Origin of the sequence: Puniceibacterium antarcticum, assembly GCF_002760615.1 — a bacterium.
Lineage (GTDB): Bacteria > Pseudomonadota > Alphaproteobacteria > Rhodobacterales > Rhodobacteraceae > Puniceibacterium > Puniceibacterium antarcticum.
The window spans coordinates 1-46,495 of sequence record NZ_AWWI01000063.1; the positions used below are offsets into that span (position 1 = coordinate 1).

Annotated in this window: 50 protein-coding genes and 1 tRNA gene; 27 read left to right on the plus strand and 24 right to left on the minus strand. The window is 62.2% G+C overall.

Annotation, left to right across the window (positions count from 1 at the left end):
• The 17 genes from P775_RS09105 to P775_RS09185 all read right to left on the minus strand — a co-directional run.
• A partial coding sequence (locus P775_RS09105; RefSeq protein WP_425439897.1) for a LysM peptidoglycan-binding domain-containing protein occupies window positions 1-393 on the minus strand: 393 nt, incomplete at its 3' end.
• A 60-nt stretch (window positions 394-453) separates the two neighbouring features.
• Window positions 454-1,098 (minus strand): protein-L-isoaspartate(D-aspartate) O-methyltransferase, encoded by a 645-nt coding sequence (locus P775_RS09110; RefSeq protein WP_099910701.1) that lies wholly within the window; start codon window positions 1,096-1,098, stop codon window positions 454-456.
• Window positions 1,095-1,880, minus strand: coding sequence for a 5'/3'-nucleotidase SurE (surE, locus tag P775_RS09115; protein ID WP_099910702.1), 786 nt, complete (start codon window positions 1,878-1,880; stop codon window positions 1,095-1,097). The genes P775_RS09110 and surE overlap by 4 nt, the downstream gene beginning before the upstream one ends.
• 200 nt (window positions 1,881-2,080) lie before the next feature.
• Window positions 2,081-2,731: an SDR family NAD(P)-dependent oxidoreductase gene (locus P775_RS09120; protein ID WP_099910746.1), complete on the minus strand. Its 651-nt coding sequence runs from the start codon at window positions 2,729-2,731 to the stop codon at window positions 2,081-2,083.
• Between the two features lie 116 nt (window positions 2,732-2,847).
• A complete protein-coding gene (locus P775_RS09125) occupies window positions 2,848-3,111 on the minus strand; it encodes an amidophosphoribosyltransferase (RefSeq protein ID WP_245875617.1) in 264 nt (87 codons plus the stop codon).
• A 344-nt stretch (window positions 3,112-3,455) separates the two neighbouring features.
• The gene (locus tag P775_RS09130; protein ID WP_099910703.1) at window positions 3,456-4,013 is read right to left on the minus strand and encodes a DUF2199 domain-containing protein; all 558 of its coding nucleotides are present in this window, start codon (window positions 4,011-4,013) and stop codon (window positions 3,456-3,458) included.
• Window positions 4,010-5,467: an amidophosphoribosyltransferase gene (purF, locus tag P775_RS09135; protein WP_099910748.1), complete on the minus strand. Its 1,458-nt coding sequence runs from the start codon at window positions 5,465-5,467 to the stop codon at window positions 4,010-4,012. The genes P775_RS09130 and purF overlap by 4 nt, the downstream gene beginning before the upstream one ends.
• Before the next feature lie 167 nt (window positions 5,468-5,634).
• Entirely contained in the window at window positions 5,635-6,207 is a 573-nt protein-coding gene (locus P775_RS09140) for a CvpA family protein (protein WP_099910704.1), read from the minus strand.
• 30 nt (window positions 6,208-6,237) lie between these two features.
• Complete coding sequence (gene radA, locus P775_RS09145; RefSeq protein WP_099910705.1) at window positions 6,238-7,608, minus strand: DNA repair protein RadA; 1,371 nt, start codon at window positions 7,606-7,608, stop codon at window positions 6,238-6,240.
• A 63-nt stretch (window positions 7,609-7,671) separates the two neighbouring features.
• Window positions 7,672-8,058: a hypothetical protein gene (locus tag P775_RS09150; protein ID WP_099910706.1), complete on the minus strand. Its 387-nt coding sequence runs from the start codon at window positions 8,056-8,058 to the stop codon at window positions 7,672-7,674.
• Between the two features lie 127 nt (window positions 8,059-8,185).
• Window positions 8,186-9,220 carry an alanine racemase gene (gene alr / locus P775_RS09155; RefSeq protein ID WP_099910707.1) on the minus strand — a complete coding sequence of 345 codons (1,035 nt, stop codon included), beginning with the start codon at window positions 9,218-9,220 and terminating at the stop codon, window positions 8,186-8,188.
• Between the two features lie 172 nt (window positions 9,221-9,392).
• Window positions 9,393-11,294, minus strand: a complete 1,902-nt coding sequence (locus P775_RS09160) for an aspartate:alanine exchanger family transporter (protein ID WP_099910708.1) — start codon at window positions 11,292-11,294, stop codon at window positions 9,393-9,395.
• Window positions 11,287-12,669 carry a glutamate decarboxylase gene (gene gad / locus P775_RS09165; protein WP_099910709.1) on the minus strand — a complete coding sequence of 461 codons (1,383 nt, stop codon included), beginning with the start codon at window positions 12,667-12,669 and terminating at the stop codon, window positions 11,287-11,289. Before gad ends, P775_RS09160 begins: the two co-directional genes overlap by 8 nt.
• 232 nt (window positions 12,670-12,901) lie before the next feature.
• Complete coding sequence (locus tag P775_RS09170; protein WP_099910710.1) at window positions 12,902-13,420, minus strand: bactofilin family protein; 519 nt, start codon at window positions 13,418-13,420, stop codon at window positions 12,902-12,904.
• Window positions 13,410-14,717: a M23 family metallopeptidase gene (locus P775_RS09175; RefSeq protein WP_099910711.1), complete on the minus strand. Its 1,308-nt coding sequence runs from the start codon at window positions 14,715-14,717 to the stop codon at window positions 13,410-13,412. The genes P775_RS09170 and P775_RS09175 overlap by 11 nt, the downstream gene beginning before the upstream one ends.
• A 177-nt stretch (window positions 14,718-14,894) precedes the next feature.
• Window positions 14,895-15,707, minus strand: coding sequence for a ferritin-like domain-containing protein (locus P775_RS09180; protein ID WP_099910712.1), 813 nt, complete (start codon window positions 15,705-15,707; stop codon window positions 14,895-14,897).
• A gap of 11 nt (window positions 15,708-15,718) precedes the next feature.
• The gene (locus tag P775_RS09185) at window positions 15,719-16,180 is read right to left on the minus strand and encodes a peroxiredoxin (RefSeq protein WP_099910713.1); all 462 of its coding nucleotides are present in this window, start codon (window positions 16,178-16,180) and stop codon (window positions 15,719-15,721) included.
• A 135-nt stretch (window positions 16,181-16,315) separates the two neighbouring features.
• Between P775_RS09185 and P775_RS09190 the strand changes: the two genes are divergently transcribed.
• The 5 genes from P775_RS09190 to P775_RS09210 all read left to right on the plus strand — a co-directional run bounded on the left by P775_RS09190 (window position 16,316) and on the right by P775_RS09210 (window position 22,855).
• The gene (locus P775_RS09190) at window positions 16,316-18,913 is read left to right on the plus strand and encodes a YhdP family protein (protein WP_099910714.1); all 2,598 of its coding nucleotides are present in this window, start codon (window positions 16,316-16,318) and stop codon (window positions 18,911-18,913) included.
• A complete protein-coding gene (locus tag P775_RS09195; protein WP_099910715.1) occupies window positions 18,910-19,626 on the plus strand; it encodes an AsmA-like C-terminal region-containing protein in 717 nt (238 codons plus the stop codon). The genes P775_RS09190 and P775_RS09195 overlap by 4 nt, the downstream gene beginning before the upstream one ends.
• Before the next feature lie 25 nt (window positions 19,627-19,651).
• Window positions 19,652-20,704 (plus strand): tRNA preQ1(34) S-adenosylmethionine ribosyltransferase-isomerase QueA, encoded by a 1,053-nt coding sequence (gene queA / locus P775_RS09200; protein WP_099910716.1) that lies wholly within the window; start codon window positions 19,652-19,654, stop codon window positions 20,702-20,704.
• Window positions 20,705-20,874: 170 nt separating this feature from the next.
• Entirely contained in the window at window positions 20,875-22,164 is a 1,290-nt protein-coding gene (locus tag P775_RS09205; protein WP_099910717.1) for an MFS transporter, read from the plus strand.
• A 115-nt stretch (window positions 22,165-22,279) separates the two neighbouring features.
• Window positions 22,280-22,855: a DUF924 family protein gene (locus P775_RS09210; protein ID WP_099910718.1), complete on the plus strand. Its 576-nt coding sequence runs from the start codon at window positions 22,280-22,282 to the stop codon at window positions 22,853-22,855.
• Window positions 22,856-23,129: 274 nt separating this feature from the next.
• Here P775_RS09210 and P775_RS09215 read toward each other — a convergent pair whose 3' ends face one another.
• Both P775_RS09215 and P775_RS09220 read right to left on the minus strand, forming a co-directional pair.
• The gene (locus P775_RS09215) at window positions 23,130-23,717 is read right to left on the minus strand and encodes an HD domain-containing protein (protein ID WP_099910719.1); all 588 of its coding nucleotides are present in this window, start codon (window positions 23,715-23,717) and stop codon (window positions 23,130-23,132) included.
• A 29-nt stretch (window positions 23,718-23,746) separates the two neighbouring features.
• Entirely contained in the window at window positions 23,747-24,400 is a 654-nt protein-coding gene (locus tag P775_RS09220; protein ID WP_099910720.1) for an alpha/beta hydrolase, read from the minus strand.
• Between the two features lie 194 nt (window positions 24,401-24,594).
• Here P775_RS09220 and iscR point away from each other — a divergent pair, with 194 nt between their 5' ends.
• From iscR to P775_RS09275, 11 genes are all read left to right on the plus strand, one after another.
• On the plus strand, window positions 24,595-25,071 hold the full coding sequence (iscR, locus tag P775_RS09225) for a Fe-S cluster assembly transcriptional regulator IscR (RefSeq protein WP_099910721.1): 477 nt from the start codon (window positions 24,595-24,597) through the stop codon (window positions 25,069-25,071).
• A 75-nt stretch (window positions 25,072-25,146) separates the two neighbouring features.
• A complete protein-coding gene (locus tag P775_RS09230) occupies window positions 25,147-26,190 on the plus strand; it encodes a cysteine desulfurase family protein (protein WP_099910749.1) in 1,044 nt (347 codons plus the stop codon).
• A gap of 78 nt (window positions 26,191-26,268) precedes the next feature.
• Window positions 26,269-27,822: a Fe-S cluster assembly protein SufB gene (gene sufB, locus P775_RS09235; protein WP_099910722.1), complete on the plus strand. Its 1,554-nt coding sequence runs from the start codon at window positions 26,269-26,271 to the stop codon at window positions 27,820-27,822.
• A 33-nt stretch (window positions 27,823-27,855) separates the two neighbouring features.
• Window positions 27,856-28,056 (plus strand): hypothetical protein, encoded by a 201-nt coding sequence (locus P775_RS09240; RefSeq protein ID WP_099910723.1) that lies wholly within the window; start codon window positions 27,856-27,858, stop codon window positions 28,054-28,056.
• Window positions 28,053-28,367: a heavy metal-binding domain-containing protein gene (locus tag P775_RS09245; RefSeq protein ID WP_099910724.1), complete on the plus strand. Its 315-nt coding sequence runs from the start codon at window positions 28,053-28,055 to the stop codon at window positions 28,365-28,367. Before P775_RS09240 ends, P775_RS09245 begins: the two co-directional genes overlap by 4 nt.
• Before the next feature lie 93 nt (window positions 28,368-28,460).
• Window positions 28,461-29,216 carry a Fe-S cluster assembly ATPase SufC gene (gene sufC / locus P775_RS09250; protein ID WP_099910725.1) on the plus strand — a complete coding sequence of 252 codons (756 nt, stop codon included), beginning with the start codon at window positions 28,461-28,463 and terminating at the stop codon, window positions 29,214-29,216.
• Window positions 29,216-30,496 carry a SufB/SufD family protein gene (locus P775_RS09255; protein ID WP_099910726.1) on the plus strand — a complete coding sequence of 427 codons (1,281 nt, stop codon included), beginning with the start codon at window positions 29,216-29,218 and terminating at the stop codon, window positions 30,494-30,496. The genes sufC and P775_RS09255 overlap by 1 nt, the downstream gene beginning before the upstream one ends.
• A 3-nt stretch (window positions 30,497-30,499) precedes the next feature.
• A complete protein-coding gene (locus tag P775_RS09260) occupies window positions 30,500-30,997 on the plus strand; it encodes a YIP1 family protein (protein ID WP_099910727.1) in 498 nt (165 codons plus the stop codon).
• Entirely contained in the window at window positions 30,994-31,590 is a 597-nt protein-coding gene (locus P775_RS09265; protein ID WP_099910728.1) for a YIP1 family protein, read from the plus strand. Before P775_RS09260 ends, P775_RS09265 begins: the two co-directional genes overlap by 4 nt.
• Window positions 31,583-32,803 (plus strand): cysteine desulfurase, encoded by a 1,221-nt coding sequence (locus P775_RS09270; RefSeq protein ID WP_099910729.1) that lies wholly within the window; start codon window positions 31,583-31,585, stop codon window positions 32,801-32,803. The genes P775_RS09265 and P775_RS09270 overlap by 8 nt, the downstream gene beginning before the upstream one ends.
• Before the next feature lie 61 nt (window positions 32,804-32,864).
• Window positions 32,865-32,941, plus strand: a tRNA-Arg gene (locus P775_RS09275).
• 67 nt (window positions 32,942-33,008) lie between these two features.
• Here the strand turns inward: P775_RS09275 and P775_RS09280 are convergent.
• The 4 genes from P775_RS09280 to P775_RS09290 form a co-directional block, all read right to left on the minus strand.
• On the minus strand, window positions 33,009-33,884 hold the full coding sequence (locus P775_RS09280) for a tyrosine-type recombinase/integrase (protein ID WP_245875618.1): 876 nt from the start codon (window positions 33,882-33,884) through the stop codon (window positions 33,009-33,011).
• A gap of 361 nt (window positions 33,885-34,245) precedes the next feature.
• Window positions 34,246-34,596, minus strand: a complete 351-nt coding sequence (locus P775_RS27535) for a hypothetical protein (RefSeq protein WP_143520850.1) — start codon at window positions 34,594-34,596, stop codon at window positions 34,246-34,248.
• On the minus strand, window positions 34,593-34,937 hold the full coding sequence (locus P775_RS09285; protein WP_099910731.1) for a hypothetical protein: 345 nt from the start codon (window positions 34,935-34,937) through the stop codon (window positions 34,593-34,595). The genes P775_RS27535 and P775_RS09285 overlap by 4 nt, the downstream gene beginning before the upstream one ends.
• 220 nt (window positions 34,938-35,157) lie before the next feature.
• A complete protein-coding gene (locus P775_RS09290; protein ID WP_099910732.1) occupies window positions 35,158-35,466 on the minus strand; it encodes a helix-turn-helix transcriptional regulator in 309 nt (102 codons plus the stop codon).
• Window positions 35,467-35,806: 340 nt separating this feature from the next.
• On the opposite strand from P775_RS09290, the gene P775_RS09300 reads away from it, so the two are divergent.
• From P775_RS09300 to P775_RS09325, 6 genes are all read left to right on the plus strand, one after another.
• Window positions 35,807-36,196, plus strand: a complete 390-nt coding sequence (locus P775_RS09300) for a hypothetical protein (protein WP_099910734.1) — start codon at window positions 35,807-35,809, stop codon at window positions 36,194-36,196.
• Window positions 36,193-36,540: a hypothetical protein gene (locus P775_RS09305; RefSeq protein ID WP_099910735.1), complete on the plus strand. Its 348-nt coding sequence runs from the start codon at window positions 36,193-36,195 to the stop codon at window positions 36,538-36,540. The genes P775_RS09300 and P775_RS09305 overlap by 4 nt, the downstream gene beginning before the upstream one ends.
• Window positions 36,541-36,631: 91 nt before the next feature.
• Window positions 36,632-36,877 (plus strand): hypothetical protein, encoded by a 246-nt coding sequence (locus tag P775_RS09310; protein ID WP_143520851.1) that lies wholly within the window; start codon window positions 36,632-36,634, stop codon window positions 36,875-36,877.
• A gap of 84 nt (window positions 36,878-36,961) precedes the next feature.
• On the plus strand, window positions 36,962-37,615 hold the full coding sequence (locus P775_RS09315) for a hypothetical protein (RefSeq protein WP_245875619.1): 654 nt from the start codon (window positions 36,962-36,964) through the stop codon (window positions 37,613-37,615).
• A gap of 192 nt (window positions 37,616-37,807) precedes the next feature.
• Window positions 37,808-38,386, plus strand: a complete 579-nt coding sequence (locus tag P775_RS09320) for a hypothetical protein (protein ID WP_143520852.1) — start codon at window positions 37,808-37,810, stop codon at window positions 38,384-38,386.
• Window positions 38,383-39,048 carry a hypothetical protein gene (locus tag P775_RS09325; RefSeq protein ID WP_099910739.1) on the plus strand — a complete coding sequence of 222 codons (666 nt, stop codon included), beginning with the start codon at window positions 38,383-38,385 and terminating at the stop codon, window positions 39,046-39,048. The genes P775_RS09320 and P775_RS09325 overlap by 4 nt, the downstream gene beginning before the upstream one ends.
• 234 nt (window positions 39,049-39,282) lie before the next feature.
• Here P775_RS09325 and P775_RS09330 read toward each other — a convergent pair whose 3' ends face one another.
• Complete coding sequence (locus P775_RS09330) at window positions 39,283-41,568, minus strand: leucine-rich repeat domain-containing protein (RefSeq protein WP_099910740.1); 2,286 nt, start codon at window positions 41,566-41,568, stop codon at window positions 39,283-39,285.
• Between the two features lie 361 nt (window positions 41,569-41,929).
• Here P775_RS09330 and P775_RS09335 point away from each other — a divergent pair, with 361 nt between their 5' ends.
• The 5 genes from P775_RS09335 to P775_RS09355 all read left to right on the plus strand — a co-directional run.
• On the plus strand, window positions 41,930-42,295 hold the full coding sequence (locus P775_RS09335) for an endonuclease (RefSeq protein WP_099910741.1): 366 nt from the start codon (window positions 41,930-41,932) through the stop codon (window positions 42,293-42,295).
• Between the two features lie 92 nt (window positions 42,296-42,387).
• Window positions 42,388-42,873, plus strand: coding sequence for a hypothetical protein (locus P775_RS09340; RefSeq protein WP_099910742.1), 486 nt, complete (start codon window positions 42,388-42,390; stop codon window positions 42,871-42,873).
• On the plus strand, window positions 42,870-44,585 hold the full coding sequence (locus tag P775_RS09345; protein ID WP_099910743.1) for a terminase large subunit: 1,716 nt from the start codon (window positions 42,870-42,872) through the stop codon (window positions 44,583-44,585). Before P775_RS09340 ends, P775_RS09345 begins: the two co-directional genes overlap by 4 nt.
• On the plus strand, window positions 44,582-45,820 hold the full coding sequence (locus P775_RS09350; protein ID WP_099910744.1) for a phage portal protein: 1,239 nt from the start codon (window positions 44,582-44,584) through the stop codon (window positions 45,818-45,820). The genes P775_RS09345 and P775_RS09350 overlap by 4 nt, the downstream gene beginning before the upstream one ends.
• Window positions 45,821-45,825: 5 nt before the next feature.
• The coding region (locus P775_RS09355) for a head maturation protease, ClpP-related (protein ID WP_099910745.1) at window positions 45,826-46,495 on the plus strand (670 nt) is incomplete at its 3' end.

The window sequence follows — 46,495 nt, forward strand, 5'->3', positions numbered from 1 at the left end:
GGCTGCATCGACACGGCTTGGCAGGGCAAGCACCTCGCCCTCGCGCAGAGGGTCACCGGTCTGCACGCCATTGTAATTTGCAAGCTCGGTCGCGGGCAGGCCGACGCGGGCGGCAAGGGTTGCCACGGTGTCGCCACGCTGTGCCACGGCGACCTGATAGGTCGGATAGCTGAGCACGCCGCGCGCATCCGGGCTGGGCCGGGGATCGGTGGCTGCCGCCGCCGCAGCGGAGGTGTCGACAGCGCCGCCCATCCGTCCTCGCATGTCGAGGTCCACCGGACCGGAACAGGCGGTCACCGCCAGCAGGGCCAGACCGGCGCAGCCGATCCGGGAGAGCGGCGGCACGGAACGGTTGGCGGGGCGCATGCGAAGGGGGGCGTTGGTCACTGTCATCTCGTCATCCTCGGGTGCGTCCCTTGTTGACCGGGACGGTGTCATGAAATCGTGTCGGTCTTAGCTGTCTTTGCCCAGACCTTCGACCAGCGGCACAAAGCGCACGTGGCGCAATTCTTCATAGTCATAACCTGTTTCTGTCCGCACCACGCGGATCAGTCGCTGGACCGTGTCGGACTGTCCGACCGGCACCACCATGATACCGCCAATCTTGAGCTGGGCCAAGAGCGGGCCGGGGGGATCTTCGGCCGCAGCGGTGACCATGATGCGGTCAAACGGCGCCTGATCGGGCAATCCGTGTGATCCGTCAGCGGTAAAGGCGGTGATATTGGCCAGACCAAGCTGGTCAAACACGGCGCGCGCCTCTCTGACCAGGCGCATGTGGCGGTCCACGGTGTAGACACGACGCACGAGGCAGGACAGGATTGCTGCCTGATAGCCAGAGCCGGTGCCGACCTCAAGCACCTTGTCGCGCGGGCTGAGATCCAGCGACTGGGTCATGAGGCCGACCACCGAGGGCTGCGAGATGGTCTGCCCGCAGGAAATCGGCAGGGGCATGTCGTCATAGGCGCGGTCAGTGAAATAGCCACGGATGAAGGGGGCGCGATCAATCTTTTCCATCGCCGTGAGCACGGCATGGTCGGTCACGCCCTTGGAGCGGAGCGCATAGAGGAACTGCATCTTGCGTTCCGCAGCATCACTCATGTGAAGGCGGCTTTCAGTGCAGAGAGCTGGTCATGGGCTGTGAGGTCGGCGCGCATCGGCGTGACGCTGATATAACCTGCAAGGTTCACCTCGGCATCGGTGCCGGGCGCAGCAGGCGCGCGCGGATCGCCGCCCCGGATCCACAGGAACCGGCGCCCCGAGGGCGACATATGCGGTTCGACCGAAAAGCTGGTGTTGTCGCGAAAGCCCTGCGGCGCAACACGGGTGCCCAGCACATCGGCAGTGGGCACGGGCGGAAAGTTCACGTTGTAAAAGGTCCGGTAGCCGGTCTGCGCGGGGGCATCGGCCATCAGGATGCGGCGGATGGTGTCGGCGCCATGGGTGGCGGCCGCCTCGAACGGATCATCCAGGGTGGTGTTGTCCGGGCCGTAATACTGCGACAGGGCGATCGAGGGTACGCCTTGCAGCGCCGCCTCCATCGCGCCACCGATGGTGCCGGAATAGAGCACGTTTTCGGCAGAATTGTTGCCCCGGTTGACGCCCGAGAGCACAAGGTCGGGGCGCACGTCCTTCATGACGTCATGCAGGCCCGCCAGCACACAATCTGCCGGGCTGCCTTCGGCGGCAAAGGTGCGTTCGCCGAGCTTCGCGATCATGGTGGGGTGGGTGTAGCTGATGCAATGGCCGACGCCGGATTGTTCGAACGCCGGGGCGACGGTCCAGACATCGCTGGGATCGGCCGTCAGTTCCAGCGCGATGCGGTGCAGCACCTTGAGGCCGGGCGCGTTGATGCCGTCGTCATTTGTGATGAGAATGCGCATGATTTCGCCTGTACTTTGATTGCACTCTGCATATGCGACAGGCGCGGGAGGGGCAAGCGATGGGGGCGCCAAATGTCTCAGCGGCGCGTCTGTGTCGCGCTGGCAAGGGCGTATTTGAGAAGAGAAGAAGCAGGGGGCGCTGTTTCAGCGTCTTTCCCCACCGCTTTGAAGGTCCTGCATCGGCAGTTCCACGCGCTTGTCTATGCAGTCAGATCGAGTTCGGAGAGGATGCGGGCCGCCTCGTCCCGGGGATGGGCGAGGGTGGTGCGATCTTCGCCCGGGAAAAAGCGCGCACGGGTGGCGGTGGCCATCGGGCGGGGGGTGGTGATCTGTACACGCGGCCCGGTGTTGACGGTTTCGGCTTGCCAGCTGCGCGCGAGGGCGATCTGCGCCGCCTTGGTGGTGCCGTAATGGCCAAAGAACTTTTCGCCGCCGCGCGGATCCTCAAAGAACAGCGCGGTGCCGGTGGTGCCCAGCAGCGGTGCGATAAAGGGGATGAGATGACCCATGGCGGTCAGGTTGATCCCGACAGATTTGGACCAGTCCTTGGCATCGATATGGTTCGCCGGGGTCAGGGGGGCCGCATGTACGGCGGCATGGGCCCAGAGCGCGATGCGTCCCCAGCGGTCAAAGACCGAGCGGCAGAGCTGTGCCATCGCCTCGGGCTTTGTGATGTCCATGGGGGCGAGCGTGGCCTGACCGCCGCGCGCCTTGATGCGGTCATCGAGGTCTTCGAGCCCGCCCACAGTGCGGGCGACGGCGACGATGTGATGGGTGTCCGACAGCGCCTCGGCCAAGGCAAAGCCGAGACCGCGCGAGGCGCCGGTGATGAGGGCAATGGGCTGTGTCATGGCGGGATGCATGGTACAGCGGCGCGGCGGGGTCAAGAGGCAGAGCGGCCCGGAGGGATCTCTGACGCGGGATTTTGCGGACCTGTGCGGGGCCGGCGCGGTGTGGGGCGGCGGTGTCAGCGACCGGGAATGCTGACCCATCTGGCGCGGCCGTTCTGTCCAAGCGCGATGCGGGTGTCGTCGATGGCATAGACCGTCTGACGCCCGACGCGATCCCCCTTGGACACGCGCGCCACACGCCCGCCGGGCAGGCGCAGCAGGGCCCTGCGCGCACCTTCGCGGCCAACGATGCCCAGAAGGATCACACGATCCAGATTGGCGCGGGTGTGTTCTGTCGCCTCTTGGGCGACGCCGGGGGGAAGGGGGGTGGTCTGTGCCATGTGGTACGGTCCTGCGGCCCATGTAGGTTTCTGACGTCTGAGCGATTACGGGGCCATCCAGCAGAGTGAAACCCCGCCGGGGCGGATCAGCGGCCAACCGGCGGGGTTGTGCCGTCAACCGGACGTTTTGCCCCGGAACGTTTCTAAAGCGATCCGCGTTGAACTTGAATCGCTTGTGCGCTGCCTGTCAGCTGCGCCTCCAACGCGAAAAGCGATGAGTGTGTTTTGGTGAAAGGCGGGACGCTCTAGACAAAGGGGCAGAGGCCATCGCGGCCAGGTGCGTCTTGGCCGAATGCATTGGCCGAAAGCGGGTTCTGTCAGGGCATCAGGTCGGTCGCGCCCTATCAGTCGCGCAGCAGGTGCGGGCGGATGTCCTTGTCTGCGGCGGCGTAGATGTCGAGCAGATCGTCAAAGGAAATTCCGTCGCTTTGGGCCTGCCCGAGCGGGCCGTCCGTCACGATCAGGCGCGGACGTTCCAGACCGCTGCCGGGGCGCAGAATGCCCTGAGCCGCATCAGGAAACAGCGGCAGGCTGTTGGCCGTGGTGGCGGTCAGTTTGGTGACCGGCGCGCCGTCTTCGGTGCTGCCGTCAAGATAGGCGTAGAAATCGGCCTGCGACACTTCGGCCCAGAGGCCGAAGAAGAAGCGTTCATTGTCGCTGCCGCGCAGGGGCAGGGCGATGACGCAGCGCAGGAAGCGCCGATCACCGAGGCGGCAGAGTTCCGACGACAGCTTGTCCTCGCCCGCGATCAGCAACTCTTCGCTGCGCGGACCGAAGGGCCAGTCATCCGGCTCTTCGAACCCTATGTCGAAAACGCCGGAAAACTGTCGCCCGCAGCAGGGGCAGGCATGGTCCGGATCGTTGAAGCGCCGCCAGCGGGCATCGAGATCCAGCAGGCTCATTCGGCTGCCGTCTTGAGCTTGAAGCCTTTCTTGATCTGGTCCGAAGGTTCGACCGGGTAATCCCCAGAAAAACAGGCATCGCAATATTGCGGCTGCTTGGGATTGCGCCCCTCTACCTCGCCCACGGCGCGGTAAAGGCCGTCGAGCGAGACAAAGCGCAGGCTGTCGACCTGCAGATGGTCGCGCATCTGTTCCTCTGTCATCGTTGCGGCCAGCAGTTTTTCGCGCTGGGGCGTGTCGACACCATAGAAACAGGGCCATGCGGTGGGGGGGGAGGCAATGCGAAAATGCACCTCTGCCGCACCGGCGTCCAGGATCATTTCTTTGATCTTGCGGGACGTGGTGCCGCGCACAACCGAATCGTCGACCAAGATCACCCGCTTGCCCTTGATCAGGGCGCGGTTGACGTTGAGCTTCAGACGCACGCCCATGTTGCGGATCTGTTCGGTGGGTTCGATGAAGGTGCGGCCCATGTACTGGTTGCGCACGATGCCCATGCCGTAGGGAATGCCGGATTCATGGGCAAAGCCGATGGCCGCCGGAGTGCCGGAATCGGGCACCGGGCAGACGAGGTCGGCGTCTACAGGCGCCTCACGCGCCAGTTCCACACCGATCTGACGGCGGGTTTCATAGACCGAGCGGTTGCCGATGATCGAATCCGGGCGCGAAAAATAGACATGTTCGAAGATGCAGAAGCGGGATTTCTGCGGACGGAACGGACGCAGGGATTCAACGCCGTGTTCAGCAGAGATCACGACCATTTCGCCTGGTTCGATTTCGCGCACATATTCCGCGCCGATGATGTCGAGCGCGCAGGTTTCCGAGCTGAGCACCCAGCCATCTGCGACCTTGCCCAGAACCAGCGGGCGCACGCCCAGCGGGTCGCGCACACCGATCAGTTTGGAGCGGGTCATGGCGACGACGCTGAACGCACCTTCGACCCGGCGCAGGGCGTCTTCCATCCGCTCGGGGATGTTGCGCTGCAAGGAACGGGCCATGAGGTGAATGATGCATTCGCTGTCGGACGAGGACTGGAAGATCGATCCGCGTTCGATCAGCTCGCGGCGCAGGGCATCGGCATTGGTGATGTTGCCGTTATGGGCAATCGCAGCGCCGCCCATGGAAAATTCGCCAAAGAAGGGCTGCACGTCGCGGATCTGTGCGCCCTTGCTGCCGGCGGTGGAGTAGCGGACATGGCCGATGGCCAGCGGGCCGGGCAATGTCTGCATAAGAGATTGAGAGGTGAAATTGTCACGCACGTAGCCGAAGCGCCGTGCGGAGTTGAAGCCGTGTTCGGCATCGTGGCTGACGATTCCGCCAGCTTCCTGTCCCCGGTGCTGCAGCGCGTGCAGGCCAAGAGCGACAAAGTTAGAGGCATCGGTGACGCCGATGACGCCGAAAATTCCGCATTCTTCCTTGAGTTTGTCATCATCGAAAGGATGGGCGGGAGGCATCTGCAAATCCAAGGGGCAGCTCCGAATCCGTTACGAGGGGTATGGGCCTCTCATAGAGGCTTGTTACCTATGTGTCACGGAACGATCTGAGCGCAAGTGCTGCAGTGCAACATTTCGTTCATGAAACGACCCGACAGCCAGATATCCCGGTGTTTTGGTCACCTTTCTCAGGCCTGGTCGGCGCTGGGGGCGTCGCAGATGCCGATCAGCCCTTCGTATTGGGTGGTGATCCAGCCGAGGGCGCGTTCCGGGTTCTGTTCTTCGATCTGCTGGGTCAGGCCAGTGAAGACTGCGGCAGAGCGGCTGTCGTCGATCATCGCCACACCTTGGGAGGTGAGCACGGTGGAATAGACAAAGAAGCCCACCGCCACCAGCAGCACGCCGCGTGCCACGCCGAACAGGAAGCCAAGCCCCTGATCGACCCCGCCAAGGGCAGAGCGCTGCACCAGCGAGGAGAACAGCGGTGTGAAGAACGACACGACAACCAGTGCCACAGTGAAGACACCCGCAAAGGCAGCGATGATGCTGAGTTCACAGCTGTCGGAGAGGAAATCACCGATCACCGGCAGTTCCTTGACCAGCGGCTGCACCTGCGGCGCAAAGAGAAAGGCGAGAAAACCCGCCGCGACCCATCCGGCGATGGCCATGAATTCACGCACGATCCCACGGGAATAGGCCAACAGCGCTGAAAGCACGATGACGGCGGCAACGATGCCATCCACTGCGGTAAAACCTTCCATCGGCCTCTTGCCTCTTTCCTTTTGTGACGCCTAGCCTGCGCCGAACAGATCGCCCACAAAGGTCGTCAAATCGCCCATTTGCTGCAGCGTCATGCCTGGGGTTGCCCCCGTCTTGCCCCCCGATGGGGCGATGGCGCTGGTGAAACCAAGTTTCTGCGCCTCTTTCAACCTGTTTTCGGTCTGGCTGACCGGTCTGAGAGCGCCGGAAAGGCTGATTTCACCGAAAACAACTGTTTCCGGCGGCAGCGACACATCTTCGCGAGCGGAAAGAAGCGCGGCGGCTACGGCAAGATCGGCTGCAGGTTCGCTGATTTTCATGCCGCCGGCCACGTTGAGGTACACATCCAGCCCCGCAAAGGGGATGCCGCAGCGCGACTCTAGCACGGCGAGAATCATCGCAAGCCGCCCGCCATCCCAGCCAACCACGGTGCGGCGCGCCTGCGAATGCGGGCTGGGCGCGACCAGTGCCTGCAATTCGCACAGCACGGGACGGGTGCCTTCGATGCCGGCAAAGACCACCGATCCGGGGCTGGGCTTGCCGCGTTCGGACAGGAACAGGGCAGAGGGGTTTGTGACCTCGGCCAGACCCGCGCCGGTCATTTCGAACACGCCGATTTCATCGGCCGGGCCAAAGCGGTTCTTGACCGCGCGCAAGATGCGGAACTGGTGGCCGCGCTCGCCCTCGAAATACAGCACCGTGTCGACCATGTGTTCGACGACGCGGGGGCCGGCGATCTGGCCGTCCTTGGTGACATGGCCCACAAGGATGACGGACATGTTGTTGCGTTTGGCGAAGGTTGTCAGTTCATGTGCGGCGGCGCGGACCTGAGAGACCGAGCCGGGGGCGGATTCGACATTGTCGGCCCACATGGTCTGGATCGAATCGATGATCACCAGATTGGGGCGTTCCTGTTCCAGCGTTGTCAGGATGTCGCGCAGATTGGTTTCGGCGGCGAGTTTCACCGGGGCATCGGCCAAGCCAAGGCGTTGGGCGCGCATGCGCACCTGTGCGCTGGCCTCTTCACCGCTGGCATAGATGACCTTGAGACCCGCACGGGCAAACATCGCGGCCGCTTGCAGCAGCAGGGTGGATTTGCCGATCCCGGGATCGCCGCCGACCAGAATGGCGGAGGAGGGCACAAGCCCGCCGCCGAGCACGCGGTCAAGTTCCGACAGGCCAGAGGCGACGCGCGGCGGGGCGGGTTCGGTGCTGGACAGATCCGACAGCGGCACGGCCTTGCCCCGGATGCCGCCGAGGGATTTCTTGGCGGGGCCGGAGGCCGAGAGCGGCACCTCTTCGGAGATGGTATTCCAGGCGCCACAGGCTTCGCAGCGCCCGGCCCATTTGGTGGTGGCGTTGCCGCAGGCGGCGCAGACGAATTTAGCAGGAGCTTTGGCCATGTCGATCTTGTGGCCCAAGGGGGCGATCACCGCAAGGGGGTGTGTTTGGCCGTGCCTGACGGGTCAGAACAGGCTTGCGATCCAGAGGCCGAGCAGGCCCAGAACCAGCGCGAGGTTGAGCCAGTCGAGTGGCCACATCCGGCGTGTGGGCACGAGGGCCGAAGTGACGAACAGCGCCGAGAGGCCCAGCAGCAGGCTGAGGCCCTGCCCATAAGCAAGCGTGCGCGCGGCGGGGCCATAGAGCGCATGAGCGGTGAGGCCAAGGGCAGGCGCAAAGGTGGTGAGGATCGCCCCGGCGCAAAACAGCGCTGTCAGCAGGGCAATCAGACGGCTGGGACCGCGCCCCACACCCGTGCGCACCAGCGCCAGCACCAGCAGCAGTTCGAGAAAGACGAAGCGTTTGACAAAGATCAGGGCGATCAGGGTCGGGCTGGGTTCGAAAAAGCTCATGCTGTGCCTTTGGTCTGCCGCAGCGTTTGCCGTGGGCTGGGACGTTGCGACGCTTTATCCCTGTTTGCGTGCTGCCCTTGAACAGGTGACAGGCGGACAGGGGATGTCACGTGACAGGCGCGTCGCCTTAGTCGATGTAGCGCCGTTCGTACCGCCCGCCAAGCGAGGTCAGGATTTCATAGCCGATGGTGCCTGCGGTTTCGGCAATCGAATCCACGCCCTGATGCACGCCCAGCAGTTCGACCATGTCGGGGACAGCGTCAAGTTCGCTTACATCCACGCAGATCAGATCCATCGAGATGCGGCCCAGGATCTTGCAGCGGGTTTCATCGGCAAAGACATAGGCCTTTGGCCCCATGGCGCGCAGGATACCGTCAGCATAGCCCGCAGCGATGGTGGCGACGCGCGTGGGGTGGCGCGCAACCCAGGTGTTGCCATAGCCGACACTTTCGCCGGCATCGACTTCGCGGGTCTGGATGACGGGGATGTGCAGATGCGCGACGGGCTGGGCATCGAGAAATGGCAGGCCGCCGTACATGCCGATCCCGGGGCGGGTCACGTCGAAATGGTAATCGGGGCCCAGCAGGATGCCGCCCGTCGCTGACAGCGACCGGGGCGCATCGATGCCGTCGGTCATCTGGCGAAAGACGTTGAGCTGGTGGGCGTTCATCGGGTGGTCAGGTTCATCGGCGCAGGCCAGATGGCTCATCACCAGTGTCGGCTGCTGGGCGAGGGCGATTTCACGCAGGGCGGACCATTCGGCGGGTTCCATGCCCAGACGGTTCATGCCTGAATCCAGCTGGATGCCGAAGGGATGACCGGGCAGGGATTCCACATGGCGCAGCATCTGGTCGATGGAATTGATCATCGGCGTCAGTTGTGCGGCCTTCAGCATCTGCGCATCCCCCGGCATATGCCCGGAAAAGACGTTGATTTCGGGGCCGGAACCGACCGCCTTGCGCAAAGCGGCACCTTCTTCGGTGAGGGCCACGAAAAAGCGGCGCACACCTTCCTTGGCCAGCATGTTCGCGACCCGCCCGGCGCCAAGGCCATAGGCGTCGGCCTTGACCACGGCGCCGGCTTCGGCGTCAGAACAGGAAGCAAGACTGCGCCAGTTGTGGCGCAGCGCGGCAAGATCGACAGTGAGGACAGATTGAACCATGGCGCCGTTTTGGCACTTTGCGATCCGGCGTCAAGCGCAAACATGGCACGGGCAGAGGCGTCGGCGGGGACATGCCTTGGGATCGGGCCTTGGGATCGGGCTTGGGATGGGGGAGGCGCGGCGGACAGGGTGGGGTTTTGTGGCGCCCGTTCGAAGGGGCGCCACAAAAGGGTCAGGACAGGATCATCGAGAAATAGCCGCCGATCAGCGCGAGCACGGTGGTGAGCGCATAGCTGACGGGATAGGGCACGGCGGCGACGGTGCTGCCGGATTCCTCCATGATTGCATTCAGGCCGGGGGTGCTGTTGCGCGCACCGGTGGCAGAGCCGTCGGCGATGACCGAATTCAGGCCAAAGACCCGGATCCCCACCCAGAAAGCGACAAGCGGCGGGATCAGCGCACCGGCAATGCCGATCAGCGCAAGCCACAGGATCGTGTCACCACCGAGGGCCGAGATGACCTTTGGCCCGACATTGGCAGAGAGCACCGCGACAAAGGCGTTCAGGCCGAAATCCTGCAGGAAGCTGCGTGCGCCTTCGTGGACCGGCCCGCCGAAATCAGGGTTGCGGCTGCGCATGTAGCTGACGCCGACACCGGCGAGGATCACCCCGGCCGAGGTGCCAAGGGCAAAGGGAATGCCCGCAATGGTGACCGTGGCGATGCCGACAAGATAGCCCACCAGCATGGCGAGCGTGAGGTAGAGCACTTCGGTCTTCATCGTGGGCAGGATCGCGCGCCCGCCGATGCGTTTCGCGACCGCCTGTATCGCCGCATCCGGCCCGGTCAGGCGCAGCACATCGCCAAAGCGCAGATCGCTTTTCGGCCCCAGCGGCAGTTCGTTGCCCGCACGGAACAGCGCGCGCACGGTGACGCCGCCCGCGCCGATATGGGGCAGATCGGACAGGGAGGTGCCGCTGATGTCATGCGCACCGACATGGACCTCTGCCACCTCCATCGGGACGCTGCGGGCCAGTGGGTTGTCGGATTCAGGGCCGATGAGCGATCCATCGGTGAAGATCAGGTCATGCACATCCCCCCGCAGTGTCAGGATGTCATCGCGCTGCACCTTTGGATCGTCGGATAGGGGAACAATCGCGCCGTCGCGCAGCAGGCGCAGGATCGGCGCCTCTGGATGCAGTTTGGCAAGTTCCGAGACGCTGTGCCCGATGAAGCCGTCATGGCTGACCACATAGGCGCGCAGTTCAAACGCCGAAGGGGACCAGTCCAGCGCGCCGGGCGCACCGGGCACGGGATGGGTGGCACCACCGCTGTAGGCGGCTTCGGCCAGTTTGGCATCGGCCTTGGCGTCAAAGCCGAAGATGCGCGGCAGATAGCGGATCAGCAGGATGATCCCGACGGTCGAGAGCACATAGCTGATCGCATAGGCGGCGGCCATGTTGGCGCCGACCTCCTCGGCCGTTATGCCGGCGGGCGGGGTATAGGCGCCGCTGCTCAGCGCGCCCTGACCGACGCCCAGAATGGCAGTGATCGTGTAACTGCCCGAAATCAGCCCGGTGGCATAGCCCGGCGCAAGGCCGATGAGTTTGGCTCCGAAAAAGCAGATCACCCAGTTCAGAGACCAGACGATCAGCCCGATGCAGACAAAGGCAAGACCGCCCTTGCGCAGCCCGGAAAAGAACTGCGGCCCGACCTTGAGCCCGAGCGCATACATGAACAGCAGCAGCATGAAGGACGACAGGATGCTGGGGATCGCATAGGTGATGCCATAAGCCGCCTCTGCGGTCATCGACAGCAGCACCCCCACCAGCAGCGTCCCGGCAGTGGAGCCGAGCGAGATCGTCTTGAAACTGAACGAGCCGATCAGCGTGCCCAGAGCCAGCGACAGCAGCACGAAGGCGATGGGCTGATTGTCGAGCAGCTGAAAGAAGCCGTGCAGGCCGGCCTCTGTCACTGGCTGGATGCGATCAAAGATCTGCCCGATGACAGAGGGATCTGCCGTTTGCGCCTGCGCGGGCCCTGCCAGGAGCAGAGTTGTTCCCGCCAGGACCAGAGTTGTTCCGGCAAGGACCCGCGCGGATGCGCAGGGCCGCCGGAGCGTGCGTGCCTTACCCATGGTGAAAGCCCGGTTTCGCTGTCGAATGCACAACCGGGTTGGTTTTGAGGTGTTCGATGGCGCGCTTGAGATCCGCGAGCAGCAGTTGCACCAGATCATGGGTCACGCCGTGGCGGATCAGGATGCGCTGTACGACAGTTTCTGCGCGGTTCGACGGCAGCGGATAGGAGGCGATCTGCCAGCCGCGCATCCGCACCCGTTCGGAGAGGTCATAAAGGGTAAAGCCGTGATCGCCGGGGCTCAGCTTGTAGGCGACGGCGGGAAGGCCGCCATGTCCGTCATAGACCATTTCGAAACAGTCGAATTTGGCCAGTTCGGCCCCCAGCCATTGCGCGGTGTCCGAACAGGCTTGCTGCACGGCCGTATAGCCGGCGCGGCCCAGCCGCAGGAAGTTGTAATACTGTGCAATGATCTCTCCTCCGGGGCGGGAGAAGTTGAGCGCGAAGGTCGGCATGTTGCCACCGAGGTAGTCGACGTAAAAGATCAGCTCTTCGGGCAGATCCGCCTTTGTCGCCCAGATGACCCAGCCCACACCCAGAGGCGCCAGACCGTATTTGTGCCCAGAAGCATTGATCGAGCGGACGCGGTCAATCTGGAAATCCCAGACAAGGTCGCGCTGGATGAAGGGGGCGATGAACCCGCCCGAGGCGGCATCGACATGGATCGGAATATCGAGCCCGAGGTCGCGTTCCATGGAGTCGAGTTCGCGCGCCAGCGCCTCGACCGGTTCATAGATGCCGGTGAAGGTGACGCCCAGTGTGGCCACAACGCCGATGGTGTTTTCGTCGCAATATTTGCGCAGATCTTCGGGGCGCAGGCCGAGGGCGTCGCCCTCAAGCGGGACCTCGCGGATTTCGACGTCAAAGTAGCGGGCGAATTTCTTCCAGCAGATCTGCACCGGGCCGGTGACGATATTGGGTTTGCTGAAGTCCTTGCCTGCCGCCTCGCGCCGTTTGCGCCAGGCCCATTTGAAGGCCAGCCCCCCCAGCATCGCCGCCTCGCTTGATCCGGTGGTCGAACAGCCGACCGTGTCCCAGGATTTGTTGGCATGCCACAGATCGGCAAGGATATGGACGCAGCGGTTTTCCAGTTCTGCGGTCTGGGGATATTCGTCCTTGTCGATCATGTTCTTGTCGACGGCGTCGGTCATCAGCTGCTTGACCTCATCCTCGACCCAAGTGGTGCAGAAGGTCGCAAGGTTCTGTCGGGCATTGCCGTCCAGCAGAAGTTCATCACGCACCAGCGCATAGGCGGCACGCGGTTCGGTGCGCCCTTCGGGCAGGCGGTATTTCGGCAGGGTCCCGGCAGAGGCGTCGGTTGCGTAGATGTCACGCAAGCTCGACTGGTCGTTGGAATCGACGGAATGAATGGCCAAGGGGCTGGTCCTTTGTGGGGGATTTCCGGCGCAGGGCAGGCAGACCCTGCGCGTTAATGTCACCCTATGCCCTGTGCGTCGGGATCAAGCTGATCCGTGTTAGCGCGCGTCGGTTTCTATGCATGTTGCAGGCAAAACCCCTGTTTTGGCTGGATGAATCATCCGTAACCCTGCCAGGAAACGCAAAAGGCCGCCCGGGGGGCGGCCTGTGCATCTGGTCGGGAGGCTGCAGTCAGCTGTCGGTCTGCTCGGCCTTTGTCGGGGCGGGCAGCGCGGGATTGCCGGTCGGCACCGGGCCACGGCCCTTGCCGGAAAGCGGATCTTCCTGACGCTGAACCGAGCCTTCGAAATGGGCGCCGGATTCGATGGCGATGGTTTTGTGGATGATGTCGCCCTCGACCCGCGCGGTCGCGGTCAGGCGGACCTTGAGGCCGCGCACACGACCCACGATGCGGCCGTTGATCACAACGTCATCTGCGGTCACTTCACCCTTGATGGTGGCGGTTTCGCCGATGGTCAGCAGATGGGCGCGAATGTCGCCTTCGACCGTGCCTTCGACCTGAATGTCGCCGGTGGTCTTGAGATTGCCGGTGATGTGCAGATCACTGGACAGAACGGAGGCCGGCGGTTTGGCCTTGGGCGCGGAAGGCTTGAAATCGCTGGGCGAGGAGCGGGGCATCTCTGGGGCTGACGGTTTTGCGTTCTCGTCGGCCTTGGGGCCGGGTTCGTTGATCTTGCTTTTAGAAAACATCGTTTGCAGCCTTGATATAGATCATAGGATTGACGGCTTCGCCGCCGACGCGCACCTCGTAGTGCAAATGCGTGCCGGTGGAACGTCCTGTATTGCCCATATCACCGATCCGCTCGCCGCGCGAGACCCTTTGGCCGACCTTGACACGGATTTTCGACTGGTGGGCATAGCGCGTCTCGATCCCGAATTCATGCTGGATCTTGACCAGCCGACCGTACCCCGACATCCAGCCCGCATAGGTCACGACGCCATCTGCCGTTGCATAGATCGGCGTGCCCTGCGGTGCCGCGAAATCGGTGCCCGCATGCAGGCGGCCCCAGCGATAGCCGAAACCCGAGGTGAAGCGGAACGCATCTTTGAGCGGCGTTGCAAACGGCGCCTTTTGCGCGGCGATGCGGTAGAGGTTGAGGCGATCCATCTCGCCCAGAATCCTGTTGGCGCGCTCTGCATCAGCAGAGGGGGCCATGCCGCGTGTGGACAGGGACATCGGGATCAACGGGCCACCTTGGCCGGAATAGCCGCGACGCACCTCTTTGAGGATGCGGTCGGGATCCATGCCGGCGGCGGTGAACATCTTGTCCAGCGGTTTGACCGAAACGGTCATCGCCTCTTCGAGTTGGCGGAAGATGGTGTCGTTCTTTTCTTCCATCAGGCGGATTTCAGAGGCCATTTCATCAGCGCGCACGATGGCATCCTGTGCATCGGCCACGACCTGATCGCGTTCGGCGGCGGTGCGGGCCAGCGCATCGGCAAGGAAATCCATCGTGCTGTCGGTTTCTTCGGACATTTCGCTGGCGAGTTCGGTGGCACCGTCAGCCTGCAGCGCGGCCATCTTCTTGGTCAGTTCGGCGCGCTTTTTCATCGTATCGCGCAGGGTGGCCTGCACCACCTCGATCCCGGTTTCCATCTCGTTGCGGCGGGTTTCGGAATCGAGCAGTTGCGACTGCATGATCGAGACCTGTTCCAGCGCGGTGTTGAAGCGGTCCTGGGCGGTCAGCGCTTCGGCGGCGCGCACATCGCGTTCCCTGCTGAGATCGTTCAGGCGCTGCTGGTAGGTCTGCTGGTCGCGCTTGGCCTGCTCGCGGAAATTGCCGGCACCTATGCTGTCCATCAGCAGGATGGCGGTGGCAACGATGGTCCAGCCAATCAGCAGGGTGCCGCCTGCAAATACGATGGCCTGTGTCCCGGATTTGAGCCGGATAAACCTGGTGTCAGTGTCAGACCGCAGAAAAAGCCGACGTTCTGGAAAGCGGCGCTCTAGCAGCGCATGAGTTCTGATCGCGAAACGCGTTCTCAACAGTTCTTTCCTTTTCCTGCCCCTGGGTCGGCATGCGGTTCCCCGTCCGCCGCCTTGAATTGCGGGTTATCCCCAGATCGTTAATTTTTCAACGTTTTTGAACTAACGATTCGGAAGGGGCGGCGCAAAATCGCCAGAGTGGCGAAAATCCGCCTATCCCAAGGGGTTCGTTGGAACCTAGCCCTCGGCCGGTTCGGTGAGGGGCCAATAGAAGTCAGGGGGGAGGCCTGCCTCGGCGCGCTTTTCCTCGTTGAAGGGCGGTTTGAGAAAACCGTGAAAGTGAGTGCGCACGAGAGTGTGAAAGACCGGCTTCGGGTCCGCATTGTCCCGCCCGCACAGGAAGTGAAACCATTTGGAGCCATAGGCCACATGGCTGACCTCTTCGCTGTAGATTGTTTCCAGCGCCTCGACCGTCCGGGTCGCACCGACCTTGCGAAAAATCTCGATCATGCCGGGTGTCACGTCGAGCCCGCGCGCCTCCAGCACCATGGGCACGACGGCCAGACGGGCATGCAGATCATGTGCGGTGTCTTCGGCGGCCCGCCACATGCCCGCATGGGCAGGCAAGGCGCCATAAAAGCTGCCCTCTGCCTCAAGACAGTCGCACAACAGATTGAAATGCTTTGATTCCTCATCTGCGGCTTTGACCCAGTCGTCATAGAATCCGGGTGGCATCGGGATGTGCGAAAAACGCGCGATGATGTCCCAATGCAGATCGACGGCGTTGAGTTCGATATGCGCAACCGCATGCAGCAGCGCGATGCGGCCCTGTGGGCTGCCGGGTCGGCGCCTGGGCATGTCGCGCGGGCTGAGCAGTTCGGGTGCGTCAGGGCGCGCGGGCTGCGGCGGCGGTTTGGCATGGCCGATGTCGGGCAGTTCGCCATGGGCGCGGGCCGCAAACCACTGCGCCGCATGGGCCCGCGACAGAGCAGCCTTGGCACGCCCGTCGGCGGTGGCCAGAACGGCCACCGCCCTGTCGCTGAGGGTCATATCGGGCTGGCTCACAGAGCCTTGACCGCCGCCAGCACGTCTTCGGCATGGCCGGGAACCTTTACCTTTGGCCAGCTTTTGGCAATCTCGCCATGGGCGTCGATCAGGAAGGTCGACCGCTCGATCCCCATGAATGTCTTGCCGTACATGGATTTCTCTTTCCAGACGCCGAACTTTTCGCAGACATCCGAGTTTTCATCCGAGAGCAGCGGCACGGTTAGGTCCTTTTTCGCCATGAATTTGTCGTGGCTGGCGATGCTGTCCTTGGAAATGCCGTAGACCTTGACGCCAAGCGCGTTGAATTCCGGCAGAAGGGCGGAAAAGGCTTCGTTCTCTATCGTGCAGCCCGACGTGTCGTCGCGTGGGTAGAAAAACAGCACAATCGGCGACGGGCGCATGCTGGAAAGCGTGATTTCACCGCCGCCGGTGACGGGCAGGGTGAAGTCGGGGGCGGATTGCTGCGTATCGGACATGGAGAGCTCCTTTGGAGTGTTTTGATTTAGCGGCGTTTCGTCATAGAACGCTGAAATGGCTTACAGGGGGCAGTATAACGCGATGAGACCAGGCTTCCAGTGACAGTGCCACAAACTTCGAACCAGGACACACCGATGCAGGACGGGCCGATGCAGGACGGGCCGATGCAGGACGGGCCGGTGCAGGGGCCGCGCCCCCGGCGGACGCGCCGACGCAAGGCCGGGCTGTGGATGCTGCTGTCGCTGAGCCTGTTCATGGCCGCCAGTGCCGTGGCAATCTGGGCGGTCATCGGGCGACCGCTGACGGTTCCCGACTGGCTGCACGCGCGCATCGAGGCGCGGCTGGCCGAGGCGGTGCCGGATTTGCAGATCCGGTTTGGCGCAATCAATCTGCTGGTGCAGCGCACCGGGCTTGCACAGGTCACGCTGCAGGATGTGCGCATCGCGACGGCGGGCGGTGTGCCGATTGCCGAGCTGAGCCAGGTCAGCGCCGGGTTCCGGCCCGGCCCATTGCTGCGCGGCGATGTGCAGGTGAGAGAGGCGCAGGTGTCCGGCGTTTTTGTGACCCTGCGCCGCGATGCGCAGGGCCGTCTTGGTCTGGCTCTGGGGCCGGCATTTCAGCAGGGTGCGGGCCTGCCGGATCTTCCGACACTGATTGCGCAGGTGGATGATGCGGTGAGGCGCCCGCTGCTGGATGCGCTGCGCCGTGTCGAGGTGGACGCCCTGACCGTGCGGCTGGATGACGATCGTGCGCATCGCGGCTGGACAGCAGATGGCGGGCGGTTGCAGATTACGCGCGAAGGCGGTGTGCTGCGGCTGACGGCAGGGCTGGCCGTGCTGGGCCGGGGGGATACGGCGGCGACGCTGCAGCTGAACGCCGAAAGCGATATCGGGCGCAACGATCTGACCTTTGGCTTTGCGCTGAGCGATCTTAAATCCGAGGATATCGCGATGCAAAGCCCGGCGCTGGCCTGGCTGCGTGCGCTGCAGGCGCCGATTTCCGGCGCGCTGCGCGGTTCTTTCACGACCGATGGCGGATTGGGCACGCTGAACGCCACACTGCAGATCGGCGCAGGGGTGCTGCAGCCCAATCCGCGCACCAAGCCGATTCCGTTCAGCAGTGCGCGCACCTATTTCAGCTATGATCCGGCGGCGGCGCAACTGACCTTTAATGAGATTTCCGTCGACAGCGCCGTGGGGCAGGCCACCGCCGACGGCACGGCGGTGATCGAGGGGCTGGAGAGCGGCTGGCCGCGCGCCATGCTGGGTCAGTTCAACCTGTCTCGGATGGTGGCCAACCCGGGAAATCTGTTTGCAGAGCCGCTTCAGCTGACCCGGGCCGAGACGGATTTCCGTCTGGAGCTGGACCCTTTCCGGCTGTCGGTCGGGCGGCTGCGGGTCGAGGGCACGCAAGAGCCGATCTATCTGCGCGGATCGCTGACTGCGGGCGAAGAAGGTTGGGATCTGTCGCTGGACGGGCAGGTCGCGCAAAGCACGGCCAAGGAAGTCGCGCAATACTGGCCACCGGTTCTGGCGCCTGAGACGCGTGGCTGGTTCCTGGACCATGTGATCACAGGGGATGTGCGCGACGCGCAGTTTGCCCTGCGCAGCGAGAAGGGGGAAAAGCCGTCGCTCTACCTCGACTTTGCGTTTGAGGACGCGACATCGCTGTTCGCACGCACCATGCCGCCGGTCACGGGGGGCGCGGGGCAGTTCACGCTGATCGACAACCGCCTGTCGGTGATGGTGGAAAAGGGCACGGTGACCCCGCCCGAAGGTGGCCCGATCGATGTGTCGGGCACGAGCTTTGCAATCAGCGATACCCGGGTCAAGCCGCCGCGCGGGCGGGTTGGCCTGCAGGCCGAGGGTGCGATCACCGCCGCGCTGTCGCTTCTGGATCAGGAGCCGCTAGAGATTCTGCAGAAGGTCGGCAAGCCGGTGACGATGTCCGCGGGCAGTGCCAAGGCCAGCGGTTATCTGGAACTGCCGATGAAGAAGGGGCTGAAGCTTGCGGATCTGCAATTCGACATTCAGGCCGATCTGCGCGATCTGGCCAGCGACGCGGTGGTCCCGGGCCATCCGGTGACCGCAGAGGCGCTGAGCCTGTCGGTGCAGCCCGATCAGCTGAAGATTTCGGGTGATGCGCTGGTGCAGGGGGTGCCGTTTTCGGGCAGCTGGACCCAGCCGCTGGGGGTGCCGGATGCGCCGAGCCAGGTGGTGGGGCAGGTCACGCTGAGCAATGAGGCCGCGCGCAGCTTTGGCGTGGATCTGCCGGACGGGCTGGTCAGCGGGCAGGGCCCGGGGGCGCTGACGCTGGACATCGCCCCCGGAAAGGCGCCGGAATTCCGGCTGACCTCGACCCTGTCCGGGCTGGGTCTGTCGGTGCCGGCCTTGGGTTGGGGGTTGTCGCGGGCGGGCACGGGCCGTTTCGAGGTGTCCGGTGCGCTGGCGGCAGTGCCCGAGGTGCGCCGGCTTGCGCTGGATGCGCCGGGGTTGCGGGCCGAGGGGCGCGTGGTGCTGAACAGTGACGGGTCGCTGAACCGCATCCCGTTTTCGCGGGTCCGCGCCGGGGGCTGGATCGATGCGCCCGTCACGCTGAGCGCGCGGGGCCGGGGGGAGGCTCCCGCCGTCACAGTGTCGGGGGGCACCCTGGATCTGCGCGCGCTGCCCGGCAATCTTGACGGGACTGGCGACGGATCGGCGGGGGGGGGGGGGCCGCGCAGGTCACGGTGACCGAGGGCATCACACTGAGCGAGTTCGCGGGCCGCTTCACCTCTCAGGGTGGGTTTCGAGGAGAATTCAATGCGATGGCGGGGCCCAAGGCGCCGATTGCGGGGCAGATCGCCCCCCGCGACGGGGGCAGTGCCGTGCTGATCACCGCACCGAACGCCGGCACGGTTCTGGCGGGGACCGGCCTGCTGAAGACCGTCAAGGGCGGCGCCATGAGCCTGAGCCTGATGCCCGTGCCGGGGGCGACGGGAACCTATGACGGCAAGCTGGATATCCGCGAGGTGCGGTTGCAGAACGCTCCGGTGATCGGATCGCTTTTAGATGCGATCAGCATCGTCGGCCTGCTGGACCAGTTGAACGGCGTGGGAATCTACTTCAGCAACGTTGATGCCGATTTCAGGCTTACGCCTCAACAGCTTGTCCTGCGCAGTTCAAGTGCCGTGGGACCGTCTATGGGGATTTCTCTGGATGGGTATTTCAATCTTGCCAGTCAGGTACTGGACATGCAGGGCGTCGTGTCGCCGATCTATATCCTGAACGGGATCGGGTCGCTGTTCAGCCGTAGGGGCGAAGGCCTGATCGGGTTCAACTTTACCGTCGAGGGGCAGACCAGCGCGCCAAGGGTTGCGGTCAACCCGCTTTCGGTGTTCACCCCGGGCATGTTTCGCGACATCTTTCGCCGCGCTCCGCCTGATCCGGGGCAGCCGTCGCAATAGCCACATCAGACCAGCAGGCCCGCCCATGAAGCTACAGGATTTCGATTTCGATCTGCCCGAACGGCTGATCGCCACCCGGCCCGCGAGCCCGCGTTCTTCGGCGCGGCTGCTGGTGGCCGAAGGGGATGTGATGAGCGATGCGGTGGTCAGCGATCTGACCCGCTGGCTGCGCCCCGGTGACCGGCTGGTGCTGAACGACACGCGGGTTATCCCCGCGCGCTTGTCCGGTCTGCGCCGCCGCGCCGGGCCAGAGGGGGAGACGGAGTCGCGCATCGAGGTGACATTGCTGGAGCCGCGCGCGAACGGCTGCTGGGCCGCGCTGCTCAAACCGCTCAAGCGTATCCGCGACGGCGAGGTCATCACCTTTTCCGATGCCCTGTCCGCCACGCTGGTTGCGCGGGCGGATGGTCAGGGGCTCTTACGCTTCAACCTTATGGGCGAGGATTTTGACGCCGCTCTGGCCGAGGCCGGGGCGATGCCGCTGCCGCCCTATATCGCCGCCCGCCGCCCGGCGGATGCCCGCGACAAGGAGGATTATCAGACGGTCTGGGCGCGCAACCCCGGCGCCGTTGCTGCGCCGACGGCGTCGCTTCATTTCGACGCGGCGCTGCTCGCGGCGCTGGAGCAGCACGGCGTCACCTTCACCCATGTCACGTTGCATGTGGGCGCTGGAACGTTCCTGCCCGTCAAGGTCGAGGATGTGACCACCCACAAGATGCATGCCGAATGGGGCGAGGTGTCCGTGCAGGCCGCCCAGGAGATTCTGGCGACCAAGGCTGCAGGCGGGCGGATCATCCCCGTGGGCACCACCGCGCTGCGCCTGATCGAGACAGCGGCGCGCGACGGGTTCGGCCCCTGGCGGGGCGAGACGGATATCTTTATCTACCCGGGATTCGAGTTCCGCATGGCGGATGCGCTGATGACCAATTTCCACCTGCCGAAATCGACGCTGATGATGCTGGTTTCGGCGCTGATGGGTGCCGAGCGGATCCGGGACATCTATGCCCATGCCATTGCAGAGGAGTACCGCTTCTTTTCCTATGGTGATGCGTCGCTGCTGCTGCCCGCCCGCGCCTAATGGCTTTGTCGGCATCTCCTTGCCGGTATTGGGGGACTGACGCCGGTGGGGTCATTGACACCAGAGGCCACAGACGTGAAGACGCCCCCAAATGTCGTTGGCAAGCGGGATTTTAACAGGTGAGGTCCTAGGGTAAGCTTTACACCCCGCCGAAGGAATTGGAGAGCACTATGCTGCAAGTTCTGAGAAGCTCCTGGGCATTGCTGCTGGGAATGCTGCTGCTGATGCTCGGCAATGGTCTGCAAGGGTCGCTTCTGGGGGTGCGCGGCGGGGCCGAAGGGTTTTCCGCCTTTCAGATGTCGGTTGTCATGTCGGCCTATTTCCTTGGCTTCCTGTTTGCATCTCGCCTGACGCCGGCCATGATCCGCCGCGTTGGTCATGTGCGGGTCTTTGCGGCGCTGGGATCGTTCATTTCCGCCGTCATCATCCTGTATCCCGCCTGGCCCAACCCTTGGGTCTGGGCTGTGGGACGTGTGGCCATCGGGTTCTGTTTCTGCGGCGTCTATGTGACGGCGGAAAGCTGGCTGAACAATGCGGCGAGCAATGAAAACCGGGGTCAGGCGCTGTCACTTTACATGATCGTGCAGACCGTGGGGATTATCGCCGCACAGGGCCTGCTGCTGATTCCCGATCCCAGCGGTTTCCTGCTGTTCGTGATCCCGTCGGTGCTGGTTTCCATCGCCTTTGCACCGATCCTGCTGTCGATCAGCCCGACCCCGGCGTTTGAGACGACCAAGGGGATGAGCTTGATCCAGCTCTATCACACCTCTCCGCTGGGGTGCGTCGGCATGTTTCTGCTGGGCGGCGTGTTTGCAGCACAGTTCGGCATGTCCGCCGTCTACGGCACAGAAGCGGGGCTGACGCTGCCGCAGATCTCACTTTTCGTGTCGTCCTTCTATGTGGGCGCAATGCTGATGCAATATCCGCTGGGCTATCTGTCCGACCGGATGGACCGGCGGCGTCTGGTGACGATCATCGCCGCCGTGGGCGGTGCTGCGGCGCTTGCCGCGGTCATGGTTGAGGATCATTTTTACGTGCTGCTCTGCGCGGCCTTCCTGATCGGGGGCGCGTCCAATCCGCTTTATTCGCTGCTGGCGGCCTATACCAACGACTTCCTTGCGACAGAGGATATGGCAAGTGCCTCGGCGGGGCTGCTGTTCATCAACGGGCTTGGGGCAATTTCGGGCCCGCTGATCACCGGCTGGGTGATGCAGCAGGTCGGCCCGTCTGGGTATTTCATGCTGATCGCGGCGCTGATGATCACGCTGACCTTTTATGCGCTTTACCGCATGACGCGCCGTCCGGCGCCTGCGGTCGAAACGACCGGTGTCATGCCGCCGCTGTCGCCGACAGGGTCGCCCATCGCGATGGCCGTGGCGCAGGAATATGCCATCGAACAGGCCGAGGCGGCCGAAGAGGAACGGGATGCGGCAGAAGAAGCCCGGGATGCGGCGGCCTGAAGCCGCGGGAACGGGAAATGGTGTTATTTTGACATGAAAAGTGACTGTCCAAGCGCAGGTTTGCAAAGGTAACCTTCTTGGATTGTTGGCGCAGAGGTGCAGGAGGAGGTCCAAAGTGACGCCCGAACAGATATTGGAATTCTGGCTCGACGAAGTCGGGGAAAGCGGTTGGTACAAGAGCGATCCAGAGCTGGACGCCACGGTGCGCAGCCGGTTCGACGAAACCTGGCGCAGCGCGATGGAGGGCAGGTATGGCTTTTGGCTGACCTATCCGGCTGGCGCACTGGCCTATCTTGTGTTGTTGGATCAGTTCCCACGCAACATGTTTCGCGGATCCGGGGAAAGCTTTGCCTCGGACAGCGTGGCGCTTGCGGTGGCGAAGCAGTCGATCAGCCGGGGCTGGGATCTGAAGATCGACGAACCGGCGCGGCAGTTCTTTTATCTGCCGCTGATGCATTCCGAAAACCTGAGCGATCAGGATCGCTGCATCCGCCTGATGCACGAACGCATGCCGAATGCGGGCGGTGACAACCTGCTGCACGCCCGTGCCCATCGCGAGGTGATCCGCCAGTTCGGTCGATTCCCGACCCGCAACGAAGCGCTGTCGCGCGGACTGACCCGCAATGAGCAGGCCTATGTGGCCTCGGGTGGATACGGCCGCACGGTACGTGAGCTGCAGGAAACGGCCTGAACCGCTGCCTGAACAGACGTCAGCATCGCGCGCTGTCGATCAGCTGTGCAAAACAACAAGCCCGGGGCGATGCGCGCGTTGTCCCGGTTTTGCGGTGCGGCTGATGTCCGGTTGGACGCGACGCCATGGACACTGGGATTGTCTTGGCCAGCATTACCGCCACGGCATGACTGCCGCCGGGTATTTTCACGCCGTTTTATGTTTTTTTTCTTTCCGGATTCGCAGGGCAAGATGCGGGGCTGGAGTGGGGTCTGACCGCAGGGTGCAGGGTGGTTCAGCGCATCCGTGCGAAAAAATCCGAAACGCGCGGTTGCAGCCAGTTCCAGAGATTTGGCGCGCCATTGGATATCTTTGATCCGACGCGTGCCACCATCGCATCATAGGATACGTTATAGGTGATCCAGGATCCGCCGTTCGAGGCGAGGTTCTGGTTGGGCGGCTGGAAGCGGTCAATCGATTTTGCAAAGCGGGCGTCGGGGGTTTCATTCGCTTCGAATTCATCCCAGAGCGCGCGCATCGCATTGCCCTGATCGCCGGGCAAGAGGCCAAACAGCCGCGTGGCGGCGGCGCTTTCCTTGGCTTCGAGAGCCGCTGTGTCGTGATCGCCAAAAACCGGCGCGTCGCCTGCATCAATCTCGACCAGATCGTGCAGCAAGAGCATGCGGATCACCCGGCTGGCATCAACGCCTTTGGGGGCATGTTCCGCCAGCACCAGCGCATAAAGCGCCACATGCCAGCTGTGTTCAGCGGAATTTTCCGGGCGGGATCCATCCGCGAGGGTGGTGGCGCGGCTGACCGACTTGAGCCGGTCAGCTTCGTTGAGAAAGGCCATCTGGGCGGTGATACGATCCGCAGAGCTCATCTGGCGCCTCTGTTCTGCAGCCGCTGATATCAGCGGGTTGATTCGGTCAGGCGGCGTTTGACGTAATCGGTCACTGTACCGATCATCGTGCCCATATGCGGCTCTTCAAAGAAGTGGCCTGATCCTTCGATCTGTTCATGGGTGACGGTGATGCCCTTCTGTTCCTTGAGTTTTCCCACCAGCGTGCGGGTGTCCGCTGGCGGTGCCACGCGGTCATTGGTGCCGTTGATGATCAGCCCAGAAGCCGGGCAGGGTGCCAGGAAGGAAAAGTCATACATGTTGGCGGGCGGGCTTGCCGAAACGAATCCGGTGATTTCCGGCCGACGCATGAGCAGCTGCATTCCAATCCAGGCGCCGAACGAAAAACCGGCGACCCAGCAATGTTTGGAATTGTTGTTCATCGACTGCAGATAGTCGAGCGCCGATGCGGCGTCGGACAGCTCGCCCACACCCTGATCATATTCGCCCTGGCTGCGCCCGACACCACGGAAATTGAACCGCAGCACGGTGAAGCCCATGTTGTAAAAGGCATAATGCAGGTTATAGACAACCTTGTTGTTCATCGTGCCGCCAAATTGCGGGTGCGGGTGCAGCACGATTGCAATCGGGGCGTCACGATCTTTTTGCGGATGATAGCGGCCTTCGAGGCGGCCTTCGGGTCCTGGAAAAATGACCTCGGGCATGGGGCAGGTAAGCTCCTTAACAGTGCCGGGAATTCTTGACGAATTCTCTCAAGCACCTTAGAACGGTTCTAAATCCGGGTTGTTCCGGGATGCGCATCCGAGGCAGATAGGCCCAGATGCGGCCAAGGTCAATCGGTCGCATCGGCGGGCGCGTTTTGTCGCCCGGGTATGTGGTTAGAAAAAGGGAGCGGGCCGTGAAGCTGAGTACCAAGGGACGATATGCGATGGCAGCGCTGGTGGACATCGCACTGCAGCCCAAGGGGGACCTTGTGACGCTGAGCGATATCGCGCGGCGGCAGGACATTTCGTTGCCCTATCTTGAGCAGCTTTTCGTCAAGCTGCGGCGCGCCAAGCTTGTCGCGTCGGTGCGGGGTCCGGGGGGAGGCTATCGGCTGGCCAGGGCGACGCAGGAGATCCGCGTGGTCGATATTCTGGCGGCGGTCGACGAGTCGGTGGATGCCATGCACAAGGGTGCAGGCGTCTCTGGCGGCTTGTCGGGCAGCCGCGCGCAATCGCTGAGCAACCGGCTGTGGCAGGGGTTGTCGGCGCATGTTTACGTTTTCCTGCACCAGACGCGACTGTCGGATGTGGTGGAAAACGCCCTTGTGCCCTGTCCGGCGGTGCCGGGTCTGTTCGCTGTGGTGGATGACGTTGTGGATGAAGAGGCATGATCGCTGGCGCGATACGAGAGACGCTGTCTCTCGTGCTCTCTGGGATATTTTTGGACAGATGAAGGGGGCGTGGCGGTGAGCAGGGTCTATCTCGACTGGAATGCCACGGCACCGTTGCGCGCCGAGGCGCGCGCGGCGATGATTGCGGCGATGGATGTCGCGGGCAATCCGTCCTCGGTCCATGCCGAGGGGCGCGGCGCGAAATCGCTGGTCGAGGCGGCGCGTGCGCAGGTCGCGGCGGCGTTTGGCGCGGATGGGGCGGATGTGATCTTTGTCTCTGGCGCGACGGAGGCGGCGGCGCTGGCTTGCGCGGGGCGCGGGCTGCAGGGTGCGGATGTGGAGCATGACGCGGTTGTGGCCTGGGTCGATCCGGTCTTGCCAGTGGACAAAAATGGCGTGGTCAGCGTGACTGATCCGGCGCTGTCGGTGTTGCAGGCGGCGAATTCCGAGACCGGCGTGGTGCAGGATCTGCCCACGGGTCTGGCCGTGATCGATGCGACGCAGGTCTTTGGCAAGCTGCCCTTTGCCTTTAACTGGGCGAACTGCCAGATGGCGCTGATTTCGGCGCACAAGCTGGGTGGGCCCAAGGGGATTGGCGCGCTGGTTGTCAAGCGCGGCACAGATCTTGCCGCGCAGATCCGGGGCGGCGGGCAGGAAATGGGCCGCCGGTCGGGGACCGAAAATGTCATCGGGATTGCCGGATTTGGCGCGGCCGCGGCGGCCGCGGCCGCGGATCTGGACGCCGGTGTCTGGGACCGGGTGGGCGAACTTAGAAATATTCTAGAAAAGACCATTGCGGCTGGCGCAGGGGAGACTATTTTTGTCGGGAATGCTGTGCGTCGTTTGCCGAACACCTGCTGTCTGGCCGTGCCGGGCTGGAAGGGCGAGACGCAGGTGATGCAGATGGACCTTGCCGGTTTCGCGGTCAGTGCCGGCAGCGCCTGTTCCAGTGGTAAGGTGCGTTCAAGCCGGGTGCTGCGGGCGATGGGATATGACGAGGCAACGGCGAGCGGTGCAATCCGTGTCAGTCTGGGGCCGCAGACGACGCAGGACGATGTGATGCGCTTTGCCGAGGCATGGCTGCGTCACCACGACAAATTCCGCGCGCGGGCCGCGTGAGACAAGACACAGGCGCAGCTGCGCCACAAAAACGAAATTCGCGCGGACCGCGTGACCAACACGAAAGAGAGGTCTGACATGACAGCTTTGGACAATCCGACACGCGACAGCGATGTCATCGTCAAGGACGGCGTCGATCAGGAGACCGTGGACAAGGTCCAGCAGGTCGGTGGCAAATACAAATACGGCTGGAACACCGATATCGAGATGGATTATGCGCCCAAGGGCCTGTCCCCCGATATCGTCAAGCTGATTTCCAAGAACAACGACGAGCCGGAATGGATGACCGAATGGCGCATGGGCGCCTATGAGCGCTGGCTCAAGATGAAAGAGCCCAACTGGGCGATGGTCGACTATCCGCAGATAGATTTTCAGGACCAGTATTACTATGCCCGCCCCAAGAGCATGGCGGAAAAGCCCAAGTCGCTGGATGATGTTGATCCCAAGCTGCTGGAAACCTACAAGAAGCTGGGCATTCCGCTGAAAGAACAGATGGTTCTGGCCGGTGTCGAAGGCGCTGATGCGGTGCCCGCCGATGGCAAGGAGCCCGAGCGCAAGGTCGCCGTGGATGCGGTGTTCGATTCCGTTTCAGTCGGCACGACCTTCCAGAAAGAGCTGCAGAAGGCCGGGGTGATCTTCTGTTCGATCTCTGAGGCGATCCGCGAACATCCCGAGCTGGTCAAGAAATACCTCGGCTCTGTTGTGCCGGTGCAGGACAATTTTTATGCGACGCTGAATTCGGCCGTGTTTTCTGATGGTTCGTTTGTCTACATCCCGCCGGGGGTGCGCTGCCCGATGGAGCTGTCGACCTATTTCCGCATCAATGCCGAAAACACCGGCCAGTTTGAGCGGACTTTGATCATCGCCGACAAGGGCAGCTATGTGAGCTATCTTGAGGGCTGCACAGCGCCGATGCGTGACATCAGTCAGCTGCATGCGGCTGTGGTCGAGATCATCATCGAGGAAGATGCCGAGGTGAAATATTCCACGGTGCAGAACTGGTATCCGGGCGATGAGAACGGCAAGGGCGGCATCTACAACTTTGTCACCAAGCGCGCCGATTGCCGGGGCGACCGGGCCAAGGTCATGTGGACCCAAGTCGAAACCGGCTCTGCCGTGACCTGGAAATATCCGTCCTGCATCCTGCGCGGCGACGATTCACAGGGCGAATTCTATTCGATCGCCATCACAAACAACCACCAGCAGGCCGATACCGGCACCAAGATGGTGCATCTGGGCAAGCGGACCAAGTCGCGGATCGTCTCCAAAGGCATCAGCGCGGGTGTGGCGCAGAACACCTATCGCGGACTTGTGTCGATGCACCCCAAGGCCAAGGAAAGCCGCAACTATACCCAGTGCGACAGCCTTTTGATCGGGGACAAGTGCGGTGCGCATACGGTGCCCTATATCGAGGTGCGCAACAATTCCTCGCGCGTCGAACACGAGGCGACAACATCCAAGGTCGACGATGACCAGATGTTCTATTGCCGCCAGCGGGGCATCGGCGAAGAAGAGGCGGTCGCGCTGATCGTCAACGGCTTTGCCAAGGAAGTGCTGCAGGCGCTGCCGATGGAGTTTGCCATGGAAGCGCAGGCGCTGGTGGCGATCTCGCTTGAAGGCTCGGTCGGCTAAGCGCCGGTTGCTGCCAGGATCAGGGGCCAGCGCATGCTGATGTATCTTTTCATGAAATCGGCTGGGGTAGGCGTTGGCGTCCTCCTCGGCTGTCTGATCGGGCTGAGTATTCGCAGTCGCAAGGGCAAGACCGAAGGGCTGCTGGCCGAATCGGTCATACTGACCTCTGTCGCGGCGGCGCTGGTGGGACTTTGTTTCATGATGCTCATAACGTACATGGGGATGCAGAGGTGATCCTGACGACGACAAACAGCCTCGAAGGGCACCGGATCACCGCCTACAAGGGCATCGTGGTGGGCGAGGCGATCATGGGCGCGAACATCGTGCGTGATTTCTTTGCCTCGATCACCAATATCGTCGGTGGACGGTCGGGCGCCTATGAATCCAAGTTGCAGGATGCCCGCGACACCGCGATGCGCGAGCTGGAACAGCGCGCGGCGGCCAAGGGGGCCAATGCCGTGGTCGGTGTGGATATCGATTACGAGGTCGTGGGAGATTCGATGCTGATGGTGTCCGTTTCGGGCACGGCTGTGGTGATCGACTGAAGATACAGATCTGACCGCTGGTGCGGTCGTGGCGACATATGAAATTGACGGCATGCCGAGGCGTGCGACAAAACGAGTGAAAGAGGACGAAACATGTTGGAAATCAAGAACCTGCACGTGAAACTTGAAGAAGAGGACAAGCAGATCCTCAAGGGTGTGAACCTGACGGTCGAGGCCGGCAAGGTGCATGCGATCATGGGGCCGAACGGGTCGGGGAAATCCACGCTGTCCTATGTGCTGTCGGGCCGCGACGGATATGAAGTGACCGAAGGCTCTGCGACGCTTGAGGGCAAGAACATTCTGGACATGGACCCGGAAGAGCGCGCCGCAGCGGGCCTGTTCCTGGCGTTCCAGTACCCGGTTGAAATTCCCGGCGTGGGCAACATGACCTTCCTGCGCACCGCCGTGAATTCGCAGCGCAAGGCGCGCGGCGAAGAGGAAATGTCGTCGAGTGAATTTCTCAAGGTGATCCGGGCCAAGGCCAAGGATCTGGAGATCGACGCCGAGATGCTGAAACGTCCGGTCAATGTCGGCTTTTCGGGTGGCGAGAAAAAGCGCAACGAAATCCTGCAGATGGCGATGCTCGAGCCGAAGATGTGCATCCTGGACGAGACGGATTCCGGTCTGGACGTCGATGCGATGAAGCTGGTGGCTGATGGCGTGAACGCGCTGCGCTCCGAAGGTCGCGGCTTCCTTGTGATCACGCACTATCAGCGCCTGCTGGATCACATCAAACCGGACGTTGTGCACATCATGTCCGAAGGCCGCATCATCAAAACCGGTGGCCCAGAGCTGGCGCTTGAGGTCGAAAACAACGGCTATGCAGATATCAAGTCGGAGGAGGCGTAATGGCCCTGCCGCAAGCAAAACTGGATCTGACCGAGGAGCGTATCGCTTCCCTCGATCTGCCCAAAGGCGGCTGGTCGGACGCGGCGCGCAGTGATGCATTGTCCCGGCTGCGGCTGATGGGCCTGCCGACGCGGCGGGATGAATACTGGAAATACACCCGTCCCGATACGCTGACCCAGGCCGAGGCACCCAGGGCCGCCGTGTTTGAAGGCGAAGACACGCCGCTGTTTGACGATATCGACCGGCTCAAGCTGGTCTTTGTCGATGGCGTGTTTGATGCCGAAGCGTCAGACGATCTGAGCCTTGAGGGGCTGAGCATCGAGCGGCTTGCCGACAGCAAAGCGGATATTCATTGGGCCAAGGACCTCTATGGCGCCTTGGAAACCAGTGGCCAGACGCCGGTGCACCGCCCGCTCGCGGCACTGAACACCGCCTTTGCGAATGATGGTCTGCTGATCCATGTGACCGGCAAGGTCAGCAAACCGGTGAACCTGATTTATACCCATGAATCAGAGACTTCCGATGCGATGCTGCACCATGTGATTAAGTTAGATGCGGGCGCGGAAATGACCCTGCTGGAAAACGGCCCGGCAGCGGCCCGCTTTAACAAGGTGATGGAAGTGGACGTCGCCGACACAGCACGGTTCCATCATGTCCGCGCGCAAGGGCGTGACCATGAACGCCGCGCCGCAACGCATATCTTTGCGCGGCTCGGGTCTGGATCGCTCTTCAAGAGCTTCACGCTGACCGTCAACGGCGTGATGACCCGCAATGACGTGATTGTCGAACTGACCGGCGATGACGCACAGGCCCATGTGGCCGGTGCCTGCGTCGGGGATGGCGATTTTCACCATGACGACACGATCTTCATCACCCATGACGCCGTGAACTGCGAAAGCCGTCAGGTGTTCAAGAAGGTGTTGCGCAACGGCGCGACCGGCGTGTTTCAGGGCAAGATCCTGGTCAAGCCGGGCGCGCAAAAGACCGACGGCTATCAGATCAGCCAGAGCCTGCTTCTGGACGGCGACAGCCAATTCCTCGCCAAGCCGGAACTTGAGATCTATGCCGATGACGTCGCCTGTTCGCATGGCTCGACTTCGGGTGCGATCGATGAAGAGGGGCTGTTCTATCTGCGCTCGCGCGGCGTGCCGCATGGACTGGCCACCGATCTGCTCACCATCGCCTTTCTGGCCGAAGCGGTGATGGAGATCGAGGATCAGACGCTGGCGGATGAGATCAACGCCCGCATCGAAGGCTGGCTCTTGCGGCGGCGCGGCTGACAGGTGGCTGTGACACGCGATATCGTGGCCATGTATCGGGGGCCGGGGGCCGTGATGCGGCGCAAGCTGGCCTCTGGTCCGCGTGAGGACCGTGCGCTTGCGACCCTGATGGCCGCTTGTGCGCTGGTCTTTGTGTCGCAGTGGCCCGCGCTGTCGCGCAAGGCCTATCTGCAAGGCAGCGAGCTGAACGAACTGCTCGCCGGGGCGTTGTTCGGCTGGATCTTTCTGGCGCCGCTGCTGCTTTATGGGCTGGCTGCGTTCAGCCATCTGATTGCCAAGGTCTTTGGTGGCACCGGCAGCTGGTTCAGCGCGCGGCTGGCCCTGTTCTGGAGCTTGCTTGCGGCAATGCCGTTGATGCTGCTGAACGGTCTGGTGGCGGGCTTTGTTGGCCCGGGTCCGGGGCTCAACCTTGTGGGGGCGATTTGGTGCGCCGTGTTTCTGTGGTTCTGGATCAGCTGTCTTGTCGCGTCGGAACGTTCCAGCGCGGGGCTTTCGGCATGACTCCGGCAGCTCTCTTGCAGCTGGCCTGGCAAACTGTCGTGGCGCCGCGCGATGTGGCGCGCCTGCTGTTGGCGTTGCGGCCTGGCCGCGAAGCGTTGCTGCTGGGCTTCGCGCTGGTGGTGGTGCTGAACGCGCTGATCTTTGGCCTGTCGAGCCTGACGATGCCGATGGCAGACACTGGCACTGACGAGTTTGCGATGATCAGCCCGACGCTGTTCATGCTGGCCCTTGGCGCAGCGCTGGCGCTGACCATCGTGGCGCTGACCTTTGCCGGTCGCGCCCTGGGCGGCACCGCCCGGATCGAGGATATCGCCCTGCTGCTGATCTGGATGCAGGGGCTGCGGGTGCTGGTGCAGATTGCCATGCTGATGCTTGTGCCGCTCAACGTCAGCTTTTCGATGCTTCTGGTGGTTGCGGCCTCGGCGACCGGGGTCTGGATCCTGGTGCATTTCCTGGACGAGGCGCATGGCTTTGGCAGTCTGATGCGCGGGCTTTCGGTGATGCTGCTTGGGGTGGCTGGTGCCGCACTTGGCCTTGCTTTTCTTTTGTCCCTGATTGGGGCGACGACAATGGGACTGAACGGATATGTATAACGTCACCGAAATCCGCAGGGACTTTCCGATCCTCAGCCGTCAGGTGAACGGCAAGCCGCTGGTCTATCTCGACAACGGCGCCTCTGCGCAGAAACCGCAGGTGGTGATCGACGCGATCACCCGCGCCTATTCCGAAGAATACTCCAACGTTCACCGTGGGTTGCACTACCTTTCCAACCTTGCGACGGAAAAATACGAATCTACCCGGGGCGTGATTGCCCGCTTTCTGGGCGCGCCTGACGAGGAGGAGATCGTCCTGAATTCCGGCACGACCGAGGGCATCAACCTGATCTCTTACGGCTGGGCCATGCCCCGGATGGAACCGGGAGACGAGATCGTGTTGTCGGTGATGGAGCATCACGCCAACATCGTGCCCTGGCATTTCCTGCGCGAACGGCAGGGGGTCGTGCTGAAATGGGTCGATGTGGACAGCACCGGATATCTGGACCCGCAGGCGGTGATCGACGCCATCGGCCCCAAAACCAAACTTGTCGCCATATCGCACCTGTCCAACGTTTTGGGCACAGTTGTGGACGTCAAGGCGATCTGCGATGGCGCCCGTGCCAAGGGCGTGCCGGTGCTGGTTGATGGCTCACAAGCCGCCGTGCACATGCCAGTCAACGTCAAGGACATCGGCTGCGATTTCTACGCCATCACCGGTCACAAGCTTTATGGCCCGTCTGGGTCTGGCGCGATTTATATCCGCAAGGACCGCATGGCCGAAATGCGCCCCTTCCTTGGCGGGGGCGACATGATCCGCGAGGTTCACAAGGACGAGGTGACCTGGGCCGATCCGCCGATGAAGTTCGAGGCGGGCACACCGGGCATTGTGCAGACCATCGGTCTGGGCGTGGCGCTGGAGTATATGATGGGTCTGGGGATGGAGAGTATCGCCGCCCATGAGTTGACCCTGCGGGACTATGCGCGCAGTCGTCTGGACGGGCTCAACTGGTTGCAGGTGCAGGGCACGACAGCGCAGAAGGCGGCAATTTTTTCCTTCACACTCGACGGTGCGGCCCATGCGCATGACATCTCGACCATCCTCGACAAAAAGGGTGTCGCGGTGCGCGCCGGGCAGCATTGCACAGGCCCGCTGATGGATCATCTGGGCCTGACAGCGACCTGCCGCGCCTCTTTCGGCCTTTATAACACGCTAGAAGAGGTGGATGTGCTGATCGACGCGCTGGAACTTGCACATGAATTGTTTGCCTGAGGAAAAAGCCTCAGATTTGTGATTGCGAGCGGCGTCTCTTTGCCCTATGACGCCGCTTAAGGCACCCGTAGCTCAGCTGGATAGAGCGCTGCCCTCCGAAGGCAGAGGCCACTGGTTCGAATCCAGTCGGGTGCACCATTAAATCAACATCTTATGGATTTTCCCATATATGTACGGTGCGTTTTGGGTGCGAATTGGCGCTGAATCAGCGCCTATCCATGGCGTCTACAGCGCTCTTTTGCCAGTCCGGGCTGTGATGTCCGTACACTCGCTGGATCGTTTCGACAGATGTAGAAAAATAGCCAGCGGCATCCCAGACTGATGCGCCTCGCTGTAAAGCCCAAGTGATCGCCGTGTGTTTCAGAACGTGCGGTGTGGCGTCGGATAGATCCAGCACGATTCCTTTTTCCGCAGCCATCTTCATGGCCAAAAGGATCGCACGTGCCCAGCCCTTACGAATATTTGCGACGCGCCGCCCCTTGTTGTCCTGCACGACATAGCTGCGTCCGTTTGCCGACTGCCTGCGGAGGTGTGCGAGATATCGTGCTGGCAGGCGGGCAGGGCGCTGCCGTTTGGTGGTTTCCGTTTTGCCCTGGGGTCTGCGGTATAGGACGCCGTTAACTGTATCGACATGGCCCCCCGTGATCGAAGGTTTGTCGATGTGCATTGCAAGGATGGTTGCTTTCCTGCTCCCGGTGTAAAGCCCGTGCAGAATGAAGTCTGCGAGGTGCCGGCCATCCACACGCAGGCATCGAGCTGCGCGCAGCATCCAGGCTGCTTCCTGGCGCGTCAGCCAACGCTCTTTCGGGTCTGTTTTTGGAGGCAGCGTTACAAGGGGGGCGGCCGTCAGATATCCCTCGCGGTGGCAGTGGTTGATCGATGCTTGCAAAGTCCCCAATTCACGACGAACGGTGCCAGCCGACTTCGCCCGGTGCGTGGCGTAGCGACGGCACGTGACGCCTTTGATGTCTGAAACGGGCATATCACGCCAGAAGGCATCCAGTGCTTCGATGGCGTAGCCTATGCGTTCTGGGGCTGCTACGTGGACCGCGTGCTCCTCAGCATAAATTGCCAGGCACATGCTTATGCTCATGTCTGCCGGGGCAACTGGACCACTCGGCCGGTGTTTCCGATCGATGTAGGCTGCGAGGGCCTTTTCAGCATCGTCGCGGCTATCTGTGCCGGTCGAGATGCGCGTGCCGCCTGTGTCTCTGATTTCCCAGACACTTGGACGTCCTTTCTGTTCCCGCCGGTACAGGCGGGGGCCTTTGGCTTGGCGCGGCATAGGTCAATTAACTCCTCAAGGTCATCGGGATGGAGCCGCACAGCGCGACCCATGATAATTGTTTTGCCGTGCGCATCCGCTGCCGTGCGCAAAGAAGCTAACGGCACGCCCAGCAACTCAGCGGCGTGTTTGATTTGGAGAAGGCGCGTGGGAGGCATCAGTTCGCCGCCGGACTTGTGTTGGCCGTGGGTACCAATGGTGCCTTGCAAGAGGTGAGCTTATAACGCCCCAATATTCGACGGCCAATGCGGCTGCCGAAGTCCAATCCTGTTGCATGGCCATCGATTATTGCGCAGATCGGGCGGCGTGCTGAGGCTGTAATAATCCACCAGCATTCTTGCCAATTCGCGTGCTGACGGAGCATGTGGGGCACGGCAAAGTTCGGTCTGCCATCACTTGCTACCGACACAACGCCGAAGATGTCGTCGGCGCATTGCGCTTTGGTGGCGGTCTGCAACGCTAGATCAGTAATGCAGCCGGAAAAAAGGTTGTGTTCAGCGGGGCTCATGCGGCGTCACCGCCGGTCGGACTGGTGCCGGTGTTCGTGGCGCGGTAGCGCGCTATGGCGGCCAGCGTGGCGGGGCGGGCGGCGAGCATTGTGTCGATTACCGGATTGCCCGCGACCAGGCGCAGGCGGGGCATGTCTGTCTTTGCCAGCCGTGGGCAGAGCGGCGGGGTACCGACGCGGTGGCGTGGTGCGCCGAGGGTCTGGAAATTAACCTTTCCCCCGCGAGCCTCAACAAGCTGGGCAAACGCATCGGCCATCAGGGCAGGGTCCAGGTCAAGATCCTGAGGGTGGGTCGCAAGCCAGCGGGCGGCTGCGAGCGTGGCGTAATGGGTCTGGTTCATCGGGGCCTCCATCAAAGATGATGGTTGGCAAGTTGTCCGAAAAAATAGGACCGGTCAACTCTTAAGACCGAATAATTCGGACTTTTGCACTCAGGCGGTTTAACGCGCCTTGGTGTTTATGTAGAATGAAACGGGAACATTGGAGAATCGGTGATGCTTCGCCTGGTGGTGCGAGTAATGAAGATAGTGAAGGTCGATCTGAACTGGCTGTTCGATCCTACTACGCGTTTTGCGAGGCGAGGGCTTGGGTCAGGCTTTCCACAACGTCATTCGGAAGCTGCGCAAAATCGCCGTAAAGCAGGTAATTGAAGTCTATTCGGTGCGCTCGGTAAAAATATCGGCCTGTTTTTATTGATGGAGCACCCCTTGCCTCTTGAGAGTGGTAAGTCTGCTTAGCTACCCCTGTAGCGTCGGCGACCTCTTTTTGCTCCAGGTTAACGGCGCGACGAGCTGCAATAAGGCGGACCCTTAAGGCCTCATTTGATGTGTCGCCGTGGCGAAATAGCTTCTCAAGTTCATCGTGTGTCATGGGGTGACAATTATTTGTGGTCCGAAATTTTGGAACTGAAATCGTTCGGACTGTTGACGGTCTGAATAATTCGGACCATGTTGCGCCACATGTACAAAACACCGCGCCAGTATATCGATGCTTTGGGTGGCTACCGGGAGGTGGCTGCGCGCTTCGGCATAGCGTCTACGACCATGCACTCGCATCTGACGAGCGGGCACCTACCGCCAAAGCTCTACAAGGCTTGTTGCGAGCTTTCTGCCGAAAAGGGTCTGCCTCCGCCGCACTCTAGTTTGTTCAGTTTTTCCGACCTCACTCCCTCCACTTTGGTTTCCGTCGACATCCGGCAGGATGATGCCGCGTGAGCCTGATCGATCCATCTTCACTCCGTCTCTGCTTTCAGATGCTGTTCCAGTCGGGATCAGTTTACCGCGACGGGCGTGCAAAATCTTTCGAAGCGAACCGTGTCGAGTCGCGCGATTACGCCCGGGCGAGGTTCGCGGTGATGATGGTCGCGGCCTTTCCGGGGAACACGCCGGGCGAGATTGCCGAGGCGGCTGCGAAGTCCTGTGGTGTGAGCAAGCGGCAGGCGGAAAACTGGCTGAAATGCGACTCGAGCCCGGCGTTCGAGCATGTGCTGGTGGTCGGTACGATCCTCGGGATCTGGAAAACAATGGAAATCATGACACTGGATGGCCGGTCGCGCGAGGACGTGGCCGCCATGATTGGCCAGAGGAAAGGGCGGTCGTGAGCTTTGAATCAGAAATGATGGCGTTTGTGACGTCGGACGCACGAGATGCGGCCTGTGACATGGTCGCGGGCTGGGTGCAGGTCTGGGGGGCCAATTCGCTGGCGCATTTTGCCATTGGCACGGTGCTGGCGGTGCTGCGGTTCCACCTGCAGGTGTCGGGCAGGGTGGTCTGGGGCATCGTCAGCCTGTTGATTGCCAAGGAAATATTTTTCGACATTCCGCTGGCCGGGTTCGCCGTTTGGGTGATGCTGGACAGCCTTTGGGATGTCGCCTGTTACGCGATCGGCGTTCTTCTCGTGTGGTGGACGATCATGCGCGGCCCGGTGACGGAGGGGCGGTCATGATCGGCTCGGACTGGATTATCATTCTGCTGTGCCTGGCGGCGTTGGTTGCGGTTATTTGGCTGGCTTTGACGCTTGTCGATGATGCGCTGCGGTGGTGGTTATGAGGCGCGCGCCGCTGACCCCGTGCGCCGAGGCGCTGGCCTATCGGATCTGGGGGTACGCGAAGCCGCGCGCCTGGGACGTGAGCATCGGCGACCTGGCGCTGGCGCTGGACGTGGATCGGCGCCGGATCGGTATCGTTTGCGCGCGCAAGGGCTGGACCACACGCCTCCGCGCCTCGCCCCCCACGCCCGGGGCGGGCGCGTCCTTTGAGGATCTTCATGACCTTTTGGTGTGATCCGTGCCCCGTTCGCGCGCGGCCCAAGGTTTCGGGGGCAGGGCGGTCGGACTTTTGCCCACTGAATGAATTGGAATGCAAGCTATGAACATACGGGCCGTTCCCTCAATCGTCGACGTCGCGGATTTGCCGGAATACCCGATCTCGCATTCTGTCCGGCTCGACAGTCACGAATTCCTGACCTGGGAATTCCGGCGCTTTCTGCAGAGCGAGTTCCGCTGGAATACGGATCATCAGATCAAGGGGATCTGGTTTGACCTGGTGCAGCAGGCGCATGAACAGACGCCGGTCGGCACGCTGCCGGTGGATCATACCCGTCTGGCGCGCATGGTGCAGCCGCCGGTCGATCCTCTGCATTTCTCGGCCCTTGCGGATCTCAAGTTCGGCGTCCTCTACGGCTGGAAGCGGTGTGTCTGTGACAATGGGGATGTCCGCCTGATGCACGATACGGTGACGCGTGTGGTGATCAACGCGCTGAGCCGCAAGGAATTGAACTCGGCCCGCACCGACGGCGCCTCGACCCAGCGGCGGCTGGTGCGCCTGGCGGAAACGCTGGCCGGGCTGGCGCCCGCGATTGCGATGGACCCCGCGCAGGTGCGCTGGGTCGATGCGCACATCCGCGAGGCGATGGAGGCCGAGGGCAACAAGAAAAGAACGCAGGACCAGCTGCACGGCGCGATTCAGGCCTGCCTTGAAAAGGTCTGTGCCGGGTTCTTTCGCAAACCACCCACTTCCTGAAGACATGTCCGTATGTGTCTGCGGACAGATACGGACATGTCCGGACAGATAGACAGACATGTGACCGACATTTGAAATCTATCTGTCTGCAACCACAGGAAAAGACAGGAAACGAAAAGACAGGTTGCGGCGCGCAGACACAAGCGTCGCGACAGACCGAAATCAGGCATGCTGAGAAAAGGGAAGGTGACCATGACCGAACAAGCCGTACGGAAAGAGACGAACCGGGACCGGGTCAGGCGTCTCCTGATCTCGCCACTGGACGATCTGGGATACCAGCGCCCGAGTGGGATCAAGGCGGACCTGTGGGTGGCGGAGCTGGTGAAGCTCTGCGATGATCTGGCCTATCTCAGCGATCATGATCTGGCCACGCTGTTCCAAATGCTGCGGGCCAAGGGGCAGGGCAAACTGCGCAAGGAATGGCTGCGGCGCGGCCCGATTCTGAGCTTCGCCCATGTCGTATGCGAACGCCCGATCGAGGAACTGCCGAACCTGGTCAGCTGGTTCCGGTCTGTCGAGGGCCCGCGCGCCCGGTTGCAGGGTGTGCTGGTGAATGAATTTGAATTCTTCGCGCGTCACCACCGCCCGCCGCTGAATGATGGCGAGCACCGCCGCATTCGTGATGCGGCAGCGGCTGACCGCCGGCTGGCCCAGCTGCTGGCCGAACGCGGCAGTCTCGACCCGCAGGACATGGCGCGGCTTGCGCTGGTGGCGCAGATCACGGCGCGTGTCGAGGCTGTCATGGATTGCAAAGCGGAGGATGCGGCATGATGCACGCGCGTATTCCTGCATCGGTGCGGCCGGGGCGCGGCAATCAGCGCACGCGGGCATCGATTGAGCAATTGCTGTGCTGGGCCTTTCAGCGCGAGTTTGCCTCGCTCGACTTTGATGAACTGGCATCGACGTCCGGCACTGCGCCGCCGGGCGTGGGGATGGAGTACATCATGATCGAGCGCGCCCGCCTTGGCTGTCGTGTCGATGGCGGGGGGCGGTCTGAACCGCATCCGGACGCCGATGCCGTTGCCTCTGCGCTGGCAGCCTTACCGCAGGGGCATGGGGGGCGGCGCGTGGCGCTCTGGATTGCCGAGCTTGCCCGTTCCGGGCTGACGCCTGACTGGCACCAGGATGAGCGGCCGCGCTGCGTGCCAGTTGCCTGGCGGTCGTGCAAACACGGTGACTTTGCAAAGACAGACGTGGCCGGATCCGTCGAAGTGATGGGGCGCAAGGGCCTGCGGCGCGTGGATCTGACCGTTTGCCCCGTGACTTACGTGAATACCGGGCGCGAGATCGCGGCGGCGCGCCGGGACTACCTTGCCTGGTGGGGCGCGCTGCTGGAATTGCGGGACACGTTCCGTGTCTATGGCGGCCTCACTGCGTTCGAAGTCACCGAGCAGATGCCACCGGCAGCGCCATGGCGTATGTCAGACGCCTAGCAAAGCTGATCGTCGTGTCACGTCGTTGAACTAGATCGCATCTGGAAACGGAAAAACGGCTGTTAGAGTCTGGCCCGGCAGACGGCATAAAAGCGCAGAAAGCAGAATTCGTAGAGCGTAGCACATTTCGTGAACGCGATCCATGCAAAGTGCGGGGAAAGCCGGTTCAGAGTAACTAGACTAGACGGTCAGAAATGCTGCGATTCTGAAGGTGCAGGAGGGGGGCTATCAGACTTACTGATCTTCGTCCGCACCTATCAAGTAATCAAGGACAGGCCCGAGCCAACCAAGTCGCGCGGGGAACCGGTTTGCTAGCCGTCGCAGCGAAGCCTGTTTGCGCTTCAAGACCACCAAAGGCCAGCCGTAAGTCCAAAACCTGAGTTTGGCAAATTCACCATCTGCGATCTGGTTCATGTCCTCGACATCCTTTCGGGCAATCCGCCCGGTCTTGACCTCTTCAACAGCGGCCTCGGATAACTCGCGCACGAGTTCGCGCGTCGATGCCGTAAGCCCTTTTGCCGCTGTGGTATCCGCATCATCGCCTAAGGCGACGGCGATTTCGGCGGCGAATTCCTCGGTTACCTTGTTCTCGACCATGCCGGTCTCGGTCAGCGCCGCATTGAGGTCGACAAAAGCCGCACGCTCCGCCTTGACCGCATCGGCGGTCGCATCATTCGCCTCGGCCTCTTCGAGGTATGTCACCCAATCGGGAAAGCGATTGAGGAAGATGGAAATCTGCGCCGCAAATCCCTGAAGATCAGTCTCGGCCCCGTCGGGCAAAGAGTCGAGAAACTTTAGGTCGCCAGACAAATTGACAATCCGGGTGCCCATAACCCCGATCAAGATCATCCGCTGCGGGTCGAAGGCCTCGCCCATCGCAGCGTCGAAGGCGGACATCACAGCGAGCAGCGGCGCGTAGTTATGGACGTTGAAGCTGGCCCCGAAACTGTCGCGATAGGCCTTGAGTGCCGCCCAACCCATTTCGGCGCGTGTCATCGCATCGTTTTCCGGCAATTCGCCGGACCCGGTGCGCCGCATGCGACCGTCTTCTATCTTCACCATGAGCGGTGCAGGTGATGCCGCCGGTATCTGCAGTCCCGGCGGCACCCAGTCCTTCAGGTATTCGAAAAGAGCACTGGCGCGGCTACTGTCGCCCTCAATCTCTGAAATCTCTCGGATCCTTGGGTCTGCAGCGCAAGCAGCGCAGCCCCTAAATTGCAGCCCCCCATCGATAGTGGCCGGATCGTCGATTAGACGATCCAGTCCCAAAAGAGGCCGAAGGTCAATAACGGCTGATCTGTTAAGGTGCAGATCATTCAATTGACTCAAGCTGCGCAATGGGGACAGGTCTGTGATCCTCGTACGGTCTATTTCAAGCCAATGCATTTCTTTAAGGTTTGTCATCGGCGTCAGATCTGTCACGCCTGTTCCGTTCAAGTTCAGGGCCGTCAGACGCTTCATGCCCGAGATCGGCGTCAGATCTGTCACGCCTGTTCCGCTCAGCCACAGCCATATCAGACCGGTCAGGCGCGAGATCGGCGTCAGATCAGTCACGCCTGTATCGTTAAGTCCCAGTCGCATCAGCCTCGTCATTCCCGAGATCGGCGTCAGATCCGTCACGCCCGTCTGGTTCAGACCAAGCATATTCAGACCCGTCAGGCGCGAGATCGGCGTCAGGTCCCTTACGCTCGTAGCGTCCAGATCAAGCGTCGTCAGGCCGGTCAGGCTGGAGAGCGGCGTCAGGTCCATCACGCTCGTACCGTTAAGCCCCAGTTCCCTCAAACCCGTCAGGCTGGAGAACAGCATCAAATCCTTCACGCTTGTACCGTCCAGTCGCAGTCGCGTCAGACCCGTCATGCTGGAGAGCAACGTCAGATCCGTCACGTCTGTCCGGCTCAGATCAAGCTTCGTCAGACCCTTCAGGCGCGAGAGCGGCGTCAGGTCCGTGACGCTCGTACCTTCCAGACCAAGCGTCGTCAGACCCATTAGGCCGGAGAGCGGCGTCAGGTCCGTGACGCTCGTACCTTCCAGACCAAGCGTCGTCAGACCCATCAGGCCGGAGAGCGGCGTCAGGTCCGTGACGCTCGTATCTTCCAGATCAAGCGTCGTCAGACCCATCAGGCCGGAGAGCGGCGTCAGGTCCGTGACGCTCGTATCTTCCAGATCAAGCGTCGTCAGACCCCTAAGGCGCGAGAGCGGCGTCAGATCCGTCACTCTCGTACCTGCAAGTTGCAGTTCCGTCAGACCCGTCAGGCGCGAGAGCGGCGTCAATTCCGTCACGCCCGCATGGCTCAGTCGCAGTCGCGTCAGACCCGTCAGGCCGGAGAGCGGCATTAGGTCAGCGATTTGGGTATTGTCCAGATTAATAGAGCGCAGCGCGGTGAGCCCCGCGATGCTCTCAGGCAGAGTGGTCAGCGCTTGGGTAGCCTCATCATCAAAAGATAGGCTCTCTGCCTGCTCCTTTCGCGCCGCTTCGATCTGCCGTTCAGCCTCGGCGTAGGCCTTTTCCGCCTCGGTCACCTTTTACCCCCGTCGTTCACCTGCCCCAACGATGGGGTAAATCCCAGCACCGCGCAATGCTGCAGTAAGAGATCTAAGCTCGCGATTTAATGAGCGTAATCGCAAATTCGAGTCAAGGGCCCCGAGCCCGCTTTGGGCCGGGAAGGGCCTTTGAGGCTACCATATCGAACTTCGGCCTTATGCGGCGTCCGTGAACCTTCATGCGCTCTGTGTCGAAGGTCCGGTGCCGTCCAGAAAGTCGCTTGACGAATATCTCAATCTGTTGACATATGGTGCTCGACCGAATTGCGCCCGGAGTGGATCAGACCACTGCCAGGCGTTTCGCGTTTAAATCCCATCATCACTGTTGAGCGAGGCCCTAATGGCGCGTCTCAGAACCATGCCAAGCCGCCTCTCGGCGCCAAAGCCGCGCCTCGGCACCGTGGTCGGTGACACGAAAGCGCAAGAGCGTGAGCGCGCGCACCTCAAACCATGGCGCGCCTGGTACAACCTCAAACGCTGGCAAAAGCTGCGCCGCCTGGTGTTTGCCCGCGCGGGCTATGTTTGCCAGCAAACCGGCGTTGCGCTGGTCGGCAAGGAACCCGCGCCCAATTCGCCGGTCTGCGATCACATCCGCGAACACAAGGGCGATCCGGCGCTGTTCTGGGATGCGGATAACCTGCAGGCGGTCAGCAAGGCCTGGCACGACAGCGCAAAACAGAAACAAGAGCGTGCGCGACACGCCTGATCCTGTCCGCTCCCCACGGGGGGGTGGGTCAAAAGTCAGAAAAGCCCACGCCTGCTGACCTGTGATGCTCTAAGTCGGAGATTTTTTTTCCCATGACAGATGAAATTTCGCGCCAGCCGGTAGAAATGGACCTTTTCGGCAATCCGCTTGAGCCTCTGCGGGATCGTCGCGGTCGCCCAAGCTTCAAGAAAAACAAGGAAAATCAGGACTTTGTGGCTGTTCGCGCGGCTGCAAACTGGTCTCAGGAGCGGATCGCCGAGGCTTTGGGGTGCGATCCCAAGACGTTGCGCGCTAATTTTTCCCGTGAGCTGTCTGGCGGTGCGCTGATTGTCGAGGGTCTGTGCCTGGACGTGCTGATGCGCCGGACGCGTGAGGGCCATGTGCCGAGCCTGCGCGCGCTGCAGGATCGCATGGATCGCACAGCGCCGCCTGCGCCGAAAGCCAAGGGCAAGGCGCAAGAGGATCAGGCGGGCAAGGATGTGCCTGCGCCGATTGGCAAGAAAGAGCAGCGGCTTGAGGGTGCGCAAAAGCCGGACGCCGAATATGGTGATCTCTATGATCGGATCCGCCCGCAATGAATTTCGCCTGTCCCGATTGGTGGGCAAAGCTGCAGCGCGGCGAGACACCAATCCCGGCGCTCGATCTTGATGACAACCTCGCCGAGGTCGCGGTCGCGCTGTTCGACAAGCTGGTGATCCCCGACATTCCCGGCCAGCCCACTATGGGCGAGGAGGCGGGCGAGTGGATCCGGGATATCGTGCGCGCCGCCTTCGGATCGGTGAACAAGCAAACCGGCGCGCGCGAGGTCGGCGAGATCTTCACGCTGGTGCCGAAAAAGAACGCCAAGACCACCAACGCCGCGGCACTTGGCCTGGTCGCGATGCAGATGAACACGACGCCCAATATCGAGGGGGTGATCATCGGGCCGACGCAGAAGGTTGCGGAGACGTGTTTCGCGCAGGCGGCGGCGATGATCGAGGCCGATGAATGGCTCAGAAAACGCTTTAAGGTGATCGAGCATCGAAAGCAGATCAAGGATCTCTTTCCCGATCCCAAGACCGGGCGGCCGCTCAATGCGGTTCTCGAGGTCAAGAGTTTTGATCCGGCCGTTGTGACCGGGGGCATTCCGGCCTTTGCGATCATGGATGAGCTGCACGTCATGGCGGCGCGGCACTTTGCATCGCGGGTGATCGGGCAGATCCGGGGCGGGATGATCACAAACCCGCTTTCGCTGCTGCTGTTTATCACGACGCAGAGCGAGGAGATCCCGCAAGGGGTGTTCAAATCCGAGCTCGAATATGCGCGCCGGGTGCGTGATGGGCTGGTGACGGAGCATGTGCGCACGCTGCCGGTTTTGTATGAGTTTCCCGAGGCGCTGCAGACCGACAAGGGTGAGCCCTGGAAAAATCCTAAAATCTGGGGCGCGGTCCTGCCCAATCTCGGGCGTTCGATCACAATCGAGCGGCTGATCCCCGATTATCACAAGGCGCTCGAGGACAGTCCCGAGGAACTCGCCCGGTGGGCGTCGCAGCATTTGAATATCCAGCTCGGCATGGGGTCGCACCTCTCAAAATGGATCGGCGGGACTTATTGGGATGCGGCGGCCGAGCCCGAGCTGGATCTCGCCGCATTGCTGGCAAGCTCTGAGGTCTGCACGGTCGGGATCGACGGCGGCGGGATGGATGACCTTCTCGGCCTCGCGGTGCTCGGGCGGCACAAGGTCACAAAAAAATGGCGGGTCTGGTGTTCGGCCTGGGCCCATTCCGTGGTGCTCGAGCGGCGCAAAAGCATTGCCGCCCGCCTGCAGGATCTCGCCAAAGAGGACGCGCTCACGATCTGCACGGCGCCGACGCAGGATATCGAGGAGCTGGTCGCCATCGTGCTGCAGGTGTTCGAGGCGGGGCTGCTGCCCGAACGGGGCGGCATCGGCCTTGATCCCGAGGGGGTTGCGGCGATTGTCGACGCGCTGCAGGTGGCGGGCATTCCGCACGACACGCTCGCGAGTGTCACGCAGGGCTACAAGCTCAACGGCGCGATCAAAGGCACAGAGCGCAAGCTTTTTGATGGATCGCTGCGCCACGCCGGTCAGCCTCTCATGGGCTGGTGCGTCGGCAATGCCAAGACGGAAGCAAGGGGTAACGCTGTGATCGTCACGAAAGCAATTTCAGGCGCTGGCAAGATTGATCCGCTGATGGCGGTTTTTGATGCTGTGTATCTGATGAGCCTCAATCCCGAGGCGACAAAGAAGGATCTCTCCGGGTTCCTCGACAATCCGGTGATGGTGGCATGATCGGGCGGGCACTGAAAGGCGCCTGGCACGGCGCGCGGCTCGGGCTGCAGATGGCGCTGTCTGAGGGGGAAAGCGGATGGGTCAACCTTGGCGGGGGCGATCCGCTGAGCAGCCTCGGGCGCGTGAGCAAGGCCGGTAAATCTGTCTCGAGCACATCGGCGCTGTCGCTTTCGGCCGCATGGTCCTGTGTGAAGGGAAATGCGCAGCTTGTCGGATCTCTGCCGCTCGGGATCTATGAAAAGCAGAGCGACGGCACGCGGGTTCGGATCGAGCCAGATCTAGCCGAGATCCTGACAGTTGCGCCGGGGCAGGATCAGACCGCCATGGAATATTGGGAGGGCAATGGCGCGGCCCTTCTGCTCGAGGGCAACGGCTATTCGGAAAAGCTCTATATCGGCAATCGCCTGGTCGGCCTGCGCCCGCTGTTCAATGTCACGCCCAAGCGGCGCGATGACGGTCGGTTCAACTACCGGGTGTATGATAACGGCCGCAGCTATGTCCTGCCGCCCGAAAAGGTGTTTCACATCCGGGGCTTTGGCGCGGGGGACGGGCTCGGCCTGTCGGCGATCAAGTACGGGGTGCAGAGCCTCGGATCTGCCATTGCAGCGGATGAGACGGCGGCGCGGGTGTTTGCCAACGGGTTGATGGCGTCGGGGGTTCTGGAATCCGAGAACACCCTCACGCCTGAACAGCGCGAACAATTGCAAAAACACCTGCAAACCTACGTCTCGAGCGACAGGGCTGGAAAGATCATGACGCTCGAGGCGGGGCTGAAGTACCGCCAGCTGCAGATCAATCCCGAGGATGCGCAGCTTTTGGAGACCCGCCGGTTTCAGGTTGAGGATGTGTGCCGCTGGTTCGGCACGCCGCCTGTCGTGATCGGGCATGCAGGGCAGGGACAGACAATGTGGGGCTCGGGTGTCGAGGCGATCATGCTCGCCTGGCTCACGCTTGGCATCAACCCGCTGTTGCGGCGCATGGAACAGCGGATCGCGCGCGATCTGATCCCGCTCGCCAAGCGCGGCAAGTGGTACGCCGAATGGAATCGCGAGGCGATGCTGCAGATGGACAGCAAGGCCAAGGGCGATTTCCTGTCCAAGATGACAACAAACGGGATCATGAGCCGCGACGAAAGCCGCGACAAGCTCAACCTGCCGCGCCGCGGCGGGGCGGCGGACGCATTGACCGCGCAGACCGCGCTGGCGGGCCTCGATCAACTGACAAGAGCGGAGTGATCCCAATGGATAAGAAGACCCTGCCACGGGTGCGCGTTTCCGCGCGCCCTGGTGTCACGAGTGATATTTCCCACAAGGCACTGCAGCGGTGGAGCCCGGACGTTCGCGCGGCGGGCGAGGACGATGCCGCCTCGATCTCGATCCTCGACCCGATTGGGGCCGATATCTGGGGCGATGGGGTGAGCGTCAAGCGGATCTCGGCGGCGCTGCGCAACATTGGATCGCGCCCGGTCACGGTCAACGTGAATTCGCCCGGTGGCGATTATTTCGAGGGGCTCGCGATTTATAACCTCCTGCGCGAGCATCCCGAGCGCGTCACGGTCAACATTCTCGGGATTGCCGCCTCGGCGGCATCGGTGATCGCGATGGCCGGAGATGAGGTGCGGATCGCGCGCGCCGGGTTCCTGATGATCCATAACACATGGGTTATGTCGGCCGGTGATCGCCACGCCCTGCGCGAGGTCGCCGAATGGCTTGAGCCTTTCGACGCGACGGCCGTCGATATCTATGCCGCGCGCACCGGGATCGATCCGGGGGATCTCGCAAACATGCTCGACCGCGAAACATGGATCGGCGGGCAGAATGCTGTCGATCAGAGGTTCTGCGATGCGCTTCTGCCTGCCGATGCGCTGGAGACCGGCGGCAATGATGCGCCTGCGCAGGCGCTGCGGGCCG

Excerpts from the sequence above, each read along its gene's own strand:
- P775_RS09350 (WP_099910744.1), top strand. The coding sequence starts at position 44,582 with ATGATCGGGCGGGCACTGAAAGGCGCCTGGCACGGCGCGCGGCTCGGG.
- P775_RS09220 (WP_099910720.1), bottom strand. The coding sequence starts at position 24,400 with ATGCCCGAGGTCATTTTTCCAGGACCCGAAGGCCGCCTCGAAGGCCGC.
- P775_RS09270 (WP_099910729.1), top strand. The coding sequence starts at position 31,583 with ATGTATAACGTCACCGAAATCCGCAGGGACTTTCCGATCCTCAGCCGT.
- sufC (WP_099910725.1), top strand. The coding sequence starts at position 28,461 with ATGTTGGAAATCAAGAACCTGCACGTGAAACTTGAAGAAGAGGACAAG.
- P775_RS09140 (WP_099910704.1), bottom strand. The coding sequence starts at position 6,207 with ATGGAAGGTTTTACCGCAGTGGATGGCATCGTTGCCGCCGTCATCGTG.
- P775_RS09290 (WP_099910732.1), bottom strand. The coding sequence starts at position 35,466 with ATGACACACGATGAACTTGAGAAGCTATTTCGCCACGGCGACACATCA.
- P775_RS09205 (WP_099910717.1), top strand. The coding sequence starts at position 20,875 with ATGCTGCAAGTTCTGAGAAGCTCCTGGGCATTGCTGCTGGGAATGCTG.
- alr (WP_099910707.1), bottom strand. The coding sequence starts at position 9,220 with ATGGTTCAATCTGTCCTCACTGTCGATCTTGCCGCGCTGCGCCACAAC.
- P775_RS09185 (WP_099910713.1), bottom strand. The coding sequence starts at position 16,180 with ATGTCCGATACGCAGCAATCCGCCCCCGACTTCACCCTGCCCGTCACC.
- P775_RS09325 (WP_099910739.1), top strand. The coding sequence starts at position 38,383 with ATGATGCACGCGCGTATTCCTGCATCGGTGCGGCCGGGGCGCGGCAAT.
- P775_RS09180 (WP_099910712.1), bottom strand. The coding sequence starts at position 15,707 with ATGACCCTCAGCGACAGGGCGGTGGCCGTTCTGGCCACCGCCGACGGG.
- queA (WP_099910716.1), top strand. The coding sequence starts at position 19,652 with ATGAAGCTACAGGATTTCGATTTCGATCTGCCCGAACGGCTGATCGCC.
- P775_RS27535 (WP_143520850.1), bottom strand. The coding sequence starts at position 34,596 with ATGAGCCCCGCTGAACACAACCTTTTTTCCGGCTGCATTACTGATCTA.
- P775_RS09190 (WP_099910714.1), top strand. The coding sequence starts at position 16,316 with ATGCAGGACGGGCCGATGCAGGACGGGCCGATGCAGGACGGGCCGGTG.
- P775_RS09285 (WP_099910731.1), bottom strand. The coding sequence starts at position 34,937 with ATGAACCAGACCCATTACGCCACGCTCGCAGCCGCCCGCTGGCTTGCG.
- P775_RS09170 (WP_099910710.1), bottom strand. The coding sequence starts at position 13,420 with ATGTTTTCTAAAAGCAAGATCAACGAACCCGGCCCCAAGGCCGACGAG.
- P775_RS09340 (WP_099910742.1), top strand. The coding sequence starts at position 42,388 with ATGACAGATGAAATTTCGCGCCAGCCGGTAGAAATGGACCTTTTCGGC.
- P775_RS09335 (WP_099910741.1), top strand. The coding sequence starts at position 41,930 with ATGGCGCGTCTCAGAACCATGCCAAGCCGCCTCTCGGCGCCAAAGCCG.
- P775_RS09215 (WP_099910719.1), bottom strand. The coding sequence starts at position 23,717 with ATGAGCTCTGCGGATCGTATCACCGCCCAGATGGCCTTTCTCAACGAA.
- P775_RS09125 (WP_245875617.1), bottom strand. The coding sequence starts at position 3,111 with ATGGCACAGACCACCCCCCTTCCCCCCGGCGTCGCCCAAGAGGCGACA.
- P775_RS09320 (WP_143520852.1), top strand. The coding sequence starts at position 37,808 with ATGACCGAACAAGCCGTACGGAAAGAGACGAACCGGGACCGGGTCAGG.
- P775_RS09345 (WP_099910743.1), top strand. The coding sequence starts at position 42,870 with ATGAATTTCGCCTGTCCCGATTGGTGGGCAAAGCTGCAGCGCGGCGAG.
- P775_RS09255 (WP_099910726.1), top strand. The coding sequence starts at position 29,216 with ATGGCCCTGCCGCAAGCAAAACTGGATCTGACCGAGGAGCGTATCGCT.
- sufB (WP_099910722.1), top strand. The coding sequence starts at position 26,269 with ATGACAGCTTTGGACAATCCGACACGCGACAGCGATGTCATCGTCAAG.
- P775_RS09110 (WP_099910701.1), bottom strand. The coding sequence starts at position 1,098 with ATGAGTGATGCTGCGGAACGCAAGATGCAGTTCCTCTATGCGCTCCGC.
- purF (WP_099910748.1), bottom strand. The coding sequence starts at position 5,467 with ATGCCTCCCGCCCATCCTTTCGATGATGACAAACTCAAGGAAGAATGC.
- P775_RS09160 (WP_099910708.1), bottom strand. The coding sequence starts at position 11,294 with ATGGGTAAGGCACGCACGCTCCGGCGGCCCTGCGCATCCGCGCGGGTC.
- radA (WP_099910705.1), bottom strand. The coding sequence starts at position 7,608 with ATGGCCAAAGCTCCTGCTAAATTCGTCTGCGCCGCCTGCGGCAACGCC.
- P775_RS09315 (WP_245875619.1), top strand. The coding sequence starts at position 36,962 with ATGAACATACGGGCCGTTCCCTCAATCGTCGACGTCGCGGATTTGCCG.
- P775_RS09240 (WP_099910723.1), top strand. The coding sequence starts at position 27,856 with ATGCTGATGTATCTTTTCATGAAATCGGCTGGGGTAGGCGTTGGCGTC.
- surE (WP_099910702.1), bottom strand. The coding sequence starts at position 1,880 with ATGCGCATTCTCATCACAAATGACGACGGCATCAACGCGCCCGGCCTC.
- P775_RS09130 (WP_099910703.1), bottom strand. The coding sequence starts at position 4,013 with ATGAGCCTGCTGGATCTCGATGCCCGCTGGCGGCGCTTCAACGATCCG.
- P775_RS09120 (WP_099910746.1), bottom strand. The coding sequence starts at position 2,731 with ATGACACAGCCCATTGCCCTCATCACCGGCGCCTCGCGCGGTCTCGGC.
- P775_RS09150 (WP_099910706.1), bottom strand. The coding sequence starts at position 8,058 with ATGAGCTTTTTCGAACCCAGCCCGACCCTGATCGCCCTGATCTTTGTC.
- P775_RS09265 (WP_099910728.1), top strand. The coding sequence starts at position 30,994 with ATGACTCCGGCAGCTCTCTTGCAGCTGGCCTGGCAAACTGTCGTGGCG.
- P775_RS09280 (WP_245875618.1), bottom strand. The coding sequence starts at position 33,884 with ATGTGCCTGGCAATTTATGCTGAGGAGCACGCGGTCCACGTAGCAGCC.